54 protein-coding genes (1 of these 54 running past the window's edge) are annotated in these 57671 nt (G+C 39.8%); 31 read left to right on the top strand and 23 right to left on the bottom strand.

Annotated features, from left to right (window positions below; all coding sequences use genetic code 11):
- The 4 genes in view from INP94_RS00270 to ppdD are tightly spaced (at most 8 nt apart) and all read right to left on the bottom strand, a layout consistent with a single transcriptional unit that may run on beyond the window.
- Window positions 1-494 carry the 5' portion of a prepilin peptidase gene (locus tag INP94_RS00270; RefSeq protein WP_197543657.1) on the bottom strand. The gene continues 184 nt to the left of window position 1, outside the view, so 494 of the gene's 678 nt are visible here — the first part of the coding sequence; it begins with the start codon at window positions 492-494; its stop codon lies off the left edge, out of view.
- On the bottom strand, window positions 491-1714 hold the full coding sequence (locus INP94_RS00265) for a type II secretion system F family protein (protein WP_197543656.1): 1224 nt from the start codon (window positions 1712-1714) through the stop codon (window positions 491-493). Before INP94_RS00265 ends, INP94_RS00270 begins: the two co-directional genes overlap by 4 nt.
- Window positions 1715-1722: 8 nt before the next feature.
- Window positions 1723-3102, bottom strand: coding sequence for a GspE/PulE family protein (locus INP94_RS00260; protein WP_197543655.1), 1380 nt, complete (start codon window positions 3100-3102; stop codon window positions 1723-1725).
- Between the two features lie 6 nt (window positions 3103-3108).
- Complete coding sequence (gene ppdD / locus INP94_RS00255) at window positions 3109-3552, bottom strand: prepilin peptidase-dependent pilin (protein ID WP_005697917.1); 444 nt, start codon at window positions 3550-3552, stop codon at window positions 3109-3111.
- Between the two features lie 142 nt (window positions 3553-3694).
- On the opposite strand from ppdD, the gene ampD reads away from it, so the two are divergent.
- The 6 genes from ampD (at window position 3695) to tadA (ending at window position 8333) form a co-directional block, all read left to right on the top strand.
- Window positions 3695-4258, top strand: coding sequence for a 1,6-anhydro-N-acetylmuramyl-L-alanine amidase AmpD (gene ampD, locus INP94_RS00250; protein WP_049371639.1), 564 nt, complete (start codon window positions 3695-3697; stop codon window positions 4256-4258).
- Between the two features lie 485 nt (window positions 4259-4743).
- On the top strand, window positions 4744-5337 hold the full coding sequence (gene rppH, locus INP94_RS00245) for an RNA pyrophosphohydrolase (RefSeq protein ID WP_049371640.1): 594 nt from the start codon (window positions 4744-4746) through the stop codon (window positions 5335-5337).
- The gene (locus INP94_RS00240) at window positions 5337-6131 is read left to right on the top strand and encodes a sulfite exporter TauE/SafE family protein (RefSeq protein ID WP_049371641.1); all 795 of its coding nucleotides are present in this window, start codon (window positions 5337-5339) and stop codon (window positions 6129-6131) included. The genes rppH and INP94_RS00240 overlap by 1 nt, the downstream gene beginning before the upstream one ends.
- Before the next feature lie 8 nt (window positions 6132-6139).
- Window positions 6140-6946, top strand: a complete 807-nt coding sequence (lgt, locus tag INP94_RS00235) for a prolipoprotein diacylglyceryl transferase (protein ID WP_070582537.1) — start codon at window positions 6140-6142, stop codon at window positions 6944-6946.
- 13 nt (window positions 6947-6959) lie between these two features.
- A complete protein-coding gene (locus tag INP94_RS00230) occupies window positions 6960-7811 on the top strand; it encodes a thymidylate synthase (RefSeq protein ID WP_049364941.1) in 852 nt (283 codons plus the stop codon).
- A 36-nt stretch (window positions 7812-7847) separates the two neighbouring features.
- Entirely contained in the window at window positions 7848-8333 is a 486-nt protein-coding gene (tadA, locus tag INP94_RS00225; RefSeq protein WP_049371643.1) for a tRNA adenosine(34) deaminase TadA, read from the top strand.
- Window positions 8334-8335: 2 nt separating this feature from the next.
- Here the strand turns inward: tadA and ung are convergent, their stop codons facing one another.
- Window positions 8336-8995, bottom strand: coding sequence for a uracil-DNA glycosylase (ung, locus tag INP94_RS00220; RefSeq protein ID WP_049371644.1), 660 nt, complete (start codon window positions 8993-8995; stop codon window positions 8336-8338).
- A gap of 264 nt (window positions 8996-9259) precedes the next feature.
- Between ung and grcA the strand changes: the two genes are divergently transcribed.
- The 8 genes from grcA to INP94_RS00180 all read left to right on the top strand — a co-directional run bounded on the left by grcA (window position 9260) and on the right by INP94_RS00180 (window position 16536).
- Window positions 9260-9643 carry an autonomous glycyl radical cofactor GrcA gene (gene grcA, locus INP94_RS00215; RefSeq protein ID WP_005697846.1) on the top strand — a complete coding sequence of 128 codons (384 nt, stop codon included), beginning with the start codon at window positions 9260-9262 and terminating at the stop codon, window positions 9641-9643.
- Between the two features lie 168 nt (window positions 9644-9811).
- A complete protein-coding gene (lepA, locus tag INP94_RS00210; RefSeq protein ID WP_197543654.1) occupies window positions 9812-11608 on the top strand; it encodes a translation elongation factor 4 in 1797 nt (598 codons plus the stop codon).
- A 12-nt stretch (window positions 11609-11620) separates the two neighbouring features.
- The gene (lepB, locus tag INP94_RS00205; protein ID WP_197543653.1) at window positions 11621-12670 is read left to right on the top strand and encodes a signal peptidase I; all 1050 of its coding nucleotides are present in this window, start codon (window positions 11621-11623) and stop codon (window positions 12668-12670) included.
- A gap of 1 nt (window position 12671) precedes the next feature.
- The gene (gene rnc / locus INP94_RS00200) at window positions 12672-13355 is read left to right on the top strand and encodes a ribonuclease III (protein ID WP_197543652.1); all 684 of its coding nucleotides are present in this window, start codon (window positions 12672-12674) and stop codon (window positions 13353-13355) included.
- Entirely contained in the window at window positions 13352-14266 is a 915-nt protein-coding gene (gene era / locus INP94_RS00195; protein ID WP_197543651.1) for a GTPase Era, read from the top strand. The genes rnc and era overlap by 4 nt, the downstream gene beginning before the upstream one ends.
- Before the next feature lie 78 nt (window positions 14267-14344).
- Complete coding sequence (locus tag INP94_RS00190; protein WP_197543650.1) at window positions 14345-14950, top strand: CDP-alcohol phosphatidyltransferase family protein; 606 nt, start codon at window positions 14345-14347, stop codon at window positions 14948-14950.
- 11 nt (window positions 14951-14961) lie between these two features.
- Window positions 14962-15594, top strand: a complete 633-nt coding sequence (locus tag INP94_RS00185) for a lysophospholipid acyltransferase family protein (protein ID WP_070776075.1) — start codon at window positions 14962-14964, stop codon at window positions 15592-15594.
- A 9-nt stretch (window positions 15595-15603) separates the two neighbouring features.
- A complete protein-coding gene (locus INP94_RS00180; protein WP_180363119.1) occupies window positions 15604-16536 on the top strand; it encodes a phosphatidate cytidylyltransferase in 933 nt (310 codons plus the stop codon).
- A 50-nt stretch (window positions 16537-16586) separates the two neighbouring features.
- On the opposite strand, the gene INP94_RS00175 is transcribed toward INP94_RS00180, so the two are convergent.
- Window positions 16587-17801 (bottom strand): pyridoxal phosphate-dependent aminotransferase, encoded by a 1215-nt coding sequence (locus tag INP94_RS00175; RefSeq protein ID WP_197543649.1) that lies wholly within the window; start codon window positions 17799-17801, stop codon window positions 16587-16589.
- Window positions 17802-17954: 153 nt separating this feature from the next.
- Here INP94_RS00175 and INP94_RS00170 point away from each other — a divergent pair, with 153 nt between their 5' ends.
- From INP94_RS00170 to INP94_RS00155, 4 genes are read left to right on the top strand one after another with little or no spacing between them, the layout of a single operon-like run.
- Window positions 17955-19235 carry an isochorismate synthase gene (locus INP94_RS00170; protein ID WP_197543648.1) on the top strand — a complete coding sequence of 427 codons (1281 nt, stop codon included), beginning with the start codon at window positions 17955-17957 and terminating at the stop codon, window positions 19233-19235.
- Window positions 19236-19240: 5 nt separating this feature from the next.
- Window positions 19241-20947 carry a 2-succinyl-5-enolpyruvyl-6-hydroxy-3-cyclohexene-1-carboxylic-acid synthase gene (gene menD, locus INP94_RS00165; protein ID WP_197543647.1) on the top strand — a complete coding sequence of 569 codons (1707 nt, stop codon included), beginning with the start codon at window positions 19241-19243 and terminating at the stop codon, window positions 20945-20947.
- A 47-nt stretch (window positions 20948-20994) separates the two neighbouring features.
- Complete coding sequence (gene menH, locus INP94_RS00160) at window positions 20995-21738, top strand: 2-succinyl-6-hydroxy-2,4-cyclohexadiene-1-carboxylate synthase (protein WP_197543646.1); 744 nt, start codon at window positions 20995-20997, stop codon at window positions 21736-21738.
- A 53-nt stretch (window positions 21739-21791) separates the two neighbouring features.
- Complete coding sequence (locus INP94_RS00155; protein ID WP_049363035.1) at window positions 21792-23108, top strand: MFS transporter; 1317 nt, start codon at window positions 21792-21794, stop codon at window positions 23106-23108.
- Between the two features lie 141 nt (window positions 23109-23249).
- Here the strand turns inward: INP94_RS00155 and INP94_RS00150 are convergent, their stop codons facing one another.
- The 9 genes from INP94_RS00150 to nrfA all read right to left on the bottom strand — a co-directional run bounded on the left by INP94_RS00150 (window position 23250) and on the right by nrfA (window position 33198).
- Window positions 23250-24344, bottom strand: a complete 1095-nt coding sequence (locus INP94_RS00150; RefSeq protein ID WP_197543645.1) for a 5-methyltetrahydropteroyltriglutamate--homocysteine S-methyltransferase — start codon at window positions 24342-24344, stop codon at window positions 23250-23252.
- Between the two features lie 110 nt (window positions 24345-24454).
- Window positions 24455-25657: a BaiN/RdsA family NAD(P)/FAD-dependent oxidoreductase gene (locus tag INP94_RS00145; RefSeq protein ID WP_197543644.1), complete on the bottom strand. Its 1203-nt coding sequence runs from the start codon at window positions 25655-25657 to the stop codon at window positions 24455-24457.
- A gap of 3 nt (window positions 25658-25660) precedes the next feature.
- The gene (gene nrfF / locus INP94_RS00140; protein WP_197543643.1) at window positions 25661-26716 is read right to left on the bottom strand and encodes a heme lyase NrfEFG subunit NrfF; all 1056 of its coding nucleotides are present in this window, start codon (window positions 26714-26716) and stop codon (window positions 25661-25663) included.
- A 1-nt stretch (window position 26717) separates the two neighbouring features.
- The gene (locus tag INP94_RS00135) at window positions 26718-27248 is read right to left on the bottom strand and encodes a DsbE family thiol:disulfide interchange protein (protein ID WP_197543642.1); all 531 of its coding nucleotides are present in this window, start codon (window positions 27246-27248) and stop codon (window positions 26718-26720) included.
- Window positions 27241-29145 carry a heme lyase NrfEFG subunit NrfE gene (gene nrfE / locus INP94_RS00130; RefSeq protein ID WP_197543641.1) on the bottom strand — a complete coding sequence of 635 codons (1905 nt, stop codon included), beginning with the start codon at window positions 29143-29145 and terminating at the stop codon, window positions 27241-27243. The genes INP94_RS00135 and nrfE overlap by 8 nt, the downstream gene beginning before the upstream one ends.
- Window positions 29146-29297: 152 nt before the next feature.
- A complete protein-coding gene (nrfD, locus tag INP94_RS00125; protein WP_197543640.1) occupies window positions 29298-30263 on the bottom strand; it encodes a cytochrome c nitrite reductase subunit NrfD in 966 nt (321 codons plus the stop codon).
- Window positions 30260-30937: a cytochrome c nitrite reductase Fe-S protein gene (nrfC, locus tag INP94_RS00120; protein ID WP_005695543.1), complete on the bottom strand. Its 678-nt coding sequence runs from the start codon at window positions 30935-30937 to the stop codon at window positions 30260-30262. Before nrfC ends, nrfD begins: the two co-directional genes overlap by 4 nt.
- Window positions 30937-31602, bottom strand: coding sequence for a cytochrome c nitrite reductase pentaheme subunit (gene nrfB / locus INP94_RS00115; protein ID WP_102704012.1), 666 nt, complete (start codon window positions 31600-31602; stop codon window positions 30937-30939). Before nrfB ends, nrfC begins: the two co-directional genes overlap by 1 nt.
- A 72-nt stretch (window positions 31603-31674) precedes the next feature.
- Window positions 31675-33198 (bottom strand): ammonia-forming nitrite reductase cytochrome c552 subunit, encoded by a 1524-nt coding sequence (gene nrfA, locus INP94_RS00110; RefSeq protein ID WP_197543639.1) that lies wholly within the window; start codon window positions 33196-33198, stop codon window positions 31675-31677.
- A gap of 510 nt (window positions 33199-33708) precedes the next feature.
- Between nrfA and INP94_RS00105 the strand changes: the two genes are divergently transcribed.
- Window positions 33709-39813 carry a YadA-like family protein gene (locus INP94_RS00105; protein ID WP_197543638.1) on the top strand — a complete coding sequence of 2035 codons (6105 nt, stop codon included), beginning with the start codon at window positions 33709-33711 and terminating at the stop codon, window positions 39811-39813.
- A gap of 114 nt (window positions 39814-39927) precedes the next feature.
- The gene (locus INP94_RS00100) at window positions 39928-40647 is read left to right on the top strand and encodes a DUF554 domain-containing protein (protein WP_197543637.1); all 720 of its coding nucleotides are present in this window, start codon (window positions 39928-39930) and stop codon (window positions 40645-40647) included.
- A gap of 22 nt (window positions 40648-40669) precedes the next feature.
- Here INP94_RS00100 and mutM read toward each other — a convergent pair whose 3' ends face one another.
- The 4 genes from mutM to radC form a co-directional block, all read right to left on the bottom strand.
- Entirely contained in the window at window positions 40670-41485 is an 816-nt protein-coding gene (gene mutM, locus INP94_RS00095) for a DNA-formamidopyrimidine glycosylase (RefSeq protein WP_197543636.1), read from the bottom strand.
- A 73-nt stretch (window positions 41486-41558) separates the two neighbouring features.
- Window positions 41559-41729 (bottom strand): 50S ribosomal protein L33, encoded by a 171-nt coding sequence (gene rpmG / locus INP94_RS00090; protein ID WP_005613503.1) that lies wholly within the window; start codon window positions 41727-41729, stop codon window positions 41559-41561.
- 11 nt (window positions 41730-41740) lie between these two features.
- Window positions 41741-41977 (bottom strand): 50S ribosomal protein L28, encoded by a 237-nt coding sequence (rpmB, locus tag INP94_RS00085; protein ID WP_005599762.1) that lies wholly within the window; start codon window positions 41975-41977, stop codon window positions 41741-41743.
- A gap of 218 nt (window positions 41978-42195) precedes the next feature.
- Window positions 42196-42861 (bottom strand): RadC family protein, encoded by a 666-nt coding sequence (radC, locus tag INP94_RS00080; RefSeq protein ID WP_197543635.1) that lies wholly within the window; start codon window positions 42859-42861, stop codon window positions 42196-42198.
- A gap of 204 nt (window positions 42862-43065) precedes the next feature.
- Between radC and coaBC the strand changes: the two genes are divergently transcribed.
- The 5 genes from coaBC to crp all read left to right on the top strand — a co-directional run bounded on the left by coaBC (window position 43066) and on the right by crp (window position 46379).
- Window positions 43066-44268, top strand: a complete 1203-nt coding sequence (gene coaBC, locus INP94_RS00075) for a bifunctional phosphopantothenoylcysteine decarboxylase/phosphopantothenate--cysteine ligase CoaBC (RefSeq protein ID WP_197543634.1) — start codon at window positions 43066-43068, stop codon at window positions 44266-44268.
- 73 nt (window positions 44269-44341) lie between these two features.
- Entirely contained in the window at window positions 44342-44797 is a 456-nt protein-coding gene (gene dut / locus INP94_RS00070; protein WP_005698440.1) for a dUTP diphosphatase, read from the top strand.
- Window positions 44798-44800: 3 nt separating this feature from the next.
- Entirely contained in the window at window positions 44801-45454 is a 654-nt protein-coding gene (slmA, locus tag INP94_RS00065; RefSeq protein WP_049372870.1) for a nucleoid occlusion factor SlmA, read from the top strand.
- Window positions 45455-45475: 21 nt separating this feature from the next.
- Window positions 45476-45694 (top strand): YheU family protein, encoded by a 219-nt coding sequence (locus INP94_RS00060; protein WP_197543633.1) that lies wholly within the window; start codon window positions 45476-45478, stop codon window positions 45692-45694.
- A gap of 16 nt (window positions 45695-45710) precedes the next feature.
- Complete coding sequence (gene crp, locus INP94_RS00055; protein WP_049369445.1) at window positions 45711-46379, top strand: cAMP-activated global transcriptional regulator CRP; 669 nt, start codon at window positions 45711-45713, stop codon at window positions 46377-46379.
- A gap of 509 nt (window positions 46380-46888) precedes the next feature.
- Here the strand turns inward: crp and nagE are convergent.
- Entirely contained in the window at window positions 46889-48355 is a 1467-nt protein-coding gene (nagE, locus tag INP94_RS00050; protein WP_197543632.1) for an N-acetylglucosamine-specific PTS transporter subunit IIBC, read from the bottom strand.
- A gap of 228 nt (window positions 48356-48583) precedes the next feature.
- Between nagE and INP94_RS00045 the strand changes: the two genes are divergently transcribed.
- From INP94_RS00045 to nagA, 6 genes are all read left to right on the top strand, one after another.
- Entirely contained in the window at window positions 48584-49273 is a 690-nt protein-coding gene (locus INP94_RS00045; protein WP_197543631.1) for an N-acetylmannosamine-6-phosphate 2-epimerase, read from the top strand.
- An 11-nt stretch (window positions 49274-49284) separates the two neighbouring features.
- Window positions 49285-50223, top strand: coding sequence for an N-acetylmannosamine kinase (locus tag INP94_RS00040; RefSeq protein WP_197543630.1), 939 nt, complete (start codon window positions 49285-49287; stop codon window positions 50221-50223).
- On the top strand, window positions 50216-51082 hold the full coding sequence (locus INP94_RS00035) for a MurR/RpiR family transcriptional regulator (protein ID WP_005698439.1): 867 nt from the start codon (window positions 50216-50218) through the stop codon (window positions 51080-51082). Before INP94_RS00040 ends, INP94_RS00035 begins: the two co-directional genes overlap by 8 nt.
- Before the next feature lie 9 nt (window positions 51083-51091).
- On the top strand, window positions 51092-51970 hold the full coding sequence (nanA, locus tag INP94_RS00030) for an N-acetylneuraminate lyase (RefSeq protein WP_005695560.1): 879 nt from the start codon (window positions 51092-51094) through the stop codon (window positions 51968-51970).
- A gap of 88 nt (window positions 51971-52058) precedes the next feature.
- Window positions 52059-52862: a glucosamine-6-phosphate deaminase gene (gene nagB / locus INP94_RS00025; protein WP_197543629.1), complete on the top strand. Its 804-nt coding sequence runs from the start codon at window positions 52059-52061 to the stop codon at window positions 52860-52862.
- Between the two features lie 36 nt (window positions 52863-52898).
- Window positions 52899-54044, top strand: a complete 1146-nt coding sequence (gene nagA, locus INP94_RS00020; RefSeq protein WP_049363071.1) for an N-acetylglucosamine-6-phosphate deacetylase — start codon at window positions 52899-52901, stop codon at window positions 54042-54044.
- A gap of 63 nt (window positions 54045-54107) precedes the next feature.
- Here nagA and recF read toward each other — a convergent pair whose 3' ends face one another.
- Genes recF through dnaA form a run of 3 tightly spaced genes read right to left on the bottom strand, consistent with a single transcriptional unit; the run spans window position 54108 to window position 57671 of the window.
- A complete protein-coding gene (gene recF / locus INP94_RS00015; protein ID WP_197543628.1) occupies window positions 54108-55190 on the bottom strand; it encodes a DNA replication/repair protein RecF in 1083 nt (360 codons plus the stop codon).
- Between the two features lie 5 nt (window positions 55191-55195).
- On the bottom strand, window positions 55196-56296 hold the full coding sequence (gene dnaN / locus INP94_RS00010) for a DNA polymerase III subunit beta (protein WP_197544244.1): 1101 nt from the start codon (window positions 56294-56296) through the stop codon (window positions 55196-55198).
- Between the two features lie 10 nt (window positions 56297-56306).
- Window positions 56307-57671: a chromosomal replication initiator protein DnaA gene (gene dnaA / locus INP94_RS00005; RefSeq protein ID WP_197543627.1), complete on the bottom strand. Its 1365-nt coding sequence runs from the start codon at window positions 57669-57671 to the stop codon at window positions 56307-56309.

Below are 57671 nucleotides of genomic sequence, written 5' to 3'. Positions count from 1 at the left end.
CCTAACGCTTCCTTCTTATAAAACCATTTAGACAAATGATAGATGATATAAAAAACACCGAAAAAACTAACCGCACTTTCTAAACTTTGAGAAAGCGTCAGAATTGAAAGTTTTTGATGTGCGCCGAATAAACCCAGGAAAAATAAAAACAGGCAAGGTGTAGGTGAAATCAGTTGATAGTGCCAGTCTAGCCAACTGATAACAAAGATGAGACTAAGCGTAATCGCGAGCCATAAAGTAAATAATTCATCCTGAAGAAAATAATAGAGTGCAGCAAAACAGAGTCCAAGCCCTAAAAAATAAAGGAAAATATGACCGCACTTTTGAGATTGAATCGCTGCTTTTTCGCTATGGAAAATGGGCCTGTTTTCAGGATACAGTTCGATATAGTTCTGATAAATTTCTTGTTGGAGATTAGGAATAAAACGAACGATATAAAGCCAAGCAAAGATGCCCGCTAAACCACCCAATAAGAAAAAGGCGAATGTCATCATTGGATTACCGAACCCATATTAAAAATTGGCAGATACATCCCCATCATTATGATACCAATTAAACTACCAATAATGAGCATCATTAATGGCTCTAAAAGTTGGGAAAGTAAATCAATTTGATGATTAAGCTTTTCTTGATAGTTGTCAGCAATATGGCGCAACATCAACGCAAGTTTTCCACTTTTTTCGCCAATTTGTAGCATTTGCTGCGCTTCCATTGGGAAAAGATGGCTACTGACGCTTTCTGAAAATGGATAACCTTGAGAAACCCACTGTAAAATTGACCGCACTTCTTGTTGTAGCAGGATATCGCCTTTTAAAGTACGTTGTGTTTGCCAGGTTTGCTGTTTGGGAAGAAAACTATTTAACGCAGGCGTTAAGGCTACACCGGATTGAAGCATTAATTGCAGATTATGGCTAAAACTGATTAAACGAGAAAGGCAAATGATATTGCCCCAAATTGGCATGCGACTAATCAACGCATTCTTTTTTTGATTCAGCCAAAGAGAATGTTTTAGTGCCATCTTTAGCATAAAAAGAGCGAAAATGCAGACAATCATCAAGGTGATAAAATGATGTTGTAGGAATTGAGACATGGCTAATAACACAGCAGTTAATGTAGGCAGTTCAGCGGAGTTTTCACCATACATTTCAGCAAATTGAGGTACAACGAAGAGTAATAAAATTAACGTAAGTGAAAGCGAAATACCTAATACCATGGCAGGATAAAGCATAATTTTTTGTAATTTGCGTTGAAGCGCTAATGATTGCGTTCGACGTTCTGCGATTTTAGTGCATACCTCCGCCAGTTTTCCTGTCATCTCTCCCACTTGAATAAGTTGAATTTCTTGAAAATTTAAATACTTTCCTTGTATTTCCAAGCTTTGTGAAAACGAAATGCCACTTTCAATTAATTCAATTAAGGCGCCAAGCCACTGATGCAATCCCAATTGCGTGCAGTTATCTTGCAAAATGTGCAATGCATTTTTTAATGGAATGGCAGAGCTGAGCAGAGTAGCTAGCTGATTTAATAAAGCACTGATTTCAGCATTTTTAGGTTTCTGATTAAGTTGCCAATCTTGTTGTAAGCGAATGTGGTTAAAACCTTTTGCAATTAACAGAAATTGTGCGGCTTGTTTAGATTGAGCAACAAGACTGCCTTTTTGCCATTGTTGTCGCTGATCATAGGCTTGAAAATAAAAGAGTTTTTGCTTTACCATAGTGATACCTATTTTTTACCTAACACGCGTTGAATTTCGATGAGATCGGTGATGCGATCTTTTACTTTTTCTAACGCACTTTGATAAAGTGACTCAAAATCAGTTTGGTAACGGTTATTTTCGCATTGTAAAAATTGATACACACCAATACGACCTCGATATCCTTGATGGCAATCGCAAGAATCACTAAAATGTTGGCCGCACTTTAAGCAACGTTTACGCACCAATCTTTGTGCGATAACTAACAAGAGACTATTTTCAATTTCGTGAGATTGAATACCTAGTTGTTGTAAGCGTGAAATAGCTGAGATGGCATCGTTGGTATGTAAGGTAGAAAGCACTAAATGGCCGGTTTGAGCGGCTCTTAATGCCATTAATGCACTTTCTTCATCTCGAATTTCACCAAGCATAATAATGTCGGGGTCTTGTCGTAAAAATGTACGAAGTAATCGACTAAAATCTAAACCGATTTGCGGATTTACTTGAGTTTGAATGATACCTTCTAATTCAATTTCAACGGGATCTTCTGCCGTCATAATATGTTTATCTGGCGTATTGAGCCATTGAAGTGCGGTATAAAGCGAGATGCTTTTTCCGCTTCCCGTTGGTCCAGTCACAAGAATTAAACCTTGCGGTTGGCTGAGGGCATGTTGAAATTGGATTTGTTGGTTTTGTGTCATGCCAAGTTCAGCAAAACTTAACTGAACAGGTTTATTTTGTTGTAATCGTAATACCGCTTTTTCTCCCCAATGCGTGGGCAAGGTAGAAAGGCGGAAATCTAAAATATCGGAGAATGTCGTTTTGAATTGAAAGCGGCCATCTTGTGGTAGCCGAGTTTCACTGATATCCAGTTTGGCTAAGAGTTTTAAACGAGAAATTACACGATTGGCGAGCGATTTACTGATTACCGGTTGTGGTTGGAGCACACCATCAATACGTAAACGAATTAAGAGCCCATTTGGCTGAGTTTCTAAATGAATATCGGAGGCATTTTTTTGTAGGGCTGTTTCAAAAATACCATTTAATAATTGAATAACGGGTTCATCTTCATTAGATAAATTAGCCGTGTTTTCGTCTTCTGAATGATGATAAAACGTGGTTTGCTCTTCTATTTGATTGGCTTTAGGTGCAAGGGATTGTAAAAGTTGTTTAAGTTGGGCCGTTTCAAATAAAATCGGTTCGACTAATTTTCCACTTAAAAAAGCAAAGGTTTCACAGGCGGCAAGATTATTGAGTGAATCCACTGCAAGCCATAAATGGTGTTCGTCTTCTTTAAGGGGGAGCGCAAAGTAACGCAACAGCAAAGCTTGTTGCTGTTGGTTTTGTTGCCAATATTGTGGCGAGATCTGATAAATCTCGCCATTTTTTGCGATTGCTTGATAAGCCATGTTTCGCTATTTGGTAGGAGAGCAGAAACCCGCAGGGAATAAATCCGCATTGCTTGGGCAAGCAGTTGTCCAGGTGACACCTGATGAGGTTGAGCCTGTCGCCGTTAAAGAATAACTGATCCCATCCAATGCCCCATTTCCTGTCACCGTAATCACACCCGATTTCGTGGTAATGGATTTAACATAGCCTTTTGCAGTAGTGATGTCTGCTGCAATGCCATTTGAACCACCTGAACAGTTTGTCGGGGCATTGGTGCTATAGACACATAACTCCACATCAGATTTATAAGGTGCCGAAGCTTGCAACAATTCGGAGATAGCCGCTTTTTTGGTATAATTTTGATAAGACGGAATGGCGATCGTCGCGAGAATAGCAATAATCGCAATCACGATCATCAATTCAATTAACGTAAAACCTTTATGTAAAGGTTTAGAAAAAGTCAGTTTCATTAAATTAAATTTCCTTTTGGTTGAATAAAAAAATGCCAGAATTGGCTGCAACATTGTGTAAAAGGGAAAAATGAAAGTAAAACTGACCGCACTTTTTTTGCGATCTTGATCGCAAAAATGAAATTTAATCGCAGAAAAACAGATGAATAAGATAAAAAATGGCTGGTTAAGCCAGGCAAGAAAAGTGATTTCACCACATTTTGATGAACGTCCTGATGTAGAGGATATTTCATTACTCGTCATTCATTACATCAGTTTACCACCAGAACAATTTGGTGGGGGATATGTAGATGACTTTTTCCAAGGTAAACTCGATCCAACCATCCATCCCTATTTTGAGGAAATTTATCAATTTCGCGTGTCTGCCCATTGTTTAATTGAACGGGATGGCAAGGTGACACAGTATGTTAGTTTCAATGATAGAGCATGGCATGCGGGGCTTTCTTGCTTTGAAGGACGCGATAAATGCAATGATTTTGCGATTGGGATTGAGCTAGAGGGCAGTAATGAACAACCTTTTACAGCGGAGCAATACCAAGTGCTTGCTGCATTAACACGAGATATTATGCAAGCTTACCCGAAAATAACGCTCGATCGTATCGTTGGGCATTGCGATATTTCGCCTGGTCGTAAGATCGATCCAGGTCAATATTTTGAATGGGAACGCTATTTAGCGTTAGTCAAAAAAGGCTTGGATGAAAAATAACCACTAAAATTTTTACTTGAATGTGAATAAGATGATTTCTGTGAATAAGCGTTATCTTTATGAAATTAAAGATAAAATTTTTCCTCAAAGCTCTATGGTAAAATGCTAAGAAGAGTTATGCAACAGTCACCATTTGCTCAATCACAATTTTATCCACAGAAATATTGAATAATTCACAGCTGTTATTTCTTCACCAAGCCAGGAATGTTTAAATTAAAAAATGGCTGAATTTTTGACCGCACTTTGATGAGAAAAAGTGCGGTCATTTTTTTTTGGAAAATTTTTGATTAAAGGTTATGCAAAAATGAAAAAAGTGAAGTGTGAAAAGCGGTTTTTAATTTTTATACACAGTTAAATTTAGACTATCCAAGTGTTACCCACAGAGTTATCCACAATAGGGTAAATATGCCCATTCGGTTGATAAAAAAGCGAATTTATGAAACAATCTGAAAATTATTTTTGTACAAAATTTAAGGTGAACGATAGTGATCGATTTTGATGGCTACCGTCCAAATGTAGGCATTGTCATTTGTAATCGCAAAGGGCAGGTGCTTTGGGCTAAACGATACGGGCAGAATTCATGGCAATTCCCACAAGGTGGAATTAACGATAATGAAAGTGCCGAACAAGCCATGTATCGTGAATTATATGAAGAGGTTGGTTTGCAACCCAAAGATGTGAAGGTGCTTTACGCGTCTAAACATTGGTTGCGTTATAAGCTGCCGAAAAGATTGCTGCGTTATGACAGCAAACCCGTGTGTATTGGGCAAAAACAACGTTGGTTTTTGTTGCAATTAGTGGGGGATGAAAAAAATATTAATATGAACACAACAAAATCACCAGAATTTGATGGTTGGCGTTGGGTAAGTTTTTGGTATCCCGTACGTCAGGTTGTGTCCTTTAAGAAAGATGTTTATCGCAAAGCGATGAAAGAGTTTGCCCAAGTAATGTTTGGCAACGAAAAAACATTGCCTGAAAATTCGCAAGAGCATGAGACAAATAAACCTTATCATGCGCCGCGTAAAAATGGTTCTTCTAAATATCAAAAACGTTCGTTTTATAAATCAAGGGGGCAATAATGCTCACTTTTATTTTACTTTGTTTGCTTGTCGGGTCTTTGGTTGGTTTTCTTGCCGGATTATTTGGCATTGGTGGTGGGTTAATTATCGTCCCTACCTTGGTTTATTTATTGCCGATGGTAGGCGTACCTGAACCCTTGCTGATGTCCACCGCATTAGGGACTTCATTTGCAACCATTGTGATTACTGGATTTTCTTCTGCACAGCGTCATCATAAACTAGGTAATATAGTCTGGAGTGCCGTGAAAGTATTGGCACCGATGGTGATGATCTCGGTCTTTATCTCTGGTTTGTTTATTGGCAAACTTGATCGTGATGTATCAGCCAAAATCTTTGCCTGTTTAGTCGTATATTTAGCGGCAAAAATGGTGATTTCTATTAAGAAAAACACAGGGAAAACTAAACCTTTAACAACACAAGCATCTGTTATCGGTGGTATTTTAATTGGGATGGCATCAAGTGCAGCTGGCGTTGGCGGTGGTGGTTTTATCGTGCCATTTTTAAATTCCCGCGGGATTGATATGAAAAAAGCCATCGGTTCTTCCGCTTTTTGTGGGGCACTTCTTGGTTTATCAGGTATGTTGAGTTTTATGGTGAGTGGCTGGGGCAATCCTGCCATGCCAGATTATTCCCTGGGTTATGTTTATTTGCCTGCCGTGCTTGGTATTACGGGCACTTCATTCTTCACTTCTAAACTAGGGGCAACAGCAACCTCCAAACTCCCTGTCCCAACCTTGAAAAAAGGCTTTGCTTTGCTATTAGTTGCGATCGCAGTTGATATGTTTATTAAATAAGGAATGTTATGAATTCAGAATTTTTGATGCTTCCGCATTTTGATCCGACTATTTTTACTTTTGGTAATAGCAATATAGGGCTGCGTTGGTATGGTTTAATGTATTTATTAGGCTTTATCTTTGCTCGTTGGCTAGCGGTTCGTCGTGCCAATCAACCAAATAGTGGTTGGACTGTGGATCAAGTGGATACGTTACTTTTTAATGGCTTTATGGGCGTGTTCTTAGGTGGTCGTATTGGGGATGTTTTCTTCTATAATTTTGATCATTTTGTGCAAGACCCGCTGTATTTATTTCGTGTTTGGGAAGGGGGAATGTCATTCCATGGTGGATTAATTGGGGTGATTATTTCAATGATTTGGACCTCTTATTCTCAAAAAAGAAGCTTCTGGCAGACGGCAGATTTTGTGGCACCCTTGATTCCATTTGGCTTAGGGATGGGACGAATTGGTAACTTCATCAATTTAGAACTTTGGGGACGAGAAACGGATGTCCCTTGGGCTATGATTTTCCCAAATGATCCATTGTTGTTGCCTCGCCATCCTTCACAGCTTTATGAGGCGTTCTTAGAAGGTTTCGTGCTGTTTATTATTCTGAATGTCTTTATTAAAAAGCCTCGTCCTGTAGGGTCGGTAGCTGGATTATTCCTGATTTGTTACGGGATTTTCCGTTTTATCGTTGAATATGTCCGTGAGCCTGAAGTGGAATCTTTCTTAGGCATCATGACTCGTGGACAAGCGCTTTGTTTGCCGATGATTATTGGTGGTGGGTTAATTATGGCATGGGCATACAATCGCTCTAAAAGTGCGGTTCATTAGTAAGGAGTTTTTTATGAAACAATATTTAGATCTTTGCCGACGAATTGTAAATGAGGGTGAGTGGGTTGCTAATGAGCGTACTGGTAAGCGTTGCCTTACAGTGATTAATGCGGATTTAGAATATGATGTTGCTAATAATCAATTCCCCTTAATTACCACGCGTAAAAGCTATTGGAAAGCGGCGATTGCGGAATTTTTAGGTTATATCCGTGGTTATGACAATGCGGCAGATTTCCGTAAGCTTGGCACCAAAACATGGGATGCCAATGCCAATGAAAATGCCGCTTGGCTTGCCAATCCACATCGTAAAGGCACCGATGATATGGGGCGCGTTTATGGTGTACAAGGCCGAGCATGGCGTAAACCGAATGGCGAAACCATCGATCAACTTCGTAAAATTGTGAACAATTTAAGTCGAGGTATTGATGATCGTGGTGAAATCCTGACTTTCTTTAATCCAGGCGAATTTGATTTGGGTTGTTTGCGTCCTTGTATGCACACTCACACATTTTCCTTAGTGGGCGATACACTGCACTTAACGAGCTATCAGCGTTCTTGTGATGTACCACTTGGCTTAAACTTCAATCAAATTCAAGTCTTTACTTTCCTTGCATTAATGGCGCAAATTACTGGTAATAAACCGGGCAAGGCATATCATAAAATTGTGAATGCACATATTTATGAAGACCAACTTGAGTTAATGCGTGATGTGCAATTAAAACGTGAACCATTCCCGTCACCACAATTAGAAATTAATCCTGATATTAAAACTCTTGAAGATCTTGAGACTTGGGTAACGATGGATGATTTCAAGGTGGTGGGTTATCAATCTCACGAACCAATCAAATATCCTTTCTCTGTTTAGGCATTCAAAGTGCGGTCAGATTTAGACGAGAAATTTATGCAACACGCTCTGATGCTTGCCGATCGTGCAGAAGCACTCGGCGAGATTCCTGTCGGGGCTGTGTTGGTGGACGATGAAGGAAATATTCTCGGTGAAGGCTGGAATTTATCTATCATTGAAAATGATCCGACCGCTCACGCTGAAATTGTCGCATTGCGTAATGCAGCACAACATATTCAAAATTATCGTCTGCTCAATACCACACTTTATGTCACCCTTGAGCCTTGTACTATGTGTGCGGGTGCGATTTTACATAGCCGAATTAAACGTTTAGTCTTCGGTGCATCAGATTATAAAACCGGGGCTGTAGGTTCTCGCTTTCATTTCTTTGATGATTATAAAATGAATCACACATTAGAAATTACCTCTGGCGTGTTGGCAGAAAAGTGCGGTCAGAAATTGAGTGATTTTTTTAAAAAAAGACGAGAGCAGAAAAAAGAAGAAAAGCGGGAAAAGAATCTCCCGCTTGATGTTGAGTCGTAATCTTAAACTTGCCAATCAATTTCACTTAAACCATTTTGTTTTAAATATTCGTTAGTTTTAGAAAAATGATGACATCCTAGAAAACCACGATGAGCAGAAAGTGGAGAAGGATGCGGGGCAGTTAAAACATAATGACGATTGCGATCAATAAATTGCCCTTTTTTCTGTGCATGACTTCCCCAAAGTAAAAATACTACTTTTTCACGATGTTCATTAAGTGCTGCAATCACTTGGTCTGTAAAAACTTCCCAACCAAATTTAGCGTGTGAATGTGCCATGCCACGTTCTACGGTCAGCACGGTATTCAGTAGCAGCACGCCTTGCTCCGCCCATTTCACTAAGTAGCCATGATTTGGCATGTGAAAACCTGGAATGTCGTTAACCAATTCTTTGTACATATTCAGTAGAGAAGGGGGAATTGCCACTTCAGGTTTCACCGAAAAAGCTAAACCGTGTGCTTGATTTGGACCATGGTAGGGATCCTGCCCTAAAATGACGACTTTTACTTTATCAAATGCCGTATACTTAAAGGCATTAAACACTTCGTCTTGCGGTGGGTAAATGGTTTTCCCCACGAGTCTCTCTTGATGAACTTGTTGTAGAATGTGTTTAAAGTAAGGTTTTTCTTTCTCTTGACCGATAACATCTGTCCAGGTTTTCATTCTGTATTTCCTTATTGGATAGGCTTAGAGACATTATAAATGAAATTGCTTAGAAAGGCTTTACTAAGAATAATGTTAATTTCTTGTTAAATCTTAAAGTATTGTGAGATCTTTTTACATCTAAAACCTTAATCTAGATCAATTTTCGAAAATTAGTCAGAGAAAAGAATCTGTTTTAGGTCAAAATTAATTGAATTCTTCAAATAGTTTGATAAAATTTGCACAGTTTAATAAATATACAACCGCCAAATTAGGAGGCACTTTATGATCAAAGGTATTCAAATTACTCAAGCAGCAAATGACAATCTTTTAAACTCATTCTGGTTATTAGACAGCGAAAAAAATGAAGCTCGTTGTTTATGTGCAAAAGCTGAATTCGCAGAAGACCAAGTAGTCGCAGTAAGTGAATTAGGCCAAATCGAATACCGTGAATTACCGGTAAACGTAGCACCAACTGTTAAAGTTGAAGGTGGTCAACACTTAAACGTAAACGTATTACGTCGTGAAACGTTAGAAGATGCAGTAAACAACCCGGATAAATACCCTCAATTAACTATCCGTGTTTCTGGTTACGCAGTACGTTTCAACTCTTTAACGCCAGAACAACAACGCGACGTTATTACTCGTACTTTCACTGAAAGCCTATAATTTCAGCTTGAATGAAAAAAGAAACCCCGAAGTAATTCGGGGTTTTGTTTTATCTAAAAGGTTTGAAAATTTGACCGCACTTTTCCCTTTCATCCCTAGCGATTTCTGCGCTTTTCAGGTACAATCCGCCAGTTAAATTTAATGATTTTTGAGAAAACTAATCTATTTATGAAGAATATTCGCAACTTTTCTATTATTGCCCATATTGACCACGGTAAATCGACCCTTTCTGACCGATTAATTCAGACCTGTGGGGGCCTTTCAGATCGTGAAATGGAAGCGCAAGTGTTGGATTCCATGGATCTTGAGCGTGAGCGCGGTATTACCATTAAAGCACAAAGTGTAACGTTAAATTATCAAGCGAAAGATGGTGAAACTTACCAATTAAACTTTATCGATACACCAGGACACGTAGACTTCTCTTATGAAGTGTCGCGTTCTCTTGCGGCTTGTGAAGGGGCATTGTTAGTTGTGGATGCGGGACAAGGCGTAGAAGCTCAAACCTTAGCAAACTGCTATACCGCCATTGAAATGGATTTAGAAGTCGTACCGATTTTGAATAAAATCGACTTACCGGCCGCAGATCCTGAACGTGTTGCAGAAGAAATTGAAGACATCGTGGGTATTGATGCGATGGAAGCGGTACGTTGTTCAGCTAAAACCGGAGTGGGTATCGAAGATGTATTAGAAGAAATTGTTGCGAAAATTCCCGCGCCAGAAGGTGATCCTGATGCACCGTTACAAGCATTGATTATTGACTCTTGGTTCGATAACTATTTAGGCGTGGTGTCATTAGTTCGTATTAAAAATGGCGTATTGCGTAAAGGCGATAAAATCAAAGTAATGTCCACTGGGCAAGCTTACAACGTCGATCGTCTAGGTATTTTCACGCCAAAACAACTGGATACGACTGTATTAAATACCGGCGAAGTAGGTTGGGTTGTTTGTGCGATTAAAGATATTTTAGGGGCACCAGTAGGGGATACCTTAACCCATCAGCACAATCCAGCAAGCCATGTATTGCCAGGCTTTAAGAAAGTAAAACCGCAGGTTTATGCTGGTTTATTCCCTGTTAGCTCTGACGATTATGAAGCTTTCCGTGATGCGTTGGGTAAATTAAGCCTAAATGATGCATCACTTTTCTATGAACCAGAAAACTCGACGGCTTTAGGTTTTGGTTTCCGTTGTGGCTTCTTGGGGCTTTTACACATGGAGATCATTCAAGAGCGTTTAGAGCGTGAATACGATCTTGATTTGATTACCACCGCACCAACGGTAATTTATGAAGTTGAAATGACCAATGGTGAAGTGGTTTATGTGGATAGCCCATCAAAACTGCCACCATTAAATAATATTGCGGAAATTCGTGAGCCGATTGCAGAGTGTAATATGCTCGTGCCACAAGAATTCTTAGGAAATGTCATCACCCTTTGTGTGGAAAAACGTGGCGTACAAACCAATATGGTGTATCACGGTAACCAAATTGCGTTAACCTATGAAATTCCAATGGGCGAAGTAGTCTTAGATTTCTTCGATCGCTTGAAATCAACATCGCGTGGTTATGCTTCTTTGGATTATGGTTTCAAACGTTTCCAAGCAGCTGACATGGTACGTGTGGATATCATGATCAATGGTGATCGTGTTGATGCGTTAGCATTAATTGTTCATAAGGATAATGCCCCTTACCGAGGTCGTGAATTGGTTGAGAAAATGCGTGAACTCATTCCACGTCAACAATTTGATATTGCCATCCAAGCCGCGATTGGTAACCATATTATTGCGCGTTCAACCGTAAAACAATTGCGTAAAAACGTATTAGCAAAATGTTATGGTGGTGACGTGAGCCGTAAGAAAAAACTCTTACAGAAACAGAAAGAAGGTAAAAAACGAATGAAATCTTTAGGTAACGTGGAAGTGCCGCAAGAAGCGTTTTTAGCGATCTTACATGTAGGTAAAGATAAATAGGAAAGTAGATCAATGTCGAATGTATTTTTTATTTTGTTGTTAGCTGTGGGCTTTGCTGGTTGGAAAGCGTTAGATTATTTCCAGCTGCCTAACACATTCAGTATTTTATTGCTGATTTTGACCGCACTTTCCGGCATTTTATGGTGTTATCACCGCTTTGCGGTGATGCCGAGACGCCGTCGTCAAATCGCACGCGCAGAACAACGTTCAGGCAAAGCGTTAACGGATGAAGAAAAAGCGAAAATTGAGCCAATTTCAGAAGGTTCAGAATTTATTTCTTCGCTTTTCCCTGTGTTATCCGTGGTATTCCTTGTACGTTCATTTATTTTTGAACCGTTTCAAATTCCATCAGGATCAATGCAAGCCACATTATATGTAGGGGATTTTATTGTCGTGAATAAATACACTTATGGCATCAAAGATCCTATTTTCCAAAATACGATTATTGAAGGCAATAAGCCTGAACGTGGAGATGTGATCGTGTTTAAAGCACCGGAGCAAGCGTTGCTTCATACGAGTTTAGGGGCAACCCGAGCAGCTTATGCGGAAAATCTTGCGTTAACATCTAAAGACAATATGTCTGGAGCAGATTATATTAAACGTATTGTAGGGAAAGGTGGTGACCGTATTATCCTTGATGTTGAAAAAAGTGCTTTAACGATTATTCATGGCAAAGATGGCAAACCTTGTGAAATAGACTGCCAAGCTAAAGTATTTGAATATAAACAAGAACCTACAAATCCAGCATTCCCAACGCAAGTGGAATATTTGGAAATTGGTGATGTGACACATAAGATTTTAGTCGAGCCAATGCGCCGTTATTCGGGGATTGAGTTCTATCCACAAGAAGGTTTACCTGCTGCAGAATGGATTGTGCCTGAGGGGCAATATTTTGTGATGGGCGATAACCGTGATCATAGTGATGACAGTCGATTTTGGGGATTTGTACCAGAAAAAAATATCGTAGGTAAAGCCACTTATATTTGGATGAGTTTAGAAAAAGAACCAAATGAGTGGCCTACAGGCTTCCGTTTTGATCGTTTCTTTACAAAAATTAATTAATATGAATCATTTAGATCGACTAGAACGAAAAATTGGTTATCAATTTTCCGATCTAAAAAATTTAAAATTGGCACTGACACACCGCAGTGCCTCCACTCAACATAATGAACGTCTCGAATTTCTAGGTGATTCGATTCTCAATTATGTCATTGCTGATGCGCTTTATCATCAATTCCCTCGTTGTAATGAAGGTGAACTTAGCAGAATGCGTGCTACATTAGTTCGTGAGCCGACCTTGGCGATAATTGCACGAAATTTTGAGCTTGGGGATTATATGTCCTTAGGTTCAGGTGAATTGAAAAGTGGTGGCTTTCGTCGTGAATCTATTTTGGCGGATTGTGTTGAAGCGATAATTGGCGCAATGGCATTAGATTCAAGCTTTGATAAAGCAGCAGATATTGTGCGTAGCTGGTATAAAACGTTACTCGCTGAAATTAAACCAGGTGATAACCAAAAAGATGCCAAAACGCGCTTGCAAGAGTATTTACAAGGTAAGCATTTTGCCTTACCAACCTATGAAGTAATCAAAATTGAAGGAGAAGCCCATTGCCAAACCTTCACCGTAGAATGTACAGTAAAAAATGTACCCAATATTAACCGCACTTTTATTGCGAAAGGTTCTAGCCGCCGTAAAGCAGAACAAGCGGTCGCAGAACAAATCTTAAAAACATTGGAAATTAAATGACCGAATTAAATCAAGAACAAGAGACCTATTGTGGCTTTATCGCTATCGTGGGTCGCCCAAATGTAGGGAAATCTACCCTATTAAATAAAATTTTAGGACAAAAAATCTCGATTACATCTCGCAAGGCGCAAACTACGCGTCACCGTATTGTGGGAATTAAAACGGAAGGTATCTGCCAAGAAATTTACGTCGATACGCCGGGACTTCATATTGAAGAAAAACGCGCGATTAACCGTTTAATGAACCGTGCAGCAAGCTCAGCAATCGGGGATGTGGATCTCATTATTTTTGTTGTAGATGGTACACATTGGAATGCCGATGATGAAATGGTGTTAAATAAATTACGTAATGCGAAAGCACCTGTCGTACTTGCCATCAACAAAGTTGATAATATTAAGAATAAAGATGATTTATTGCCATTTATTACCGATTTAGGCAGTAAGTTTAACTTTGCTCACATTGTGCCGATTTCTGCACAACGTGGTAATAATGTCCATCAATTAGAGAAAATTGTTCGTCAATCATTACGTAAAGGTGTTCATCACTTCCCTGAAGATTATGTAACGGACCGTTCACAGCGTTTTATGGCGTCAGAAATTATTCGTGAAAAATTAATGCGTTTCACAGGGGAAGAGCTACCTTATTCGGTAACGGTTGAAATTGAACAATTTAAAGTAAATGAGCGTGGTACTTATGAAATTAATGGCTTGATTTTAGTTGAACGCGAAGGCCAAAAGAAAATGGTTATTGGGGCTCAAGGGCAAAAAATTAAAACCATTGGTATGGAAGCGCGCGCTGACATGGAACGCTTATTTGATAATAAAGTACACCTTGAACTTTGGGTAAAAGTGAAGTCCGGTTGGGCGGATGATGAACGCGCCTTAAGAAGTTTAGGTTATATGGATGAATAAAAAACTTGAGCAATACTCTATACTATTCTATTATTAGCGAAATTTTTATGTTTACTAATAAAAACAAGGAGATGGTAGATGAGTATCTATGCCTTAAAACCCAAATTTCAAAATTTACTTCGGCCTTTAGTTAGGCAATTAGCAGCAAAAGGCGTAACAGCAAATCAAGTTACGCTGATTGCCTGCTTACTTTCTATTTTATTAGGTGTGGTTCTCGCACTATTTCCGACATTTTCCTCTCTTTTCTTTCTTATTCCTATTTGGTTGTTTTTACGTATGGCGTTGAATGCCATTGATGGCATGCTCGCACGTGAATTTAATCAAAAAAGTCGATTAGGCGGCTATCTTAATGAGATCACTGATGTCGTTTCAGATGCGGCACTTTATCTTCCTTTTGCTTTTGTCGCGCCTTTTGATGGTATTCAAATCTCAAGTATTATTTGGCTTGCGGCGTTGAGTGAGTTATGTGGCATCTTGGGACAGGTTCAAGGCAAAACGCGTCGTTATGATGGCCCAATGGGTAAAAGTGATCGTGCATTCGTATTTGGTGTACTCGGTTTACTTTATGCTGTTAATGGTAGCTTGCATTCGTTTTTCTGGTGGGTAGCCAATATTGTGATTATCTTGCTTATTGTGACTTGTATTAAGCGAGTAAAAAATGGTTTAGCCGAAGTGACGGAATAATAGGAGCAAATATGTTTGCGAGATTAATAGATTTTTTATTGTGTCGTTTTGCTTCTTTTATTACAGGCGTTCGACCACAAGCCGCAATTGCGGAACAATCTTCAGAAGGGCATCGTGTCTATTTTGCCAATCATAATAGTCATGGGGATTTTATCTTACTTTGGATTTCATTGCCTTATGAAGTAAGAAAACAAACTCGCCCTGTTGCAGGCAAAGATTATTGGACGAAAGGCGCAATTCGTCGCTTTTTAGCCTATAAAGTATTTAATATGTTACTGATTGAACGTAATAGCCAAGATCCAAAAGCTGCCATACGACAAATGAGTGAAGCATTAGTCAATGACTCCCTGATTATTTTTCCTGAAGGAACTCGTAAGGTGGATGATGATTTACCACTTCAGCCGTTTAAAAGTGGGTTGTTTTATTTAGCAAAAGAAAATTCTGATTGTGAGTTTGTACCCGTTTGGATTAGTAATATGAATAATGTTTTACCAAAAGGCTTTATTTTACCGATACCATTGTTATGTGATCTTTATGTGGGCGAGCCATTAAAGATTGGGACAGATGAAACTAAAGAGGTGTTTCTGACACGTGCTCAATCGGCATTATTAAGTTTAAACGTCAGTGAAAAAGGCAAATCTTAGGAGCAAATGATGACAGAAATATGGCAACTCTTCGGTGGTTTATTTATCGCTTTAATTTTTGCTTCCTCAGTGGGATATATTTTAAAACGCAGATCGGGTGTGGATACACCGAATAGCGTTATTGATAACCTGAATGCACGCATCAATGCTTGGTGGGTGATGATTGGGATTATCTTTATTGCGAGTTTATTGGGCTTTTATGGCGTAATTGGGCTCTTTTTGATTATTTCATTTATGGGATTGCGTGAGTTTCTTTCTCTATTGAATATTCGTCGAGGCGATCATCTTGCGCTAGCCGCTTGTTTTTATGTGATCTTGCCATTGCAATATTTTTTAGTCGCCATTGATTGGTTTAGCATGTTCACCATTTTCATTCCCGTATATGGCTTCTTATTTTTACCTATTCTGTCGGCATTACTCGGCGATCCGGCGCATTTCTTAGATCGTTCAACGAAAATTCAGTGGGCATTGATGATTAGTGTATTCTGTATTTCACATATCCCCGCTTTATTGACCCTTGATATCTCTGGTTATGAAGGAAAAAATCTTTTATTAATGATCTTCTTAATCTTGGTAGTACAGTCTAGCGATGTGTTACAATACGTTTGGGGTAAACTTTTCGGTAAACGCAAAATTGCGCCAACCTTATCGCCATCTAAAACGGTAGAAGGGTTTGTTGGTGGGGTATTAAGCGCAAGTTTATTAGGGATGTTGCTTCATTGGATGACACCATTTAATGCATGGCAAGCCTTTTTAATGAGTCTGTTAATTTGCTTAATGGGATTCTTAGGGGGACTTGTGATGTCAGCAATGAAACGCAGTATGGGCGTGAAAGACTGGGGGAATATGATCAGTGGCCATGGCGGGATTTTAGACCGAATGGATTCACTGTGTTTCTCCGCACCTATTTTCTTCCATGTCGTGCGCTATTTCTGGGCATAGTTATAAATCATGAAATAAAAAAAGAGCGGTTAATTAACCGCTCTTTTTTATTATTGACGATAAGTCTCTAAGAATCGTGCCAATTTGCCAATTGCCTCTTCTAATTGGCCGGTATAAGGAAGTGTTACCACTCGGAAGTGATCCGGTGAATGCCAATTAAAGCCTTTACCATGCACGAGAAGTACTTTCTCTTTACGTAATAAATCGAGCACAAATTTTTCATCACTATGAATGTTGAATTTTTGGATATCGAGTTTCGGGAACATATACATCGCTCCCATTGGTTTTACGCAGCTAATACCCGGGATTTGAGTCAGTAACTCATAGGCTTTATTGCGTTGTTCCAGCAAACGACCGCCCGGTTGAACAAATTCATTAATACTTTGATAGCCACCTAATGCGGTTTGAATGGCGTGTTGCATTGGTACGTTTGCACATAAACGCATAGACGCCAACATATCCAAGCCTTCAATATAGCCTTTAGCATGTTGTTTTGGCCCATTTAAAATCATCCAACCTTGACGGAAACCCGCAACACGATACGCTTTTGATAAACCATTGAATGTAATGGTTAATACATCTGGTGCAAGAGCAGCAATATGATGGTGGATAGCACCGTCGTAGAGAATCTTGTCATAAATTTCATCAGCAAAAATAATCAGATTATTTTCACGTGCAACTTGGATAATTTCTTCGAGTAACTCTTTGCTATAAACCGCACCTGTCGGGTTGTTCGGGTTGATTACTACGATAGCTTTGGTTTTGGCATTGACTTTCGCGCGAATATCATCAATAGCAGGGAACCAACCCGCTTCTTCATCACATAAATAATGTACTGCTTTTCCGCCCGCTAACGTCACAGCCGCGGTCCATAATGGATAGTCAGGCATTGGGACCAATACTTCATCACCATCATTGAGAAGTGCTTGCATGGACATGGTAATCAATTCAGATACACCATTTCCGATGTACACATCGTTTACTGTCGCATCATGAATACCTTTCGATTGATAGTATTGCACGATAGCCTTACGTGCCGAATATAACCCTTTGGAATCGCAATAACCTTGTGCAGAGGGTAGGTTGCGGATAACATCAACTAAAATTTCATCAGGTGCTTCAAAACCAAATGGGGCCGGGTTGCCGATATTAAGTTTTAAAATTTTATTGCCTTCTTCTTCTAGGCGTAAAGCTTCTTTGTGAACCGGTCCACGAATATCGTAGCAAACGTGTTCTAATTTGTCTGATTTCGGAAAAGATCTCATTAGTAACATCCTATGATAATTAGATTTTCATTCAAAAATTACGTCTAATTTACGCTTAAATTCTTATCTTGAAAAGATTTAATAAAAAAATTTTTTGAATGTATTAAAGTGCGGTAGAATATTGGCTAATTTTTTTGTGTTTTATTATTTTTCATGGGCCCTTTAGAACAAGCTAAATCTGAGCTAATTCGCCAGTTTGAAACCTTGGCGACAACTGATCAGCAACCCGCTATTGTACGTCTTCAAACGAAGATGAAATTGGGTGTTGATCTTTTGGCATGGATAAAGGGGCAACTTGTTTATCCACAATTTTATTTACGTTTTCGTGATGAAGCTAAAACCGTCGCAGCGGTGGGGAAAGTGCGGTCATTTTCAGATGTGAATTTGGCACAGCAATTTATCCAAGAACACGATTTCCCTTTAGTCGGTGGTTTACAGTTTCAAGGTGAAAGCCAGTTTATTTTGCCTCAAGTTTTAATTGAACAACAACATGGAGAGACTGAGGTTTCAGTTTTTGTTGAAACAAATGAGCTTGATTCAGCAAAAGCGGTATTGAATTCATTCGAAAAAACGACCGCACTTTTATCACTTAATCAATTAACCATCGAAAGCATGGTGCCAAAAGCAAACCAAGAAACGTGGTGTGACTGGGTCAATCAAGCACTCGCTCGCATTCGACAAGGTGAATTAACCAAGCTTGTGTTAGCAAATGAAACCGTGTTTGGTCTTCAGAGGAAGTTAAACGGAAAAGATTTTCTTGCCGCAAGCCAAGCAAAAAATAGTGGTTGTTACCATTTTTTATGGGCAGATAATGCTGAACAATGTTTTGTAGGTTCGACGCCTGAACGTTTATTTGCGCGAGATGATCGTCAGTTATTTACGGAAGCGCTTGCGGGGACCGCGCCTGTTAGTGATAATCCGAGTGAAAATGATGAACGCGCGAATTGGTTATTAAATGATGAAAAAAACCTCAATGAAAACTGGTTAGTAGTTAAAGATATTTCACAAAATATCAGTCACTTAGTGGAACAAATTACCGTTGACGATGTCGCATTAAAGTCATTACGCAAAGTGCAGCATTTGATTCGAAAAATGCAAGCAAAATTGACCGCACTTTGTACGGATGCCGATTTACTGAAGGCGATTCATCCAACGGCCGCAGTGTCAGGTTTACCACAGCAACAAGCGAAGAAAGCTTTAGCTGAAATAGAAACCTTTGATCGTCGTTGGTATGCTGGAACATTAGGTGTGATGAGTCAACATCTCTCAGAATTTTGTGTCACCATTCGTTCGGCTTTTATTGAAGAAAACCAAGTACGTGTATTTGCTGGTGCCGGTATTGTGGAAGGCTCACAACCTGTAGAAGAGTGGTTAGAAATTGAACGTAAAGCGGCAGGGCTCATTTCCCTGTTTGCAGAGAATAACGGAGAATAAGAAGAATGTCTGTAAGCGTATTTAATCGTTGTTGGTCAAAGGTGATCTTAGAAACTTTGGTTCGCCAAGGTGTGAGTCACTTTTGTATTGCGCCTGGTTCACGCTCAACACCTTTAACGCTAGAAGCTGTGCGTTTACAAAATGCTTCTCGTGCAACATGCCATGGTCACTTTGATGAACGTGGTTTAGGCTTTTTTGCGTTAGGGATTGCAAAATCTACTCAAGCACCTGTTGCCGTGATTGTCACCTCGGGTACCGCAGCAGCCAATTTATATCCTGCAATTATTGAAGCTCGTCAAACAGGCGTGAATTTAATTATTCTTACCGCTGATCGTCCACCTGAATTGTGGGAATGTGGGGCGAATCAAGCTATCGTGCAACAAAATATGTTTGCCGATTACCCCGTTGCAAGTGTCAATCTACCGAAACCTCAGGCAGATTATGCAGCAAAATGGTTAATTTCTACGTTAGAACAAGCTTGTTATAAACAAAAACAACAACCAGGCGTGGTGCATATCAATGTGCCTTTTGCAGAGCCACTTTATAATGCCCAAGAGCAAGAAATTGACGGTCATCCGTGGTTAATGCCAATTCAACGTTGGTTAAGCCAGCCGAAAAATTGGGTTGATCATCAACCATTACAGCAAGAAGTGTTAATGCACGAGAATTGGGATACTTGGCGTACGAAACGTGGTGTGATTGTGGCAGGGCAATTAACGCCTGAACAAGCAATGGGTATTAACTCATGGGCAAATACCATGGGTTGGATTTTGCTTACGGATATTCAATCAGGTGTAGAACCTCTCATGCCTTATGCGGATATTTGGCTGGCAAACCAAACAGTGAAGCAAAAATTACTTCAAGCTGATATCGTGATTCAATTTGGTTCTCGTTTTATCAGTAAACGTATTAACCAATTCTTAGCGGAATTCCAAGGTGAATTTTGGGTGGTGGAGCAAAGTCAAAATGCAGTTGATCCAAACCACCATACGCAAACTCGCTTTAATGCAAAAGCACATCATTGGTTGCGAGCACATCCGCCATTGCGTCAAAAGCCTTGGTTGCTCGAACCTCTGGCACTTTCAAAATTCTGTGCAACCTTTATCGAACAACAAGTCGGTGGCAATCTTAATGAAGCCTCATTAGCACATCATATTGAGCGTGTTTTACCTTACAACGGTATTTTGTTCTTAGGAAACAGTCTTTTTGTGCGTTTGGTTGATGCGTTAACTAAATTACCTGAAGGGTATCCGATTTTCACCAATCGTGGTGCAAGTGGGATTGACGGCTTATTAGCAACAGCTGCAGGTATCGGTATCGGTGCCGATCAACCAGTGGTAGCAATGATTGGCGATACGTCCACACTTTATGATTTGAACTCTTTAGCCTTATTTAAGAATGTCACTCAACCGACCATTATTTTTGTGATTAACAATAATGGTGGCGCAATCTTTGATATGTTGCCGGTGGATGAAGAGGTGAAAGAGCAGTTCTATCGCTTGCCACATAATGGTGATTTCTCTCAAGTCGCCGCAATGTTTGGTTTAAAATATGCCTTACCTTACACTTGGGCAGATTTAAGCTCAGTGTTAAAACAAGCTTATACTCGCCGCCGTGCGACATTAATTGAAATCAAAACAAACCCAAGTGATGGCAGCGCAACCTATAAGCGCTTGATTGAACAAATCAGCCACGCGGTTATTGGTGAATAATTTCTTTCCCCTCTTATATAGAGGGGATTTCTTTATATGGCATTATTATGATGAATCTTGTTTTTCTTCATGGCTTACTTGGTACAAAATCAGACTGGCAAAAAGTCATCGAAAATCTACCGCACTTTCGTTGTCTCTCTCTCGATTTACCGTTTCATGGAGAGAATAAAGCTGTAGCGGTTGAAGATTTTGAGCAAACGGCTCAATTTCTTGAAAGCCAAATACAAAGCCTCATAAAAGATGAACCTTATATCCTTATCGGTTACTCACTTGGTGGGCGAATTGCACAATATTATGCATTGCAGGCTCAAGTGCAAAGAGGCAATTTACAAGCAGTGATTTTAGAAGGGGCGAATTTAGGTTTGCAGTCAGAGCAAGAAAAACAAAGCCGTTTAGTTAATGACAAAATGTGGGCGGAGCGTTTTTTCCATGAAAACCCTGAAACCGTGTTAGAAGATTGGTATAAACAGCCTGTCTTTTCCCATTTAAATGAACAGCAACGTAAGGCATTAATTGAAAAGCGAAAAGTCAATTGTGGTGCAAATATTGGTCATATGTTATTAGCCACTAGTCTTGCCAAACAGCCTGATTTTCGAGAGAAAGTGCGGTCAAGTTTGCTGCCATTTTTTTATTTTTGTGGTGAACGAGATCAGAAGTTTCGTCAAATGGCAGAGGATAATCAACTTCATTTAACGATTATTCCTAATGCTGGTCATAATGCACATTTAGAAAACCCGACATATTTTGCTGAAAAAATCGAAAATATCGTATTAAAAATTGCTCAACCTTAAGGGAAATGCTAGGATTTAGCCCTTTCATTTTATTTGACTCTTAAGGAAGCAAAATGTCCTCACAACTTCGTAATGATCCACTTAAGGTTGCTTTAGCATCTATGGTGGGTACCGCAATTGAATTTTTCGATTATTATATCTATGCCGCTGCGGCAGTATTAGTTTTTAACACGCAATTCTTCCATAGTGGCGATCCGCTTTCAGATGATTTGCTTTCTCTTTCGACACTAGCTTTAGCGTTCTTTGCTCGTCCAATTGGCTCAGCTTTATTTGGGCACTTTGGTGATAAGATTGGTCGTAAGAAAACCTTGGTCGCCTCTTTGGTTTTAATGGGCGGATCTACGGTCGTTATCGGTTTATTGCCGACTTATTCTCAAATTGGTATTTGGGCCCCGATTTTGTTATGTATTTGCCGAGTCGGTCAAGGTATTGGTCTTGGTGGTGAATGGGGCGGTGCTGCTTTAGTAGCAACAGAAAATGCGCCAGAAGGAAAACGTGCTTGGTATGGTACATTCCCTCAATTAGGTGCGCCAATAGGTTTATTTGTGGCTAATGCGACCTTCTTCTTAGTGAGCTATTTCTGGGGCCAACAAGCCCTTGTTGAGTGGGCATGGCGTATCCCGTTTGTTTCTTCTTTAGCCTTAGTTTTAGTTGGGTTGTATGTTCGTTTAACTTTACATGAAAGCCATGTATTTGTTGAAGCGGAAGAAAAAGGGAAAAAATTAAAAGCACCGGTGAGTGTGGTTTTCACAAAACACTTTAAACCAATGGTGATTGGTACATTTATCATGGTGGCAACCTATTCCTTGTTCTATATTATGACCGCCTTTGCTCAAGCGTATTCTCGTACACCGGCAACCCTTTCAGAAGCGGGCTATCCTATGGGGTTAGGCATTCCTGCCAATACCTTCACGGGATTACTTTTAATGAGTGCGATCGTTTTTGCGATTTTTATCAGTATTTCAGGTCTTTATGCAGATAAAATCGGTCGTCGCAAATGGTTAATTTGGACAACGGTCAGCATTTTAATTTTTGCATTATGTATGCCATTATTCCTTGGAAACGGTACACCAGCTTCTGTATTTGCTTTCCTAGTAATTGGTATGGCATTAATGGGCATGACATTTGGCCCAATGGCGGCGTTATTACCTGAATTATTCCCAACGGAAGTACGTTATTCTGGTGCTTCTTTAGCTTACAACATTGCATCGATTATCGGGGCAACCATTGCAGCAATGATTTCATTAAAAATCAATGCGCTTTATGGCTTAATGGGCGTGGGGATTTATTTAGCCATTAATGCATTCTTAACCTTGTTAGCATTATTAGCCTCAAAAGAAACGAAAAACGTCGATTTAACGCAAATCTAGTGACAAATCGATGATGATAAAGCTGATGTGGATAACATCAGCTTTTTTATTTATTGAAAGGAAGCAATAAAAAAGAGCGTATCGCTACGCTCTCAATCGATAAAAGTGCGGTTAAAAAACAGCGTGTTTTTATGAAAAGAATTAATCTTCACCCCATACTTCTTCAGCAATTTCTTCAACGTAACGGACTTTGGCCCATTGTTGTGCTTCCGTCATAATGTTCCCTTCTTCTGTTGACGCAAAACCACATTGTGGGCTTAAGCAAAGCTGCTCAAGTGGAACATATTGAGTCGCTTCTTTAATGCGTGCTTTAATCGCCGCTTTACCTTCTAATTCAGGGAATTTTGAGCTGATTAAGCCTAATACGACACGGCCTTTGTGTGGATTATTGGCAAAATATTTTAATGGTTCAAATCCACCAGAACGTTCATCATCATATTCCAGGAAGTAGCCATCGTATTGGGTTTGACCAAATAACGCATCCGCAATTGGGTCATATGCGCCGGTTAGTAAATAAGTTGAACGGAAGTTGCCACGGCAAACGTGCGTTGTGATAACCATATCTGCTGGTTTAGCGGCTAATACAACTTGAATATTTTCAAGCGCTTGTGCTTTATCCGCTTCAAATTCTGGTTTTAAGTGATTGTTGCAGAGTGAGCCCCAATACACATCATCAAATTGTAAATAACGGCAACCCGCATCATAGAAGGCTTTAATCGCATCTTTATAAGCTTGTTGAACATCTTTGGCAAATTCTGCACGTGTTGCATAAACACCCGTATCCCATTGGATTGGATACATTAATTGATTCGGACTTGGGATGGTATATTTTACGACGCCACGATCGCCAACAATGTCTTTTAATTTTTTGAAATGTTCGATAAATGGATGGTTGGGATTCCAAGAGACTTTACCACAGCAGCGAGTATTGTAAGGTTTTGTTTCTACGCCATTAAATTTATAACCATGTTCAGGGTGATAACCTTCAATACCATTTAAGTTTTCTAAGAAATCGATATGCCAAAATGCACGACGATATTCCCCATCAGTGATGACTTGGATACCTGCATCTAATTGTGCTTGTACTAATTTAGCAATTTCTTGATCTTCTACTTCCGTTAATTGTTCACGAGAAAGTTCGCCTGCAGCAAATTTTGCACGGGCGTCTTTTAAAGGTTGAGAACGTAAGTATGAGCCCACAGTATCAGCGTGGAAGGGAAGTGTTTTTGATGTCATGTTTATATCCTTCTTTTAATTTTCGTATGGTGATTTTAACGTAAGGATATTTCACGATCAAAGTAATGATTTTTTCATTTATGATGAAAATAATTAATGCAGAGAAATATTTAGCTTTCAGCAATTCCCATCGCACAAACAGCTGCCGAACTCCATGCCCATTGGAAATTATAGCCGCCTAGCCAACCGACAACATCCAGCACTTCACCGATAAAATAGAGACCTTTAATCTTGGTGGCCTCCATGGTTTTAGATGAAATCTCATGAGTATCAACGCCACCCATTGTGACTTCAGCCGTACGGTAGCCTTCAGTGCCATTAGGAATGAATTGCCAATTGTGGATTAAATTCTCTAGATTTTCTAACCGCACTTTACTTAAATTTGCGATCACTTCATCTTGAATCAAACCTTGTTCTAACCAAAGCTCAACTAATTTTTTCGGTAATAAGCGACTTAATACGGTTTTTAATTGCAATTTTGGCGAAGATTGACGCATCTCATCCAGGTGATGACGAATATTGTTATAAGGCAATAAATCCAAATGAATGCTTTCACCAGGTTGCCAATAATTGGAAATTTGCAAAATGGCGGGACCAGATAAACCACGATGGGTGAATAGCATTTGATGAGTAAAGGTTTTGTGCTGATTCGTCGCCGCGACATCTAATGAAACACCAGAGAGTACCGAGTAGAATTTTTCACTTTCTCGCCACGTGAATGGCACAAGGCTTGCATGCGGAGGAATCACATTTAATCCAAACTGTTCTGCAATTTGATAACCAAAAGGTGAGGCACCCAGGCCAGGCATAGAGAGCCCGCCCGTCGCAATAATCAAATTCTGGCATTGCCATTTAACAGCGTTTACCTTTAATTTGAATCGTACGCTAGGGTTGTTTTCAACGGCTTCAATATTACTCACTTCGCTTCGCAGTTGAATGTTGACACCGTATTTGTCACATTCGGCGCCGAGCATCTTCACAATGTCTTCTGCACCGTTATCACAAAATAACTGACCTAATTCTTTTTCGTGGTAAGGGATGCCGTACTCAGCGACTAAAGCAATGAAGTCCCATTGTGTATAACGCTTTAAGGCAGATTTGACGAAGTGTTTGTTTTGGCTGATATAACGGCCCGATGTGATTTCCATATTGGTGAAATTACAGAATCCGCCACCAGACATTAAAATTTTTCGACCAATTTTTTTACCATTATCAAAAATGGTGGCTTGTTTGCCCAGCTTGCCTAACTGTGCGGCACAAAATAAGCCGGCAGCACCGGCTCCAATAATGATATTTTCTGAATAATGAGACATAGCTTATTGTGAGATTTGTCCTTTTTCAAAATAGTCTATCATTTTGATTCGTTGGATGACAGTACGGCGATCTACCGCTGAATTGCCTGAATCCAATAATTGCTGCCAATAAGCTTTGGCTTTTTCAGCTTCATGATTTTTAAAGGCTTCGGTCGCCAATAATGTCATTACTGATATTTCATGTTTATCTTGTTTTAACGCCTCATCCATTATTTGCTGGATTTGTGGTGTGATGTTTTGACCTGCTTGATAATAAAGTGCGGTCGCTTTTAGGCCTAAAATAGCGGGTGTTGTACCTGAAATTTTTTCTGCATTGCTATAGGCGATGAGCGCATGATCAAATTCATCATTTTGCATGTAGGCATCACCTAGCTGAGCCCAAAGCTCAGGGTTATTTACATCTTCTCGAATTTTATTTTGAATTTTGAGCACCATATCTTCTTTTTGATGCACCATTGATGTATCTGCTTTTTTATTGGCGAGCTCAACCATCTCTTTTTCGCCTTGTTGAACACGCTCAAAACGATCAAGGGAGAAGTAATAACTTAAAGGAAGAACTAATAAAATAGCAAAGACCCAAATGGCGGATTTGGTTTCAAATTTGACCGCACTTTTTTCTTCTTTAGGGGCAGTATGAAGTTGATTCTCGAGTTGTTTTGGCTCGCCTTCTGATTTTTTAGTCGAAAATAAAATTAAAGCAAAAGCCCCAATTAATAACAAAATAGGTAATAGCCAGAGTAGTGCCGTATTCCATTGGAAAGGTGGCTTATAGTTCACGAAATTACCGAAACGAGCAGTCATCGTGTCGATAATTTGCTGATTCGATTTTCCTTCATCCACCATTTTATAGACTTCAATACGTAAGTCATAAGCAATCGGTGAATTGGACTCAACTAAGTTTTGATTCTGACATTGTGGGCAGCGTAAGGATTTTGCCAGTTCAACAGCGCGAGTACGATCGGCTTGGTTTTTAAACGCATAGGTATCCACCATTTCTGCGTGAGCAAAAAGGGCGAAAGTCAGTAAAAGTGCGGTCAGAAATCGGGTTAATTTTTTCATTTTACTTTTTAGTTAATTCATCAAGTTTTGGTTTGATCTCAGTGAGCCATGTTTCTCTATCCATATAGCCAGAATGACGATAACGAATCATGCCGTGTTCATCGACAACATAGGTCTCAGGCGCACCATCTACGCCTAATTGCATCGCAAATTCACCACGGCTATCGTCAATCGTGAGTATAAATGGATTGCCCATACGTTCGAGCATCGCAATGCCGCTCTGAGGTTTGTCACGATAGTCGATTCCCACAATGGGCACTTCTTTTGAAATTTCCATCAAAAGAGGGTGTTCCTGTTGGCAATAGCCACACCAACTTCCCCACACATTAAGTAGGAAAGGTTTTTTGGGGAAATCTCTTGGGCTGACAATTTGACTCGGTTCAAGCAAATTCGCTTGATAGAATTCCGGCACGGGCTTATTAATGAGTGCAGAGGCAATTTGTTTTGGATCTTTGTGTAAGCCAACAAAAAGTAGTAAGCAAACGCTCAATAACAAAATCAGTGGTAAAAACAAAATAAACTTTTTATTCATCACGTTTTCTCTTCAAATTGATGGCTGAACATAATGCGCCAAGTGCCATTAAAATGCCTCCGAGCCATAACCAGCGAATAAGCGGTTTGTAATGTAAGCGGAATGTGAATTCGCCTTTGCCTAAGTTATCGCCCATCACAATATATAAATCGCCCCAAAAGCCAGCGTCTAATCCCACTTCACTCATGGTCATGGTGCGAACATCATAATAACGGCGCTCTGGTACAATTTCTGCGTAAGGTTTGCCTTGTTCTGAGACACTAAAGAAAGCGACTTCGGCAGTAAAGTTTGGACCTATTTCATTGGAAAAACGATCGTAGTGGAATTCAAATTGGCCTAATTGTTGGCTTTGTTGTGGCGCAAGTCTAACCCCTAACTCACTGCCAAAGTAACTACTCATCACGGCGCCTATCGTGGCAATCGCCACACCGCAGTGTGCAAGAATCATCCCGAAATAGGCAAGTCTTACTTTTACCCAATTTTGCCATAAGGTGACGAATAATACCCAGATAGCAAGGGTGAGTAATACATAAGCAAAGAAATGGAAACGTAATGCGCCATCATTTTGCAGCGCATTCCAAATCATGCCATAAGCCATCACTGCAGCGGGAATAAGTAATAACAGACGTTTGAAAAAGCGTTTTTTGTCTGATTTAAACCAGTTTAAGCAAAGCGTGCCCGCCATGGCAAAAAGCACTAACGTGAGCAATGGCAAGAAAATGCTATTAAAGTAAGGCGTACCCACAGAAATACTTCCCCAATTCATAGCTTGGAATAGCATTGGATAGAAAGTGCCTAAGAATGTGCTGACGGTTGCCACAGTCAATATGATATTTAAGCCTAAAATTGCCCCTGTTTTAGAAATGAGCGGGAATTTGACCGTACTTTCGTTGGTATTTGTGCGTAGGGCAAATAGGCTGAGCGAGCCGACAGTCAATAAGAAGAAAATAAGTAATAGTACATAACCACGGGAGCTATCTAAAGCAAAAGCATGAACAGAGGTTAATGCGCCTGAACGGACAATAAATGTACCTAATACACTGAATGCAAAAGCGAGTAGGGAAAAGAGTGTTGTCCAGTAGCTAAACATGCCTTGTTTTTCAGTCACCATCAAGCTGTGTAAAAGTGCGAGTCCCAATAACCATGGCATAAGTGAGGCATTTTCTACAGGGTCCCAGAACCACCAGCCGCCCCAGCCTAATTCATAATATGCCCACCATGCACCGAGAACGATCCCTAAGGTTAAGAATAACCAAGAAACGAGCACCCAAGCTCGCATTGCACGTGCGATAGCTTGTGCAGAACGATTAAAGATCAAGGCAGAAATGGATATGGCAAAGTTAACAGCAAAGCCCACATAACCCACATATAAAAGCGGTGGATGGAAAATTAAGCCAATATCTTGCAGCATTGGGTTGAGATCTCGCCCTTCCGCAGGGGCAGGAAAAGCACGTCCAAATGGATTAGAGTAGAACAAAATGAAAATAGCAAACCCAAGACAAATTAAGCCGAGTAAAGACAGAGTTTGAGCCGAAAAAGTGCGGTCATTTTTGCGAGAGAAAAAGGCAAAAGCCACTAACCAAAGACTTAATGTGAAAAGCCAAAATAAAATAGAGCCTTCATGTCCGCCCCAAGTGGCGGCAACTTTGAAAAATGTTGGTAGCTGAGAATTGGAATGAGCTGCCACGTATTCCAATGTGAAATCATCTGTCGCAAAAGAGTAGGCAAGAATACCGATTGAAACGCTCGTAAAAATACCGAAGCAATAACTTAATCCCCAAGCCGTGTTGGTGAGAGAGGGTTTATTTCGCCAAATACCAATTTGCGGCACGATGGAAAGTAAGAGCGCCGCGGTGGTGGCAAAGAGTAATGAGAGAAATCCGAGTTCGGGAAGCATAGTATTCTTCAGTATTATATTAAAGGTTGAATTTTACAAAATAAGGTTAATTTTAAGCATGAAAAACATACGTAAAATTAACCGCACTTTATTCTTCTAAATAAACAAAAGGCGTATTGTATACGCCTTTTGATTAAATAAGAAATTTATCCTTACGCAACGGTAAGTTGTCCGCCGTACAAGATGAAGTAACGTAAGCAGAGAACCCCGATTAAGTCAAAGATTGATACAAGGATAATAAAGTTCTTGTTGTATTTTAAGCTGTCTTTTGCTGCAAGGTTTGCAAGTAGAGGAATGATGATACCAATTAAGAATACCCCAATCCAGAACACGGCACCCCAGAAGCCGGAAAGTGCATTGTGCAATGCAACTACTTTCTGACCACCACCGAAGTGTAGACCAACAAAGAAACAGATTAATAAACCAAGTTCTGTCACCATAATTGGCACTTCAAATTTATGAATGAAGTGTGATTCATGGCTATCACCTTTTAATTTACCTGCAATAAGGATAAATAAGAAGGTTGCAGCGATACCTGAAGAGGTACCTGAAGCCAAGAATAACGCTGGTAGAACAGGGTTATTTAACATTGGGTAACTGATCAATGCTGAAAGTAAGAAACCGGTATAAGCCCCTAGCACAGCAGCTAAGATGAAGAGAATAACTTCTACAGGACCGGTTAAACGTTCTAATACATTGATAATTTTACCGACGAAACCAAGTTTTGGCATAAAACGTTGAATGAACGCCATGATATCTTCTTTGAAGATAACCGCACACCAACATACCAAGAACAGCATATAAACTTGGAATAACATTACCCCCATAGACATTACAGAGTTAAATTGATAGTTAAACATCAATTTCCAGAATGTCCAAGGACGTGCCAAGTGGAAAATTAACAGGGTTAAACCAATTAATGTTGGCACAGAACCTAAAACGGCGGCTGCTCGGATAATCCAGTTTTTGCTTGGGTTTTCTAATTTGTGACTACGTTTATAAGCAATCGCTAATTGTACCGCACCGGAAGAAATACCAAGTAAGAACAAATAGATAGCGATTGTTGAATCCCACACCAAATTAGGTGTGTGAAACGGAACAGGATAATCTAATGTCATCTTCTTGGCTCCCCGTGTTGGAATGGAATATGGTAAAGATTTGGTTGAGTACCTAATTCCACTTTAGTGCGATAAACCGGATTTTCTTTCACTTTGCGGGAAACTGCACTGCTTGGGTCATTCATATCGCCAAAGGTTAATGCTTTGGTTGGACAAGCTTCTACACAAGCAGGTTGTTTGCCTGCTGCTAAGTTTGTATCGCGACAGAAGTTACATTTATCCGCAGTACGGTGTACTGGGTGAATGAAACGTACGCGGTAAGGACAAACTGCAACACAGTATTGGCAACCTACACAAAGATCTTTATGCACATCTACGATACCTGTTTCAGGATCAATAAATGATGCACCGGTTGGACAAACTGCCACGCAAGGGGCGTTTGTACAGTGTTGGCAAGATTGACGGAAAAACTCGTATTCTTGATTTGGGAATTCACCGTAAGGTTCACTACGGAGAATTTCCAAACGTGAAACGCCTTCAGGAACGTGGTTTGTTTCACGACAAGCATCCATACAAGCGGTACAGCCGATACAAGCTGTTTCGTCGTGTACCATTGCATAGCGTTTCGGTTTATCCGCCTTTTCCTCTTTCGCTAAAGAGGTAACTGATGTCCCCGTCATAAGGATTAATGCCCCCATGCCGGAAACAAAGTTTCGGCGTGAACAAGCTGTCATTATTTATCCTTTTGTTCGGTTGATTGCGTTTGTGATTGTGCGTCTTTTGCCGCTTTGCGTTTTTGTTGTTCGCCGTGGCAATCTACACAAAGTTTCACACGATTTTTCGGTTGAATACCTTTCATCGCATCATCTTTCGGGTGTAATGTGTGGCAGCTTGCACAAGGCAATTTCATTGCGTGAACATCGTGCGCCCAAAGTTTTTCACGAAGTTTTGCCGGTTGGTGACAAGCAAAACAAACTTGGTTTTGTTCTTGTGCGGTATACATAGGTTTTTTATCACCAAAGATATCGCCATCAAAACGCATCACATCTTTAGCACCACGACGGTGATCTTCCGAAATATTACCGTGACAGTTTACACAGTTAATCGGTTTACCTGTGTTAGGGCTTTTTTGATTTAAGTGTGCGCCGTGGAATTTACCAAAGTGTAATTCACCACCAGATTGATCCAAGGTTTGGTTTTTATCAACTTGGTCAAATTTGTGACATTTCGCACAATATTGGTTTGGATCACGTTGGTTATCCAATTGTGGCTCATAAGTGATTTGAGAGGCCGGTGTTTTTGCCATCTCTTCCGCACTTGCAGCCATTGGCATTGCCGCAAGCATTGCAAGCAATGCGAGGGATTTTGCCGATTTGCTGATTAAAGAAGTTAAATTCATTCTGATTACCTCAAATATATGGTTAAAAATGACCGCACTTCGGCACTTTAGTTACAAAGTGCGGTTCTTTTTTTATTGTTTTGTTGCGGTATCTTCAGCTAATTTGCCATTGGCTTTCGCTTCTTTTACCCATTGAGGTACAACAGTTTCTAAGAATTCTTTTTTCGCTTTACGTTCTTTCTCGATATCAATACCCATTACTTTCCATGCTTTATCAGCTGTAGAAATATCTGGTACTTCAACCGGAGTTTTCACGCCGTGTTTAGTTAAGATTGCTGCAAGTTTAGCACGTGCATCTGCTGCTTTGTCGATACCAGAACCTAATACGCGAAGCATTACATCAGGTGCGTGCATGTGACCACCGTGGCTTGCTGCTGCGTAGTCCCAACGCCATTGAGCGTGACGGATATCCATTAAAGCAGGTTCCATTTCTTCTTTAGTTGCACCAGCATCCCATGCCGCTTTCGCTTCAAAGTGAGCACGAACAACTTGATCTTCTAAACGACCCATTACATCTTTCACTTCTTTTTTACGTGAAGCAACGATGTCTTTAAGTTTTTCTTTGCTTTGATCGTGACAGTTTGCACATGTGGTATCAAATGCATCGAATGGGTTTTGGATTTGGTGGTCGGTGTAAACTTTACCGTCTTTACCTTGTACTTTAGGCATGTGACAGTCGATACAAGTTACGCCGTTTTTACCGTGCATACCTAAAGACCAAATTTCAAAGTCAGGGTGTTGAGCTTTTAACATTGGTGCTTTAGAAAGAGAGTGAGTCCAGTCACTGAAACCGATATCATCGTAGTATTTTTCGATGTCATCAACAGTTTGACCGTTATCCCAAGGGAAGGTTACTTGTTTTAAATCACCTGCGAAGTAGTACTCAACGTGACAGTTAGCACAAACTTCAGCACGTTTTTCAGTGCGAGCAGCTGTGTTAAAGCTTAAGTTAGCTTGTTCTTTACCTTCAGCTTTTGCTTTTGCTTGAAGTGCATTATTTAAGTGATCTAATGCACGAAGAACGTGTGGACGAGCAATACGTAATGCTGGTTTGCCTTCGGCAAAGTCTTTTGATGTAGTATCGTGACAGTCTGCACAACCGATTGAGTTGACCACTTCAGGTCCACCTTTAGCCCATTTTGCACCAAAGTAACCATCTTCACCCCATTCTGCAATTAAACGAGGAACGTCTGGACCTTTACAAGTCCAACATGCCATTGGTTGAGGGCCATCATTTGCATTTTTGGGCGCACCAGTACGTAAAATATTACGTACATCTTCTACTGCATAAACGTGACCACGAGGTGCGTTATATTCTTTTGCGAAAGAATAGCCCCCCCATAACACGATTAAACGAGGATCTTGTTCATTAGCATAGATGATTTTGTCGCCTTTTTCAGTCGCTTTCCACGAATTGAATTGGCTAGGATATTTCTCAGCAAATTTTTCATTCACTGCTTCGATTTTTAAATTAGGGTTTGGTGCTTCCACAGGTTGTTCAACAGGCTTGTATACCATTTCAGCCATCGCTGAGTTATACACACCTAAAGCTGCGAAAGAAGTGGCCAAAACAAGGCTTTTTCTCAATGCGTTCACGATAATCACTCCATTAGGAAAGAATAAAAAAACAATTTTAAATGCAAACAATTCCTATTAAGCTTTTGAATTCACTCATAAAAATAGTTCATTGCAAGCATAAGATACCAAAAAGTAGTAGTTTTTCTAAGGTTATCTTCCAAAAGTTTGAGGTTGATCAAACTTTAAAATCAAAATACTCATAAAGGGGTATACTGGTATTGAGAAAGTGGTAAAGGATAATATTCTAAAAGAGGCAAAAGTGCGGTTGATTTTCATCGTGTTTTTTTACTTGTTTGAGAGGGATTAAACCCATGTGATTAGCCCATCCTGAGTACTTTTTTAATGTTCGCTTTTTACGCAAACGTTAAAATGTAAATTTTTTGTAAAAAACAGTGTAAAAAGCAAACATTTCCTTGATCTTATGCTTAGCTCCTATATACTCCAAAGACTTTACTATTTACTTGCTTAGTTTGCATTATTTTAGCTTCGCAACAACTTATTGGTCTATTTTTTGGGAAGAACCTTTTTATGAACAAAGTATTTAAGATTATTTGGAACAAAACGACACAATCTTTTGTCGTGACATCAGAATTAGCGAAAGGGGCAGTAAAAGCCTCTTCAAACTCAGAACAACGTGTAACAAGCGAAACACGTTTATCTTCTCTTTTTAAACTTTCAGCATTTGCACTTTCTTTATCTGCAGTGATGATGCAGGCACAGGCTCAAGTGCATGTTGGCGATGTTGTTCCTGTTAATGTTGTTGCAACGGCTATTGGTATTGGGGATGCAAATACCAAAGCATTAGGAGAAAACTCTACAGCGATTGGTAATTCTGCAAATGTTACTTCTACGGGACAAAACTCCAAGGCGATTGGTAATAATGTAACCGTATCAGAAGCAAATTCTAGTGCTACAGGTAATAATGTAACTGTATCAGGAGAAAACTCTAGTGCTGCAGGCAATAATGTAACTGTATCAGGAGCAAAATCTAGTGCTGCAGGCAATAATGTAACTGTATCAGGAGCAAATTCTAGTGCTGCAGGTAATAATGTAACTGTATTGAGTGCAAATTCTAGCGCGACGGGAAATAATATTACTCTTGAAAACCATGCTTATAATAATTTATTAGCCATGGGGAACAATATTAAAGTGGTTCATGCAAATTCTAATGCAATTGGTAATAATATCAATGTGTCGCATATGAATGCATCTGCAATTGGTAATAACATCAGTGTGTCAAATCTGAAATCTGCCGCAATTGGTAATGATATTAATCTATCTGGCAAAACTTCATTTGTAATGGGTAATAATGTAACGGTATCTCAAGAAAAAACATTAGCAATTGGTAGTGATGTAAATGGTCGTTATGCCAATAGTGTGCTGATTGGTGATGGCACAGGAAATTATGGTGGAACAACGGGTAGTCGTAATATTCTCATCGGTCAAAATGCTCAGGTTGGCGATAGCTCTTCTGTTGTACGAGTAAACCAGTCTATTGCTATTGGAGCTGGCATTAACGCTGATAAAGCGGCTAAATATGGTGGTAATTCTATTACTGAGGGTGCATGGGCTCGAGGCGATCAATCAATTGCGATTGGCGGTAATGTTATTTCTTATGGTAATGCATCGGTTGCGATTGGTGGGGATGATACTGATTTAGCAGCGGCTACACAAACGACTTACATCAATACTAATGGCCAAGATAAAACGGGAACGGTTCAACAAGCATTTAAAGATTTAACTGGAGGGGAGCTTCAAAGTCCCCGTTGGATGAATACGATTGCTGGTGAGGCTGCTGTATCATTAGGAACAAAAACAAAATCTGGGGATCTTTCATTAGCATTAGGTTCATTGGCTGCAGCTCAAAAAACGAATGCTGTCGCTGTTGGTACAGGAGCTAATGCATCGTTTGCAAACTCTGTTGCGATTGGTGGCGGTTCTGCGACGGATAAAGCGGGGGTTGCCTATACTACTCGTACTATTTTAGGGACAACTTATACTTGGGCTGGTGGTGCTGATACTATCGCGGGGGACGTTGTTTCCATTGGTAAAAAAGGCTATGAACGTCAACTTATTAACTTATCACCAGGTGATATTTCCGCAAATTCAACTGATGCAATCAATGGTTCTCAGCTTTACGCTGCGATGGCAGAAATCGAAAAAATTCGTTATTTCTCGGTTAAATCAAATGTAACAGGTAACCAGAATAATACGGGTGCATCAGGTGTTGATTCTATTGCCATTGGGCCTAATGCAAGTACTACACCTATTGCTGTTAATTCTATTGCTGTTGGCTTGAATGCTAGCACTACGCATGCAGATTCTATTGCATTAGGCTCAAATGCTAAAGCATCAGAAAATAAACTTGTTTCTATTGGACCAAATGCTACATCAACTGCAAGATATGGTGTGTCATTAGGTAATAATGCATCATCAAATGGCACTGCTTCTATTGCCATTGGTAATTCAACGAATGCATCTCACGACAATGCAATAGCTATCGGTGATGCGGCAAGCACAAATTCGTGGGCGACAATTGCAATTGGTAATAAAGCGAGCGCTGCATCAAGTAATACTATTGCTGTTGGTCGTAATGCCTCTGCAGCTGGACAGACTGCTATTGCGATGGGTGTTAATAGTACTGCAAGTCAATATTCTGACATTGCTATTGGTGAATTAGCAACCTCTAATGGAGGTTATTCTGTTGCTATGGGACATAAAGCCAATGTAGGAGGTGGTCTTTCTGTTGGTATTGGTGTTTCATCAAACGCAAGTGCAAACTGGACAACAGCTATTGGCTCTAGTGCTAATGCATCGGCAAATTATGCGACAGCCTTAGGTACAGACTCAACTGCTTCAGGAGGATTTTCAATAGCTTCAGGTTATGCCTCAAAGGCAAGTGGTGGTAATTCAATGGCTTTTGGCACCAACTCAAACGCGTCGAATGAGACAACAATTGCTATCGGTGTTAATTCATTAGCAAGTGGTGTAAATACCGTGGCTTTAGGACAAGGAAGTAAAGCGACTGATTATTCTGCGATGGCGTTTGGCCTAGGTGCAAATTCATCAGGTCGATATTCAATTGCAATTGGCCAAGATACGAAGGCTGCGATAGAGCATTCTATTGCAATGGGGTATTCTGCGAATGCAGCAGAGGCTTTCACTATTTCTCAAGGGGCTTATTCTGAAGCGACTCAACGAGCGGCTATAGCATTAGGTTATACAGCCAAAGCAACAGATCGAGATGCGATGGCATTAGGTTCATTCGCTAATGCAAGTGCGAACAGTGCCGTTGCTCTGGGGCCACATGCTAAAAGTACAGCATATAAATCTATTGCCCTAGGTGCTGATTCTGAAGCAGGGACAAATATGTTTGATGCTAACTCAACAAGTGCTGTATTTAAAAATGATGCAGGTTTAAATTCAGAAGTGAGATTTGCAGCAAGTTCATCTAGCATTGGTGGGGCAGTTTCTGTTGGTAAAGCAGGCAATGAGCGCCAAATCCAGAATGTAGCAGCAGGTCGTATTTCCGCGACTTCAACTGATGCAATTAACGGTTCACAACTTCACGCAGTATTAAACAATAGCGGTTTTAACGTACAAGAAAATGGTTCATCTAAATCACGCATTAATAATAATGATGTAGTGAACTTCAAAGATGGAAACTTAACTACCGCGAATGTGACTAAAACCCCAAATGGCACAATTGTGAAATTTGATGTGAATACAACAAATATCACAACTAATGCGACGACAGGTAATGCAACAGCCACAAATCCTAATAATATTGCTACGGCAGGTGATGTGACCAGTGCTATCAATAATGTACGTAACATGCCAATTACTTTTGCTGGTAACACTGGAAGTGCGGTCAAAAAATTGGGTGATACTTTAGGCATTGTGGGTGATGGTACAGATATTACAAGTACTGCTGATGCAAACAATGTGACATTTACGTTAAATAAATCAACTGCTGTTACAGCAGGGGACAATAAGGCTGTAACCAGTGGTGCAGTTGATACCGCGATTAAAGCCATCAACTTGACTACAGCAGGTAATACAGGTGCTGGCGCGGTTAATCTCGCAACACAATCTTTAAATATCACAGGTTCAAATGGTTTAACTACCGTAGCCAAAGATAATGGCATTGAAGTGAAAATTGATGATGAAACCCGTAAGAAAATTGATGCTGCAAGTTCGGCAAAAGAGGTTTCAGCTTCGGTTTCTGGTTCATCTGCCGTTTCTGTCACACCAAATGGCACAACAAAAAATGCTGATGGTGTTGAAGTGACAGATTATGCGGTGGATCTTTCTCAAGCAACCAAAGATGATATTCAAAAAGGTGTTGATGCGAATACCAAGGTAGACACAAAAGGTTTAACTTTTACTGGGGATAAAGGTTCTACTAATGTGGAAAGATTGGGTTCAACTGTTGCGATTAAGGGTGATGATGAGAACATCACTACTGAGGCATCAGGTGATGAAGTTAAAGTTAAATTAAACAAAGACATCAAAGTTAATAGCGTAAAAGCTGGCGATACAACCATTAATAACGAAGGTTTAACTATTGAAGGTGGTCCAAGCGTAACTAAAGCAGGTATTAATGCCGCTGGTAATAAAATCACAGGTGTAGCCGCTGGTACTGCTGATACTGATGCGGTGAATGTTTCACAATTAAAAGATGTGGCAAAAATAGCTAATAAAGGCTGGAATTTAACTGTTAATAATGGAACCAATAGTAGTAATGTTGAACCAGGTGAAACAGTTGATTTGAATAACGCTGATGGCAATATTGTTATTACTAAAAATCCAACAAACGATAATGTGACATTTAATTTAAGTAAAACAATTAATGTTACTAATGTTAATGCTGCAGGTAATGTAACAGTTGGCGATACTGTTTTAAATACAGATGGCTTGAGTATTAAAGACGGTCCGAGTGTAACAAAAGATGGTATTAATGCTGGAAATAAGAGCATTACTAATGTCGCTAATGGAACAGCTCCAACGGACGCAGTCAATGTTTCTCAGTTAAATGCGGCTAAAACAGAGGTTAAAGCTGGTAAAAACACAAGTGTTACGCCAGAAAAAGGTGCAAATGGTCAAACTATTTACAAAATTGATGCTGTAGATACGTCTGCAAATGTGACAACTACTGACGCATTAACAGTAGATAATAAAGGTGCACAAGATGTTGGCAACGCTTCTGTAACGAACTACCATCTTGATTTATCTAAAAAAACGAAAGATGAGATTCAACAAGGTGTGGATGCGAATACCAAGGTAGACACAAAAGGTTTAACTTTTAACGGTGATAGCGGTTCAACTAATGTGGAAAAATTAGGTTCGACTGTTACGATTAAGGGTGATGACAATATCACCACTGAAGCATCAGGTGATCAAGTTACAGTTAAATTAAACAAAGACATCAAAGTTAATAGCGTAAAAGCAGGTGATACAACCATTAACAATGATGGTTTAAAAATTACTGGTGGCCCGAGTGTAACTAAAGCAGGTATTGATGCTGCAGGTAATAAAATTAGTAATGTTGCAAATGGCGATTTAAATGCTAATAGCAAAGATGCAGTGAATGGTAGCCAGTTATACGAAGTGAAAAAACTTGCGAGTAAAGGCTGGAATGCAACTGCAACGAAGAAAGAAGGCTCTACTGGTGAAGTAAGTGGTACTGAAGTTGCTAATGTAGCTCCAGGTGCGACTGTAAACTATATCGCAGGTGATAATATCAAACTTGAACAGAATGGTATTAACTTCACGATTTCTACCACAAAAGACTTGAAAGCTGAAAATGTCACCGCGAAAACAGTTAATACCACAACGATTAATCTTGGTGAAGGTGATAACTCAACGCCAATTACAGTAGTAAGTGGTAAAGATGCAGCTCCAAACTTGGATGGTAAAACACCAAATCGTATGAACTTTGGTGGCGAAACTATCGCAACATTAAGTGATGGCTTAAAATTTGGTGCAAATGTAGGTGATGTTTACGGTGCGAAATTAAATAGCCAAATCAATGTGAAAGGCGCAGATAGCAACACAAACTGGAGTGAGTTTGATGGTGGCAATAATGTAATGACAAACATTGATAAGAGCGGTAATGTTCGTGTAGGTATCAAGAAAAACCTCAAAGTGGAAAGCGTAACGGCAAACAAATTCACTGCGGGTGATACGGTGATTGATAGCAATGGCGTAACCATTAAAAACGGTCCAAGTATGACTAAAAATGGTATTGATGCAGGTAATAAACAAATTACCAATGTTGCACCAGGACGCATTGCTGCAGACAGTACTGATGCGGTAAACGGTAGCCAATTACATGAAGTAAAAGCTGACATGAATAACAAGATCAACCACTTAAATGGTCAAGTGAACAAGTTAGGTAAACGTGTAAATGCAGGTACAGCAAGCGCATTAGCGGCGTCTCAATTACCACAAGCTTACATTCCAGGTAAGAGCATGGTATCTGTGGCAGCGGGTAATTACCAAGGTCAAAATGCAGTGGCATTAGGTATGTCACGTATTTCAGACAACGGTAAAATCATTATTCGTTTAGCCGGTACGAGCGATACACAAGGTAAAGTGGGTGTAGCAGTTGGTGCAGGTTACCACTGGTAATTTATCATTAATAAACAAAAGGCATGGGGAACCATGCCTTTTTTGTTGCTAAAAGTGCGGTCGATTTTCGGTCTATTTTTCGTATAATAGGAATAACTTAATTCGGAGAAGAATATGATTATCGGACCTTACATTAATGCACTGGCGATTATTAGTGGCGCAGTTATTGGGGCAGCACTCGGTGGGCGCATTCCAGAACGTTTACGCACTAATCTAACCTTAATCTTTGGCTTGTGTTCGATGGGCATGGGTATTGTGATGGTCGCGAAAACCACCAATATGCCGGCAATGATTTTATCGGTGTTATTAGGGACGATAATTGGCGAGTTGCTTTTATTAGAACGCGGAATTAACAATCTTGCCTCATCAGCGAAAGGTCTTGTTGAAAAGATGTTCCCTGATAAGCCAAGTAGCATGAATAGCCAAGAAGAGTTCTTATCTAAATTTGTTGCGATTGTGGTTTTGTTTTCATTTAGTGGAACGGGTATTTTCGGAGCGATGAATGAGGGGATGAGTGGTAATTTTGATATCCTCATTGTGAAATCCTTTTTAGATTTCTTCACGGCGATGATCTTTACCACCTCACTCGGTATTTCTGTAGCAAGTATTTTTGTGCCACAAACATTGGTTCAAGTGATTTTAGCTTATTCTGCAGTGTTTATTATTCCTTTTGTGACACCTGAAATGCGAGGTGATTTTGCTGCGGTAGGCGGTATGTTAATGATTGCGGCAGGCTTTCGCATTTGTAATATCCAAATGTTCCATGTAGCGAATATGCTGCCGGCTCTTTTCCTCGTTATGCCGATTTCTCATTTCTGGAGTACCTTTTTCTAAAAAAAATAGGCGTGTATAACGCCTATTTCTTTTTCTGACAATGAGGGCAATAAAAGCTATTGCGTTGCCCAATAATCATGCTTTCAATCTTAGTACCACATTTAGGGCAAGGTTTATCTTTGTTTCCATAAACTAACAATTCCTGCGCAAAATAACCTGGACGGCCATCGGGTTGTAAGAAATCTTTTAATGTTGTACCACCTTGTGTAATGGCTTTTGTTAATACGTTTTTAATCGTTTCAACGAGTAAGGCACATTGGTTTCGCGTGAGATTTTCGGCTAATTTCATTGGGTGTAAACCACATAAAAAGAGCGTTTCATTGGCATAAATATTTCCTACGCCCACGACGACAGCATTCTCCATTAAAAAGGTTTTAAGTGCGGTCGATTTCTTGCGTGATTTTTTAAAAAGGTATTCTGCGTTAAATTCATCTGAAAGCGGTTCAGGACCAAGTTTTAGGAAAAGATGAAAGTCATCTAAGTTTTCAGTCCATAACCATGCACCGAAGCGTCTTGGGTCGTTATAACGCAGTAATTTGCCATTATTCATTACAATATCAAGGTGATCATGTTTATCAATAGGACTATCGTGCGGCACAATTCGAACAGAGCCAGACATGCCTAAATGGCCAATGATATAACCTTTTTCTGTATGAATAATGAGATATTTTGCACGACGAGAGGTATCCAAGATCTTGACATTTTTGAGCGTTGTTAATTCAGGAGAGACTACCCAACGTAATTGGGGTTGGCGCACTACAATTTTTTCAATGGTAAAACCTTTCAAATAGGGGCTGACACCACGCAGGGCAGTTTCGACTTCAGGAAGTTCAGGCATAGATAATCTCGGTAATGAATTTGTGATATAAAAAAACCCGAACAATGTCGGGCTTTTTTCAAAATCAGCAAAATTATTTGATTTTTGCTTCTTTATAGATAACGTGTTTACGCACTACTGGATCAAATTTTTTGATTTCCATTTTTTCAGGCATATTACGTTTGTTTTTATCAGTTGTGTAGAAGTGACCAGTCTCTGCTGTAGAAACTAAACGGATTTTCTCACGAGCGCCTTTAGCTGCCATGTTTTAGCTCCTTAGATTTTTTCGCCACGAGCACGGATTTCAGCTAACACTGCATCAATGCCTTTTTTATCGATAATACGCATACCTTTCGCAGTTAAACGTAAGGTTACGAAACGGTTTTCACTTTCAACCCAGAAACGGTGAGTGTGAAGGTTTGGAAGAAAACGACGACGTGTCGCATTCAACGCGTGTGAGCGGTTGTTACCCACAGCTGGACGCTTGCCTGTTACTTGACAAACTCTAGACATAATAATCTCCAATAATTTAAATATAAGCTCGAGCTTATGGTTCGGATAATGAAGCTTAAAACTAAGCTTGCTTCCTCGTCAGGTCGCAGTATCCGACCCACTTACTATATTAAAGGTCGCAAATTATACTGACTTTATTTTCATTTCTCAAGTCTAAAAGCGATTTTTCCGTCTTTAAATGGAAATGAACGATAAAAAAATCATCAAATTCCCTAAAACTATAACAGATTATGCTCTGCAAAAGAATAACAAGTGCCTTTGCCGACAATAAAATGATCCAAAATACGAATATCCATTAACTCAGCAGCCTCAATAATTTTTTGTGTGATCATTTTGTCAGAATAGCTTGGTTCAGCCAGACCAGAAGGGTGGTTGTGAGCCAAAATTAAGGCGGCTGCATTACAGTAAAGGCTTTCTTTGATGATTTCACGTGGATAAACATTCGTCACATTAATTGTGCCTAAAAATAACCGCTCTTTTTTAATCAAACGATGTTGATTATCTAAAAATAACACCATAAAAATTTCACGTTCTTCGTGATGAAGCTCTGCTTGAAGATAAAGTTTTACCGTGGATGTGTCGCTAAATACATGTTCTATAAGCAATTCTTGTTTGAGATAGCGTTTGGTCATTTCTGTGGTGGCTTGTAGTTGAATAAACTGCGTAATGCCTAATCCTTTTACTTTGCAAAAGGCTTCTTTATCTGCACTTAATAAGGCTCGAAGGGATCCAAAATGTTGCAGCACGCTATGTGATAATTCCATGACAGGGCAGCCTTTAATTCCTGTTCGTAGAAAAATAGCGAGTAATTCGTGATCTTCTAGGGCTTCAACGCCATATTTCAACAATTTTTCGCGAGGCATTAAAGGAGAGTTTGTTTGCATATTAATATGATGAAAAGAAAAAAGTGCGGTCAATTTTCATGATGTTTTTAAGCATTGCGAATTGTCTGTTTTATTTTTGGAACAGCGATCACAAAAATAAAATTTTTTATTGGTGAAATTTGAAGTAAAATAGGCGACCTTAAGTTGTTAAGTACTAACACACAAAACATATATCTATTCTATTAAGTTATAGCGGAGTAGCAAATGAGCTTGAGCGGAAAGCATATTGTTGTCGGGATTACAGGGGGCATAGCCGCCTATAAAACCATTGAGTTTATTCGTTTATTACGCAAATCTAACGCAGAAGTTCGAGTGGCTTTAACGCCTGCAGCCGCTGAATTTGTCACACCTTTAACGCTACAAGCCATTTCAGGTAATGCGGTTTCTCAATCTTTACTTGATCCTCAAGCTGAATTAGCCATGGGGCATATTGAGCTGGCCAAATGGGCTGATGCGATTGTGATTGCGCCAGCTAGCGCCGATTTTATTGCGCGTTTAACCGTTGGAATGGCAAATGATTTACTTAGCACGATTTGTCTCGCGACAAGTGCGCCTATTTTGCTCGCACCGGCTATGAATCAGCAAATGTACCGTCAGGCGATTACACAACAAAATTTGACCGCTCTTTTTGCGCGAGGTATTCATTTTGTTGGGCCAAATAGTGGCTTTCAAGCTTGTGGCGATGTGGGTGCGGGTAGAGTGTCTGAGCCAGCTGAAATTTTTGAGTCGCTTCAATCACTTTTTGTGGTTCAACAAGATTTAGCTGATTTAAGTGTCACTATTACGGCAGGCCCGACGCGTGAAGCTATCGATCCGGTTCGTTATATTTCTAATCACAGCTCAGGTAAAATGGGCTTTGCAATTGCCGAGGCCTTTGCAAAACGTGGGGCAAATGTCACCTTAATTGCGGGGCCTGTTAATCTGGCTACACCGAAAAATGTTCATCGTATTGATGTGACAACCGCCCATGAAATGTGGCAAGCCTCCCTTGAAAGTGCGGTCAAAAATAGCATCTTTATTGGCTGTGCTGCTGTGGCTGATTATCGAGTTGCGGAAGTCGCTGATCAAAAAATTAAGAAAACCAATGATAACGATGAGCTTTCTCTTAAATTGGTGAAAAATCCAGATATTATCGCGAGTGTGGCAAGTTTAGAAAAAGATCGTCCATTTGTTGTGGGCTTTGCAGCTGAAACGCAAAATGTCGCTGAATATGCGAAGAGCAAACTTCAACGCAAAAATTTAGATATGATTTGTGCTAATGATGTATCGGGTGGGCAAGTATTCGGACAAGATCAAAATGCCTTGCAGATCTTTTGGAAAACAGGCGAAAAAGCGTTGCCGTTAGCTGATAAAAATAAATTGGCAGAAGTGTTGGTCACCGAAATTGTTGAGCATTATCACAAATAAAATACGTTCAAAATTCGCAGTATTTTGTGACCGCACTTTTGTATGACAGATTTCTTTTAAAGGATAAATAAGCATGAAAAAAATTGATGTAAAAATTTTAGATAGCCGTATTGGCAACGAATTTCCTTTACCAACCTATGCAACCGAAGGTTCAGCCGGTTTGGATTTACGTGCATTGCTTGAAGAGGGCATTGAAATTCAACCAGGCGAAACTAAACTTATCCCAACAGGCCTTTCAATTTATATTGCCGATCCGAACCTTGCAGCAGTGATTCTGCCTCGTTCGGGTTTAGGTCATAAACATGGTATCGTATTAGGTAACTTAGTGGGCTTAATTGATTCAGATTATCAAGGTCCATTAATGGTGTCTGTATGGAATCGTGGTCATGAACCGTTCAAAATTGAAGTTGGTGACCGTATTGCGCAATTAGTCTTTGTGCCAGTCGTACAAGCGGAATTCAATATTGTCAGCGAATTTACCGAAACTGAACGCGGTGAGGGCGGTTTTGGTCATTCAGGTAAAAAATAAACTATGGTAGAACAATTATCTCTCGTAGAAGTTGATGAGATTGCCGCGGAAATCAAACCGCCAAAAATCGAAAAACGCACGGTAAAAGAACGTCGTCAACAAGTATTGACGGTGCTGACGCATATGTTGCATTCTGAACGCGGAATGGAACGTATGACAACAGCGCGTTTAGCGGAAGAAGTAGGAGTGTCAGAAGCGGCACTTTATCGTTACTTCCCAAGTAAAACTAAAATGTTTGAAGCGTTGATCGATAATATCGAAGCGAATTTATTTAGCCGTATTACAGCATCAATTCGTAATGAAACAAACACCATGAATCGTGTGCGTGACATTATGCAGATGATCCTTGACTTTGCGCGTAAAAACCCTGGTTTAACTCGTATTTTAACGGGACATGCCTTAATGTTTGAAGAACCACTTCTACAGGCTCGTGTTGCGCAATTCTTCGATCGTCTTGAAATGCAATTTGTGAATATTTTACAAATGCGAAAATTACGTGAAGGACGTGGTTTTAACGTGGATGAACGTATCATTGCAGGTCATTTAGTGACGCTTTGTGAAGGACAATTTATGCGTTATGTCCGAACGAATTTCCGTTTAGGCGCTAATCAAAGTTTTGAACAGCAATGGCGTTTTCTTGAACCGCTTTTTGCTTAATTGACTTTAGTTGATAAATATATGATTATTCCGTGGCAAGAATTGCCAACCGAAACCTTAGAAAATATTGTGGAAAGTGTGGTACTTAGAGAAGGTACCGATTATGGTTCACACGAATTTTCTTTAGAACAAAAAAAACAACACCTACTAAACAAAATTCGCAATGGAAGTGCAGTGATTGTTTGGTCAGAATTACATGAATCCATTGATATAAAAGATAAAATGGAATTTCTAAAATAAATCAATAGGAGCTTATATGTCAGAAAATGTAGAATTATTAGAAGAACAAAAGCCGCAGGACGATGATCAACAACGTGATCCTGCTCTGGATTGGTTCCTAACGCACTGCCATTTACATAAATATCCGGCAAAATCGACCTTAATTCATGCAGGGGAAGATGCGAATATTTTATATTTCTTAATTAAAGGAACCGTGATGGTTTCATCGAAAGATGATGAAGGCAAAGAGATGATTTTATCTTATTTAGGTGCCGGACAATTTTTTGGTGAGGCAGGTTTATTTGATGAAGGCTCGAAACGTTCTGCTTGGGTGAAAACGAAAACCCCTTGTGAAATTGCGGAAATTTCCTATAAAAAATATCGTCAGCTTATTCAAATTAATCCTGAGATTTTAATGTTCCTTACTTCTCAGTTATCAAAACGCTTGCAAAACACGTCTCGACAAGTGACTAACTTGGCCTTTTTGGATGTGGCAGGGCGTATTGCTCAGGCGCTTATGCATTTAGCAAAACAGCCTGAAGCGATGACGCATCCTGATGGCATGCAGATTAAAATTACGCGTCAGGAAATCGGTCAAATGGTGGGCTGTTCACGTGAAACCGTAGGGCGAATAATTAAGATGCTGGAAGATCAGAATCTCATTCATGCGCACGGCAAAACCATTGTTGTTTACGGCACTCGATAGCAAAAATAACCGTCTTTAATCAGACGGTTATTTTATTTTTGTTACATTGATGTGATAGTTGAAATGGCTTTGTTAATTTTTATACGAAAAGCGAAAAAATACTTCTTTTAGTGAAATATCTTAATTGACAAAATAGCGGAAGACTTCTATCATAATACAGCCTTCCAATGTGGTTTGTTTGGAAGTCAGGATTGGTCTCCTGAATATATAAGTGGCTTTTAAAAGATTCTTAATCTTTTAATTTTATATCGCAGACTGGAACCCCAGAGATGCTTTAAATCTATGGTGGGCTAGGTAGAAATCCCGCAGGGATGCGATGCAGTAAGCCACTTGCTGTTAAGACCAATTCTGCTTAGTTCCACCACCCTTCAAAACAATCTTCAATTTTCAAATATTCATCAAAATCACTTCAAACGAGAAATTCTCAGTTAAAGTGCGGTCATTTTTTGCTTTATTTTTGACAAAAAAATACCGACCTATTTCTAAGTCGGTATTTCATTTGGTGTGTGTTATTTCACTTTTTGTTTCATGGCTTCTGCCACAAGTTCAGCTTCAGGGCCGAGAACCACTTGTAAGCCATCATTACCAATTTTCACGATGCCTTTTGCACCAAGAGACTTGAGTTGCTCTTCATTAATTTTGTGTTGATCCACTAAGCTTAAACGTAAGCGAGTGATACAAGCATCAATATTTTTGAAGTTATCAGCACCACCTAAAGCATCAATAAATTTGACCGCTCTTTCTTCGCGAGATTGGCTTGCTGCTGGTTGTGCTGCAGTGGTTTCTTCTGCTTCTTCTGTACGACCTAATGTTTTTAAGTTGAAAGCTTTAATTGCAAAACGGAATACGGCATAGTAAATCACGAAGAATACTAAGCCTTGTACAATTAGCATATACCATTCAACGGCTAATGGGTTGCGTGATGAAAGTACCATATCCACGAGACCTGCACTGAAACCGAAGCCTGCGATCCAATGCATTGTTGCGGCGATAAAGACAGAAATACCGGTTAATACCGCGTGGATGAAGTAAAGTACTGGTGCAACAAACATGAAAGAGAATTCTAATGGCTCGGTGATACCAGTGAAGAATGAGGCAAACGCACCTGCAAGCATGATTGATGCCACTTTAGTTCTTTGGCTTGGTTTAGCGCTGAGATAAATCGCTAATGCGGCACCCGGTAAACCGAACATCATGACAGGGAAGAAACCGGCTTGATACATACCGGTTACACCAACCGTTGCAGTGCCTTCAGCAAGTGATTTAGCACCACCTAAGAAGTTTGGAATATCATTGATACCTGCGACGTCAAACCAGAATACTGAGTTCAATGCATGGTGTAAGCCAACAGGAATGAGTAAACGGTTGAAGAAACCGTAAAGACCAGCACCGACCGCGCCTAAATCTTTAATGCTTTCACCGAATGACACTAAACCGCCGAAAATATATGGCCAGATGTAAAGCAATACGAAGCTGATGAACATCATGACAAAGGAAACGACGATTGGCACAAGGCGTTTTCCGCTAAAGAAGGAAAACGCTTTTGGCAATTCTACTTGATAGAAACGGTTATAAAGTTCAGCCGAAATCACCCCGATCAAAATCCCAATAAATTGGTTATTGATTTTCCCGAAGGCGGCTGGCACTTCACTTACATCGATATGTTGTAGCTGAGCAACGCTGCCAGGTGAAAGCAGAGTGGTTACCACATAGTAACCCACTAAACCTGAAAGAGCAGCAGAACCATGTTTGTCCTTAGATAAACCGAAAGCAACGCCAACGGCAAAAAGCAGGCCCATGTTATCGATGATAGCACCGCCTGATTTAATTAAAAATGCAGCAAGTTGACTGTTCGCTCCCCAGCCATCTGGGTCAAGCCAATAACCAATACCCATCAGTACAGCGGCTGCTGGTAAGACAGCAACAGGTACCATTAAGGCTTGCCCAATTTTTTGCGCATAACCTAACACATTCATTTTTTTCTCCTATTTATAGTAATGAAGTATTACTTCATATTCTAAAGTAAAAAAAAATATTTTGTATAAATGTGGTAACTTTATCTCAAAATTGAGAAGCCGATCACAAATTTTGAAATTATACTTCAAAAATATTTTTTTTATGGTGCAAGCTTTGCTGCGTTTTACTATAATGCTCAGAAAGCCAAAAAAGGAAACCAAGTGTTACTGTCTAATGTAGGAGTTTATATGTCGAAATTATCACATAATGAAGTCTTAGATAAAATCAAATTTGGTCTTATTGCTTCTTGTCAGCCTGTCGATGACGGCCCGATGGATAAACCAGAAATCGTGGCGGCTATGGCACAGGCTTCTGTTATTGGTGGCGCAGCGGGCTTGCGTATTGAGGGAGTAGAAAATCTTAAAGCAACACGCCCTACTGTGAATGTGCCGATTATTGGTATTGTGAAACGTGATTTACCTGACAGCCCTGTACGAATTACCCCATTTTTGCATGATATTGAAGATTTAGCGAAAGCTGGTGCAGACATTATCGCTGTGGATGGGACAAATCGTCCTAGACCGGTAGATATTGAAAGTGCGGTCAAAAAAATCCACGAATTAGGCTGTTTGGCCATGGCGGATTGTTCGAATTTAGAAGAAGGCTTGTACTGTCAAAAACTCGGTTTTGATATTGTGGGCAGTACGATGTCTGGCTACACAGGTGGCACTGTACCGGAAGAGCCTGATTATCAATTAGTTAAAGATTTGAAAGCGGCAGGCTGCCGAGTCATGGCGGAAGGACGTTATAACACCCCTGAGTTGGCGAAAACGGCAATTGAAATTGGTGCTTATTGTGTGACAGTTGGTTCTGCATTAACGCGTTTAGAGCATATTGTAAGTTGGTTTGCCGAAGCCATTCATTCAGCGAAAAAATAAAGGAAGAAGATATGTCATTAACAGTGGATAGTGGGCAGACATTACAGCGTTGTTTGGCATTAGATATTGGTGGCACGAAAATCGCTTCTGCTATAGTGAAAAATGGTGAAATTCAGCAGCGAAAACAGATTTCCACGCCACAGGATGACGCTGCGCAAGCCATGCATCAAACCCTTGCTCAGTTGCTAAAAGAATATGAAGGGCAGTTTGATTATGTCGCTGTTGCTTCAACGGGCATTATTAATCAAGGCATTTTGACTGCACTTAATCCTAAAAATTTGGGTGGATTAGCCCAATTCCCATTAAAAGACAGCATTGCACAGCATACTGATAAACCGATTGGTTTACTTAATGATGTGCAAGCTGCAGCCTATGCAGAGTATCAACTACAAAATCCTAATGATGTTCAAAACTTTACCTTTATTACGGTTTCCACAGGCGTAGGGGGCGGTTTAATTTTAAATCATCGTTTACTTACTGAGCCAAACGGCATTGCTGGGCATATTGGTCATACGTTGGCCGATCCTAATGGTCCAATTTGTGGCTGTGGTCGCCGTGGTTGTGTTGAAGCCATTGCATCAGGTCGAGCCATTGAAGCGGTTTCTTCTCAATGGGATGATCCTTGTGATCCGAAAGAAGTTTTTGCGCGTTTCCACCAAAATGATGAAAAAGCGACCGCACTTGTGACTCGTTCAGCCCAAGCTATTGCAAATTTAATTGCGGATTTGAAGATTGGATTAGACATGCAAAAAGTCGTGGTTGGCGGTAGTGTAGGGTTGGCAGAAGGCTATTTGCCGTTAGTTCAATCTTTATTAGGTGAACTTCCCGCTGTTTATCACTGCGAATTAGAAAGCGCTCAATTTGGACAAGATGCAGGCTTGATTGGCGCGGCTTACTGGGTAAAAGATTGCTTATTACAAGCAAAAAATACGGGAGTGGTTTATGGCTAAAAACGGCAATATTTTAAATACCATCAGCTCGTTATACCGCAGTTTAACGAAAACTGAAAAGAAAATTGCAGATGCGATTTTATTAAATCCCGATCTTGCGGTGCAAGCTCCTTTAGCTGAAATTGCCGCTCATTTAGAAGTGGGGGAGGCGACCTTTGTGCGTTTTTGCCGTACTCTCGGCTTTAAAGGCTTCAGTGATTTTAAATTGGAATTATCCATCGAGCTTGCCACAAAAGATGGCAAAGATAACACCGTATTAGATTCAGATATTACCGATTCTGACAACTCATTGAATATTGCGCATAAGCTGAAATCTGCCATCAATAACGTGATGGATGAAACCATTAATTTATTAGATTTTGAGCAGTTGGAAGAGGCAGTAAAAGCTATTCAACAAGCAAATCGTGTCTTTTTATTTGGTGTGGGTACATCCGGTATTACCGCGGAAGATGCCAAAAATAAACTGATGCGTATCGGTGTGCAAGTGGATGCGACGGGTAATAATCATTTTATGTATATGCAGGCATCGTTATTGACGAAAAAAGATGTGGCAATTGGTTTGAGCCATTCTGGTTATTCTCAGGAAACAACTCATACCATGAAAATCGCCAAAGAAAACGGTGCCAAAACCATTGCGATTACGCACAGTTTGCGTTCACCCATCACAGAATATGCCGATCTTGTTTTAGTGAATGGTAATAAGCAAGGCAAGTTACAAGGCGACTCTATCGGCACGAAGATTGCTCAATTATTCGTATTAGATTTGATTTACGCTTTATTAGTACAGGCATCACAGGAAAGTGCGGTCAAAATAAAGCAAAAAACATTAAATGTCATTTTAGAACAACGTATCAAATAGGAGAGAAAAATGCGTAACTTAAAAGGTATTTTTAGTGCGTTATTAGTATCATTCAATGAAGATGGCTCTATCAATGAAAAAGGTTTGCGTGAAATCATTCGCTATAACATTGATAAGATGAAAATTGATGGTTTATATGTAGGTGGTTCAACAGGTGAAAACTTTATGCTTTCTACGGAAGAGAAAAAACAAATTTTCCGTATTGCGAAAGATGAAGCAAAAGACCAAGTCGCGCTAATCGCACAAGTGGGGAGTGTGAACTTACATGAAGCAGTGGAATTAGGTAAATATGCAACCGAATTAGGCTATGACAGTCTTTCTGCAGTAACCCCATTCTACTATAAATTCAGCTTCCCTGAAATCAAACATTACTATGACACTATTATTGCTGAAACAGGCAATAACATGATCGTGTATTCAATTCCGTTCTTAACAGGCGTGAATATGGGCATTGAGCAATTTGGCGAACTTTATAAAAACCCGAAAGTGCTTGGTGTGAAATTTACCGCTGGGGACTTCTATTTATTAGAACGTTTGAAAAAAGCTTATCCAAATCACCTCATCTGGGCTGGTTTTGATGAAATGATGGTACCTGCAGTATCTCTCGGTGTAGATGGTGCAATTGGTAGCACATTCAACGTAAACGGTGTGCGCGCAAGACAAATATTTGAATTAACCAAACAAGGTAAATTGGCTGATGCGCTTCAAGTTCAACACGTGACCAATGACCTTATCGAAGGCATTTTAGCGAATGGCTTATATCTCACTATCAAAGAGTTATTGAAACTAGATGGCGTAGATGCAGGTTATTGCCGTGAGCCAATGACAGCGAAAGCAACGCCAGAGCAATTAGCGAAAGCGAAAGAGTTAAAAGCAAAATATTTATAAATTAATGGAAAAGTGACCGCACTTACTTCTTGCCTCTCTCTATCGGAGAGGAAAGAATGTCGGTGTGGTACCGATAAGGAAGGTTATTATGCGTCTCATTCCTCTGAATAATGAACAACAAGTCAGCCGTTGGGCGGCGCGTCATATTGCTGATCGAATTAATCATTTTAAACCTACCGCAGAACGTCCTTTTGTATTAGGTTTACCAACAGGTGGTACGCCACTTAAGACCTATCAAGAATTGATTAAATTAAATCAAGCAGGAGAAGTGAGTTTTAAACATGTGGTGACTTTCAATATGGATGAATACGTGAGTTTACCAAAAGAACATCCAGAAAGCTATCACAGTTTTATGCATAATAATTTCTTCAACCATATTGATATTCAACCGCAAAATATCAATATTTTAAATGGTAATACCAATGACCATGATGAAGAATGCCGCCGTTATGAAGAAAAAATTAAATCTTATGGCAAAATTCATTTGTTTATGGGCGGTGTAGGTGTTGACGGACATATTGCCTTTAATGAACCTGCGTCTTCTTTAAGTTCGCGTACCCGTATTAAAACTTTAACGCCAGATACTATTATCGCGAATTCTCGTTTCTTTAATAATGACGTAAATCAAGTACCAAAATATGCCTTAACAATCGGTGTAGGGACATTACTTGATGCAGAAGAAGTGATGATTTTAGCAACGGGCCATAATAAAGCGTTAGCCGTACAAGCTGCGGTAGAAGGCGGTATTAATCACCTTTGGACAGTGAGTGCTTTACAGCTCCATCGCCATTTTGTTTTAGTATGTGATGAGCCTGCATTACAAGAATTGAAAGTCAAAACAGTGAAATATTTTACTGAATTGGAAGGTCGCGCGATTCATAGTGTATTATAAGTGCGGTTAATTTTAATTTGATTTTAGGAAGGTATGATGAAGTATGCATTAATTAACAGCGTAATCTACACGAAAAATGAAGTCTTAAGAGATTATGCAGTGGTTATTGAAGGGGAATATATTCAATCCGTTATTCCACAAAGCGAATTAGAAAGCGGGATTAAAACCATTGATTTAAAAGGGCATAATCTCACTGCAGGTTTTATTGATTTGCAATTAAACGGCTGCGGCGGTGTGATGTTTAACGATCAAACAAGCGTGGAAACATTAGAAATTATGCAAGCCACGAACTTAAAATCAGGCTGTACCAGTTTCTTACCAACGTTTATTACTGCACCGGATGAAGATATCAAACGCGCAGTAAATATTATGCGTGAGTATTTGAATAAGCATAAAAATCAAGCGCTTGGCTTACATATCGAAGGACCTTATTTAAGTCTAGAGAAAAAAGGGGTGCATCGTCCGGAATATATCCGTGAAGCGACGCCAGAGATGAAAGATTTCTTGTGTGATAATGCGGATGTGATTACTAAGTTAACTATTGCTGCTGAAAACCCAACGGTGCAATATATTCCTGATTTTGTGAAAGCAGGCATTATTGTGTCTATTGGCCATTCTAATGCGACTTATGAAGTAGCAAAAGCCGCCTTTCATAAAGGGGCAACTTTTGCGACACACTTGCATAATGCAATGTCGCCGATCAGTTCAGGACGTGCGATGGGCGTAGTTGGCGCAGTGTTAGATTCCGATGTTTACACGGGGATTATTGTAGATGGCGTGCATGTGAATTTTGGTAACGTTCGCTTAGATAAAAAAGCGAAAGGCGATAAACTTTGCATTGTAACCGATTCTCTTGCTGCTGCAGGTGCACCACCTGAATTGGAAACTTTCACTTTTGTAGGAAAACCGATTTATGTGAAAGAAGGTCGTTGTTACGACGCAAATGGTACGATTGCGGGCGCATCGATTACCATGATGGAATCTATTAAGAATGCTGTAGAGTATGTGGAAATTCCATTAGCAGAAGCGATTCGTATGAGTAACCTGTACCCAGCAAGAGCGATTGGCGTAGATGACCGTTTAGGTTCTGTTGAAGCGGGTAAAGTGGCTAATTTGGCTGTATTCACAAAAGATTATGATGTGATTGGTACCGTATTGAATGGTGAATGGAAACCAAACTAAAGTGCGGTCAAAAATAGCATTGTTTTAAACGTAATCCGATCTTTAAACAGATCGGATTATTTTTTATGGTTGCAATTCGGTGATCTTACCGGTATCCACTTGGAATAATTTCCCTTTACCAACCTGCATTTCTTTGAGTTGGCCTTGAGTAATAGCGGTTACGAAAACTTGAGAACCACTTTGTTGCAAGCGTTCAGCTAGAAGCGCACGTTTATGTTGATCCAACTCTGAGGCAAAGTCATCAATTAGAAAGATACAATGACGTTGTTTTTGAATCATTAAATGCTCACCTTGGGCTAAACGTAGCGCACACATCAATAATTTTAATTGACCACGAGAGAGTACATCTTCCACGGGGAGTCCATTGGCTTTAAAACGGAAATCGGCTTTTTGTGGACCAGAAACCGTATAGCCAATGGCTTTATCTCGCTCAAAGTTTTGCGCCAATAATTCACCATATTCTGTCTCTTTCTCCCAGCCTTGATGAAAGCTAACAGTTATCTCTAATTCGGGTAAAAATAATTGGCAGGTTTTTTCAATTTCTGGGCGTAAGGCTTCTGCATATTCAGCACGCCAATCACTCACTTGGTGGGCTAATTTGGCTAATTCAATATCCCATATTTTTATTGCAGAATAAGGCTGATTTTGACTTAATGCGGCATTTCGCTGTTTTAATAAGCGGTTTAATGCGACCCAAGAGGAATGGAAACTATTATGGTGGTGGAATAAGCCCCAATCTAAAAATGCGCGTCGAAAACTAGGTCCGCCATTTAATAGGGTAAGCCCTTCTGGCGTAATTAATTGCATGGGTAAAAGGTGAGCAAGATCAGCAATTTTGTTACCATCTTCACCGTTTATTTTTGCAATGGTATTACCTTGACGAAGTTTTTGTAAGCCAACAGACCATTGATGTTGACTTTCTTGAATTTGGCCAAAAAGCGTGAAATGAGGTTCATCGTAAGAAATGATGCGATTAGAAACCGCACTTTTGAAAGAGCGTCCATGTCCGAGATAAAAAATGGCTTCTAATAAGCTCGTTTTCCCGCTGCCGTTGTTGCCGACTAAAAAGTTAAAGCCGTGATCAAATTCAAGATCCACGGCATTTAAATTTCTAAATTTTTCAACAATTAAGCGGGAAATGGCCATTATTTCTAGAGGCGCATTGGCATAATGACGTATTCTGCGCTTGTATCTTCGCTGTTTTCAATTAAGCAGCTTGATGATGCATCAGTGAGGCGAATACGTACTTGTTGGCATTTTAAGGCATTCAATACGTCTAAAATGTAAGTCACATTAAAGCCCACTTCCATTTCTTCGCCTTGGTAATTCACATCCACGATTTCTTCTGCCACTTCGTGTTCAGGGTTAGATGCGGTAATTTTAAGTTGGTTTTCACTTAAGTTTAAACGCACGCTACGTACACGTTCATTTGAAAGGATAGAAGCGCGTACAAAAGCTTGTTTTAAGGTTTCCCAGTTACCTTCTACGATACGAGTTGCATTACGAGGCAATACACGACGGTAGTCAGGGAAGCGACCATCAATGAGTTTTGAGGTAAACACAATGTGGTTTAAGTGAATGCGAAGGTTATTCGTGCCAATTTGCAAACGAGCAAGTTCGTCACTGCTTTCTAATAAGCGATTCAGTTCTAATACACCTTTACGTGGCAGAATCACCGAATGGGTTTGCAGATCTTGATCTAATTCGATCGTACAAACTGCAAGACGGTGACCGTCAGTTGCAACAGTACGTAATAAATTACCTTCAGTTTCAAATTTCATGCCGTTTAAGAAATAGCGGGCATCCTGGTTTGCCATTGAAAATTGGGTTGCTTCAATTAAGCGACGCAAGGTGCTTTGCGGTAAGGCAAAATCCACTTCAGATTGCCAATCCGTTAGATTTGGATATTCTTCAGCGGGTAGCGTAGTGAGATTAAATTTACTGCGACCAGACTCTACAATTGCGCGATCTTCTTCAAAGGTAACCGTAATTTCAAATTCATCTGATAGCGTGCGGCAAATATCTAAGAATTTTTTAGCCGGAATGGTGAAAGCGCCATCTGCCGTTGAAGAAGAAAGTTGAGTATAGCTAGAAAGCTCAACTTCAAGGTCTGTACCTGTAATGGTTAAACGGTTATCTTCAATTTGTAATAACACGTTATTTAATACAGGAATATTCGGACGATTGCTTAATACGCCACAAACTTGCTGTAAGGGTTTTAATAGATTTTCTCTTGAAATGCTAAATTGCATCATTGGCTCCTTATGCAGATAATGTGCGAATTAAATTCGCCCAATCTTCTTGAATACTGCTGTCTTTTTCACGGAATTTTGGCACTTCACGGCAGGCATTTAAGACTGTCGTGTGGTCGCGTTCAAAGGCACGGCCAATTTCCGGTAAGCTTTTATTGGTTAATTCTTTCGCTAACGCCATCGCAATTTGGCGTGGACGAGTGACGGATCTTGCTCTACTTTTTGATTTTAAATCCGCCACTTTAATTCGATAGTATTCTGCCACGACTTTCTGAATGTTTTCAATGGTGACCAAACGTTCTTGTAAGGCAAGAATATCTTTTAATGTGTCACGGACAAAATCAATATCAATGTGACCACCCTTGAAGTCTTGCATCGCTTTTACGCGGTTTAAGGCACCTTCTAATTCACGAACATTGGTGCGTAAGCGTTGGGCAATAAAGAATGCTACTTCTTCAGGCAGTTCCATATGATGTTCTTCTGCTTTTTTCAGCAAAATCGCAACACGAGTTTCTAAATCAGGTGGTTCAATCGCAGTGGTTAAACCCCAACCGAAACGAGATTTTAAGCGTTCTTCAATTTTCTCAATTTCTTTTGGATAGCGGTCAGAAGTCAAAATGATTTGACGCCCAGTTTCAAATAAACTATTGAAAATATGGAAAAATTCTTCTTGTGTTTTTTCTTTTTCTGCGAAGAATTGAATATCATCCACTAATAACGCATCAAGAGAACGATAGAATTTTTTGAATTGATCCATTTTATTATCACGCATTGCTTTTACCATGTGCTGCATAAAGTTATTAGCATGGATATAAAGCACGCGAGCATTTGGCTTATTCGCTAAAATGCCATTACCGATTGCGTGTAATAAGTGAGTTTTACCTAAACCTGTACCACCATATAAAAAGAATGGGTTTGCGGTTGGTTCACCAGGTGCTAGGGCAAGTTTTTGGCCTACTGCACGAGCGAGTTGGTTTGATTTACCTTCAACAAAGTTTTCGAATAAATGTTTACGATTTAGATGTGATTCAAATTTAGTGGATGAATCTGATTCTTGCTGAAAACTCACCGCACTTTCTTGATGATTATTCGTTTGAATTGGGGCTTCAACTGCTTTTGGAGCTGGTTTTACCCCTTCTTTTACGATAATTTGTAAATTTGGATTTTTAGCAATGGCTTGGCAAATTTGATGAATTTGGGCCAAGTAATGATTTTCCACCCAGCTTTTCACAAACATATTTGACGCATATAACACCACTTGATCTTGCGAGATGACATCCGCTTGTAATGGGCGTAACCACGTGCTGAGATCCATCGGGGAAACCTGATCTTGTAGTTGTGATAAGCAATCTTGCCATAGGTTGGAAAGGCTCAC

This window comes from Haemophilus parainfluenzae, assembly GCF_014931395.1.
GTDB lineage: Bacteria > Pseudomonadota > Gammaproteobacteria > Enterobacterales > Pasteurellaceae > Haemophilus_D.
The sequence above is the reverse complement of the archived record's forward strand: the minus strand, read 5'-3'. Positions and strand labels throughout refer to the sequence as shown.

Coding starts and splice junctions, on each gene's coding strand:
- INP94_RS00265 (WP_197543656.1), bottom strand. CDS start 1,714: ATGGTAAAGCAAAAACTCTTTTATTTTCAAGCCTATGATCAGCGACAA.
- INP94_RS00260 (WP_197543655.1), bottom strand. CDS start 3,102: ATGGCTTATCAAGCAATCGCAAAAAATGGCGAGATTTATCAGATCTCG.
- ppdD (WP_005697917.1), bottom strand. CDS start 3,552: ATGAAACTGACTTTTTCTAAACCTTTACATAAAGGTTTTACGTTAATT.
- ampD (WP_049371639.1), top strand. CDS start 3,695: ATGAATAAGATAAAAAATGGCTGGTTAAGCCAGGCAAGAAAAGTGATT.
- INP94_RS00240 (WP_049371641.1), top strand. CDS start 5,337: ATGCTCACTTTTATTTTACTTTGTTTGCTTGTCGGGTCTTTGGTTGGT.
- lgt (WP_070582537.1), top strand. CDS start 6,140: ATGAATTCAGAATTTTTGATGCTTCCGCATTTTGATCCGACTATTTTT.
- INP94_RS00230 (WP_049364941.1), top strand. CDS start 6,960: ATGAAACAATATTTAGATCTTTGCCGACGAATTGTAAATGAGGGTGAG.
- tadA (WP_049371643.1), top strand. CDS start 7,848: ATGCAACACGCTCTGATGCTTGCCGATCGTGCAGAAGCACTCGGCGAG.
- ung (WP_049371644.1), bottom strand. CDS start 8,995: ATGAAAACCTGGACAGATGTTATCGGTCAAGAGAAAGAAAAACCTTAC.
- grcA (WP_005697846.1), top strand. CDS start 9,260: ATGATCAAAGGTATTCAAATTACTCAAGCAGCAAATGACAATCTTTTA.
- lepA (WP_197543654.1), top strand. CDS start 9,812: ATGAAGAATATTCGCAACTTTTCTATTATTGCCCATATTGACCACGGT.
- lepB (WP_197543653.1), top strand. CDS start 11,621: ATGTCGAATGTATTTTTTATTTTGTTGTTAGCTGTGGGCTTTGCTGGT.
- rnc (WP_197543652.1), top strand. CDS start 12,672: ATGAATCATTTAGATCGACTAGAACGAAAAATTGGTTATCAATTTTCC.
- era (WP_197543651.1), top strand. CDS start 13,352: ATGACCGAATTAAATCAAGAACAAGAGACCTATTGTGGCTTTATCGCT.
- INP94_RS00190 (WP_197543650.1), top strand. CDS start 14,345: ATGAGTATCTATGCCTTAAAACCCAAATTTCAAAATTTACTTCGGCCT.
- INP94_RS00185 (WP_070776075.1), top strand. CDS start 14,962: ATGTTTGCGAGATTAATAGATTTTTTATTGTGTCGTTTTGCTTCTTTT.
- INP94_RS00180 (WP_180363119.1), top strand. CDS start 15,604: ATGACAGAAATATGGCAACTCTTCGGTGGTTTATTTATCGCTTTAATT.
- INP94_RS00175 (WP_197543649.1), bottom strand. CDS start 17,801: ATGAGATCTTTTCCGAAATCAGACAAATTAGAACACGTTTGCTACGAT.
- INP94_RS00170 (WP_197543648.1), top strand. CDS start 17,955: ATGGGCCCTTTAGAACAAGCTAAATCTGAGCTAATTCGCCAGTTTGAA.
- menD (WP_197543647.1), top strand. CDS start 19,241: ATGTCTGTAAGCGTATTTAATCGTTGTTGGTCAAAGGTGATCTTAGAA.
- menH (WP_197543646.1), top strand. CDS start 20,995: ATGATGAATCTTGTTTTTCTTCATGGCTTACTTGGTACAAAATCAGAC.
- INP94_RS00155 (WP_049363035.1), top strand. CDS start 21,792: ATGTCCTCACAACTTCGTAATGATCCACTTAAGGTTGCTTTAGCATCT.
- INP94_RS00150 (WP_197543645.1), bottom strand. CDS start 24,344: ATGACATCAAAAACACTTCCCTTCCACGCTGATACTGTGGGCTCATAC.
- INP94_RS00145 (WP_197543644.1), bottom strand. CDS start 25,657: ATGTCTCATTATTCAGAAAATATCATTATTGGAGCCGGTGCTGCCGGC.
- nrfF (WP_197543643.1), bottom strand. CDS start 26,716: ATGAAAAAATTAACCCGATTTCTGACCGCACTTTTACTGACTTTCGCC.
- INP94_RS00135 (WP_197543642.1), bottom strand. CDS start 27,248: ATGAATAAAAAGTTTATTTTGTTTTTACCACTGATTTTGTTATTGAGC.
- nrfE (WP_197543641.1), bottom strand. CDS start 29,145: ATGCTTCCCGAACTCGGATTTCTCTCATTACTCTTTGCCACCACCGCG.
- nrfD (WP_197543640.1), bottom strand. CDS start 30,263: ATGACATTAGATTATCCTGTTCCGTTTCACACACCTAATTTGGTGTGG.
- nrfC (WP_005695543.1), bottom strand. CDS start 30,937: ATGACAGCTTGTTCACGCCGAAACTTTGTTTCCGGCATGGGGGCATTA.
- nrfB (WP_102704012.1), bottom strand. CDS start 31,602: ATGAATTTAACTTCTTTAATCAGCAAATCGGCAAAATCCCTCGCATTG.
- INP94_RS00105 (WP_197543638.1), top strand. CDS start 33,709: ATGAACAAAGTATTTAAGATTATTTGGAACAAAACGACACAATCTTTT.
- INP94_RS00100 (WP_197543637.1), top strand. CDS start 39,928: ATGATTATCGGACCTTACATTAATGCACTGGCGATTATTAGTGGCGCA.
- mutM (WP_197543636.1), bottom strand. CDS start 41,485: ATGCCTGAACTTCCTGAAGTCGAAACTGCCCTGCGTGGTGTCAGCCCC.
- rpmG (WP_005613503.1), bottom strand. CDS start 41,729: ATGGCAGCTAAAGGCGCTCGTGAGAAAATCCGTTTAGTTTCTACAGCA.
- rpmB (WP_005599762.1), bottom strand. CDS start 41,977: ATGTCTAGAGTTTGTCAAGTAACAGGCAAGCGTCCAGCTGTGGGTAAC.
- radC (WP_197543635.1), bottom strand. CDS start 42,861: ATGCAAACAAACTCTCCTTTAATGCCTCGCGAAAAATTGTTGAAATAT.
- coaBC (WP_197543634.1), top strand. CDS start 43,066: ATGAGCTTGAGCGGAAAGCATATTGTTGTCGGGATTACAGGGGGCATA.
- dut (WP_005698440.1), top strand. CDS start 44,342: ATGAAAAAAATTGATGTAAAAATTTTAGATAGCCGTATTGGCAACGAA.
- slmA (WP_049372870.1), top strand. CDS start 44,801: ATGGTAGAACAATTATCTCTCGTAGAAGTTGATGAGATTGCCGCGGAA.
- INP94_RS00060 (WP_197543633.1), top strand. CDS start 45,476: ATGATTATTCCGTGGCAAGAATTGCCAACCGAAACCTTAGAAAATATT.
- crp (WP_049369445.1), top strand. CDS start 45,711: ATGTCAGAAAATGTAGAATTATTAGAAGAACAAAAGCCGCAGGACGAT.
- nagE (WP_197543632.1), bottom strand. CDS start 48,355: ATGAATGTGTTAGGTTATGCGCAAAAAATTGGGCAAGCCTTAATGGTA.
- INP94_RS00045 (WP_197543631.1), top strand. CDS start 48,584: ATGTCGAAATTATCACATAATGAAGTCTTAGATAAAATCAAATTTGGT.
- INP94_RS00040 (WP_197543630.1), top strand. CDS start 49,285: ATGTCATTAACAGTGGATAGTGGGCAGACATTACAGCGTTGTTTGGCA.
- INP94_RS00035 (WP_005698439.1), top strand. CDS start 50,216: ATGGCTAAAAACGGCAATATTTTAAATACCATCAGCTCGTTATACCGC.
- nanA (WP_005695560.1), top strand. CDS start 51,092: ATGCGTAACTTAAAAGGTATTTTTAGTGCGTTATTAGTATCATTCAAT.
- nagB (WP_197543629.1), top strand. CDS start 52,059: ATGCGTCTCATTCCTCTGAATAATGAACAACAAGTCAGCCGTTGGGCG.
- nagA (WP_049363071.1), top strand. CDS start 52,899: ATGAAGTATGCATTAATTAACAGCGTAATCTACACGAAAAATGAAGTC.
- recF (WP_197543628.1), bottom strand. CDS start 55,190: ATGGCCATTTCCCGCTTAATTGTTGAAAAATTTAGAAATTTAAATGCC.
- dnaN (WP_197544244.1), bottom strand. CDS start 56,296: ATGCAATTTAGCATTTCAAGAGAAAATCTATTAAAACCCTTACAGCAA.